The following is a 57,671-nucleotide window of genomic DNA, read 5'->3' as shown; positions in this document are numbered from 1 at the left end:
AATAATACCGTCTTGCCGAAATGATCTTGCAGGACGGAGCAGTAGCCTTCGTGAGTCAAGGCGATGAATCGTTTCACGGCTTCGGGATTAAGCAAATCGGCGTAGCCTTTGGCGAGAACGCGGTAAAGATAAGCGTCGTCGTTGGATGACGAGGGAGTCCAGGTTTCGCCAGGGAGATATACTTTCGGCGGCAGTCCGTCTTCAATGATCGCCAGCGCATCGGATGGCGTCGTAATAGGTTTTTGGTTATCAAGTTTCTCGCGGACGAGACGATGTTGCGCGAATTCCGGATGGCCTTCAATTACTTTTCCCAAGGCTTGTCCCGACGGCCAACCTCCTTCGTCGTAAAGCCACCACTTCATTCCCAACTTCGCCGCTTCGTCCACAGCCCATTTGACGCGGTCGAAAAACTCCGGCGTGAGATAATCCGGATCCATGGAGTTGTTCGTGTTATTGGGCCGGAAAGCGCGAGGCATGGGCAACATGCACACGCTGCGCGCTCCATGCGATGCCATATCGCGCAGCTGTTCCAAGATCGTAAATTGATCCAACGGAGCGTTCCAAAGCCAGAAATATCCCGGCCAGTGAACCGAATCGGGATCGGCGAATTCGTTGGGATCAAAAGCGGAACAAAGCGATATCGTCGAAGGTTTCGTATCGCCCAAAGTCAAAGCGGGGGATAATATCGATATTGCTATTGAGATCATAATAATAGTAGATAATTTCTTATAATGATTTGACATTCTTTTCTCCCGCAAATTTATTCGCCGTCATTGCATATCTCTCGTGGAGGGTTAGAAACGAATGGCGATTCGATTTTGAAATCCAAAGCGTGATGGATTATTATTACATAGAAGCAGGCGACTAAAAAGTTGAAGTTTTTATGGTATTTGTGATTATAAAACCTACTCAAATAGGGCGCGGAGAGCGAGTTACACCCTTTTGAATTTAATGATGGGCCGAGTCTCTCGGCCCATCTATTTTTCGTCAATTGACTTCATTTCAGCTAAACCTCAGCGCCTCCACGGGAACCAGCCGCGACGCCCGCACGGCGGGGTAGATCGACGCGAGAAAACTTACAACCGTCGTATATAGGGATACGCTGAGAAAATCCGAAAACTCCATATCGCAGGGCAAATATTTCAAGTAATAAATCATACCCCCGCCGGGAAGTTCCAATTGAAACGTTTGGATGAATTTGCAGATTGCGTATCCTCCCCCCACTCCCAACAAGGTCCCCAGCGCGCCCACGATCAATCCCAAAAGGAGAAATATGAACATCACGTTTCTCCGTCCCGCGCCAATAGCTCGCAATAAGCCGATGTCCCGCGTTTTCTCCGTTACAACCATGAAGAGCGTGGCGATGATGTTGAAGGTGGCGACAAGGATGATGATTTTCAAAATGTAATCCATCGTGCGCTTTTCGATCTCCAGCGCTTCGAAGAAGATGCTATTCATCTGCATCCACGTCTGGGCGAATCCGCCTTGCCGCACGCGCTCGCGGTTGATTTGGTCGACGGCGATTTGCGTCTCCAGCGTCTTTTCCCGGCTATGGTCGTTCAGCCAAAATTGGATTTGCGTGATTTTTCTGGGAATATTCAAAAGATATTGCGCGGCGGGGATGGAGATGCAGCACCAGGAAGAATCGAATTCGTAGTGGCCGGTGCTGAATACGCCCGCGATGCGAAAAATCTTCGCTTTCGTAGCGCTGGCGCCGAACGCATCGGTATTCTTGGGTACGGTGATCAACGTAAGCCTCTGACCGAGGATGCGCTCGCAGGATTTGCGTTTTGCTTCCATTTCCGTCGCGTCGTTCCCCGCCGTAGTCGCGACGCCGAATAGTTCGGCGGCCATTTCGATGCCGATGACGATGCCGGGCAATTCCTGAACGGCGGATTCCTGGTTGATTTTCATGGTTTGCGAAGAAGGCGCTTCCGGCTTATCGCGATCCAAGGCGGATAAATCGCCAACGATCATATTTTTCTTAAGGCCGCTAGCATCTGATTCGTAGCGAGGATCGATGCCAACGAAAAAGGGGAAAATCTCGCCGAATCCGGGATAATCGGTTGCGTAAACGACGCCGCGATAGATAATGGCGGGCGAACAAGCGGCGACGTTCTCCACCGTGGAAAACATCGGCATGTATTCTTCGTAATTCTCCAAAGCGTCGTAATTCAAAACCAGATGAGAACGCCCTTGCAGGATTTTCGCCCGTAGATCGTTGCCGAATCCGTTCATGACTGAGATGACGGTGATTAGAGAAGTCACGCCCAAAGCCACCCCGGCAATGCTGATCAACGTAAGATGAAAAATGAACGTCGCCCCGCCTTGGGGACGAAGATAGCGTTTGGCGATGAACCATTCGTAGCGCATAAAAACCTGATCCAGCTTCCTATCTTGGCATTTCGCAGCCGAGAGTAAGAATGAAAATAGGCGGGATTCGGATTGGACGCGGCGCAGAATCCCTGTACCTTATCAACGAATCAGCCATATTCGCAGTATCATAGCACGAACGATTGCGGGACTAGAGACGCGGGGAAGCGGAGTTTCGATTCAAAAAAATAATGGAGAGATTTGCGAAAACGCCCGATGGCAAAATGGACTTTGGGGAAATCGATCGAGAAACGGCGGCGAAAATCAATCGGCAGACAGGAGTCATACGGCTGGAAAATGGCGATAACCGGTATGGAAAAATCCACATAGTAAAAAGACACGGAAAAGAAATTGTTAATGAGGGATATAAATCCGCTGAAGAATTCATTGGGGATGTAGCGAATAACTATACGAAAATATACGAAGGATGGAAAGGAGCGTTGATTTTACATAAAAGGAATGGCAGAGACAAACTCGCGATAATCATACTCAAGCCAAATGATGACGGTGGATTTTATTCCGTTGTCAGCGCTTTTGTATCGCGGGAAGGATATTTTCAAAAATATAAACTGCTTTGGGAAAGGGCGCAGTCCAATCGCCCCGTCGCCGGGGCCCCTAGCGCTATCTCGGGCCAAAGCAGTTTGTTGCTGAATACATCTAAAATTGTAACCGAATCGGCGATAGAAATCAAGAAAAAAACTTCCGAAGAACCGGGCCCGTTGTTTTGGAAGGAATCGGATGAATTTCCAGAACGTCCGATGGCAAAGTGGACTTTGGGGAAATTGACGAAAAGATAGGCGAAGCAATTCGAAGGAAAGCGGGGCTAATTCGACTTGAAAATGGGAACGAGAAATTTGGAAAGAAACATATAGAAAATAAGCCTGCGCGTATAAACGCCATTTTAAACTCGGATTATAAATCGGTAGAAAATTTCATTCTTGATATTGCGGTAAAATTCAATCAAATATACGAAGGTAAAAACGATTCATTGATTATCGTAAAGAAAAATGGAAAGACAAAAATCGCTTATTTTGCTTGGAAGGAAAATCGGGAAAGAAGTTATTATTTGGTTTTAAGCGCGGCAATTGTGAGAAAGAATTATTTGAAAAATAAAAAACTGCTTTGGGAGGGCGCGAATTTCCCTCATTTCCAAGAGGAAATCCCTAACGCGGTCTCGGGCCAAAGCAATTTCCTATCTACAAATATAACCGAATCTATGATGGAAATCAAGAAAAAAACTTCTGAAGAGCCAATCGCGTCGTTTCTGTTGACGGCTAAGAGACTTGATCCAATAGATAAAGGATCGAGGATCACTTCTAAACAAATTCGAAAAACGCTTTGGATCGTATTGGCGCTGGGATTTCTTCTCCGGGTTTGGGGATTGGATTGCATCCCTCCCGCCTTGAATTCGGACGAGCTGCTGAAAGCCTTCGACGGCGCTTCCGTCTATCGCTCCGGCATGGATCACCACGGCCATCGTTGGCCTTTGTTTTTCCAGCAATCGGGCGAGTATAGTCCCCCGCTTTATATTTATTTCGCCGGATGCTTTTCCGCTCCCTTTGGCGTCAACGCTTATACGACGCGTCTGCCCTCCGCCGTCATGGGAACGTTGTCGATTTTGACGACGTATCTTTTCGTCCTGGAATTCGCGGGCGCCGAAACGGCCCTGATCGCCGCCGCCCTGACGGCGATATCTCCCTGGAACGTCCATTACAGCCGCATCGGCTGGGAAGCCGTCATGGAAGCGCCTGTACAATTGGCCGCCTTCTGGTTGTTTTTACGCTGGACGCGGACGCGGCGCTGGCGGGAGTTGGCGGCCTGTTGCTTCGTTTTCGCTCTGACGGTTTATACCTATCCCTCCGCGCGCTTATTCATTCCCCTCATGATGCTTGGTCTCCTCATTATTTATCGCCGAGAATGCAGCGAGCATCTTCTCCACTTATCCGTCGGCATTTTCGTATTCCTGGCGGCGCTTTTACCTTACATCTTATTTACATTTGCGCATTACGACGAAATGCAGGCGCGTTGGAAATTTCTCTCCGTCTTTCAGCGCGAAGACGGCTGGCGGCTTTTCTTGCTGCATTATTTGGAACATCTCTCTCCCTTGTTTCTCTTTTGGAAAGGTAATCCCAACTCGCTGCATTTATTGGGAGCAGGCGTCGCCTTGGCGGTTTTATTCCCCTTTTTCCTGGCTGGACTTTTTTTCATCGTAAAAAAAAGACTAATGCCGCATTTATTTCTCTTGTTCTGGCTGTTCGCTTTTGCCATTCCCTCCAGCATGACTTATGATCGTTATGATCTAAACAGTATGCCCAATCCCCTGCGCGCTATCTGCGGCTTGAATCTGATTGAAATCGTCAGCGCCATAGGAATCTTCTTTCTCCTAGGGAAAATATCGTCTCCACTTTGGCGGCTTTGGGCCAAAGCCGCCTTAGCCGCCGCCATCCTCGTCAATTTTTCTTTGACGGCGTACGATTATGTTTTCCGCTATCCCGCCTCCTCCGCGCCCTCCTGGCAATACGGACTGCGCGAAGCGGTGGAATTTTTGGAGAAGAACAATTCGGATTACGACCGCGTCATCGTTTCGCATAACGTCCGCCTGCATCCCGTAGCGTTGGCCGTCTTTTCCGGACGCGAGCCGGGACCGTTCTCCGGCGCCGATTATCCCAAGTATATCCTGCCGTTTTTTCATTACGTCCCCATCTACGGCGATTTTCGCCATAACGAATATCTGCGCTATCGCGGCGTCGATTACGGTTCCATCGCCCGTTGGCGCAACCTCGCTCCCGGCAAGAATCTCTACCTCGCCAAGGCGGGAGAAATCGACGGCGCAGCGCCGATTTTTCGGAATTTTTATCCTAATGGGGACGCGGCGTATGAGATATATTCCACGGATCGATGAGGGCGGGATTAGACTGGCTTAACGGCGACCACGATGGCGCGTTCGCTTTGCGGGGTATAGGTCTCGGCGCGGAAATTGCCATAGATCGCCTCCACCTTCAATCCCGCCCGCGAAACCAGCCAGGAAAGTTCGAAGCCGTTGAACAGCCAGGGATTGTAAAGATAACGCCGTTTGTGTCCTTGCGGGTCGCAAACCATGATCGAATTGTGCAAGCGGCGTTCGTTGTCGGTGATCGTCCGCTCTTCGCGCACCCGCAGTCCCGATTGCACCGATTCGTAGACTTTTTTCAAGCGCGGAGTGAGGTAATGGCGGTTCATTACGTCGATCAACGCTTTGCCTCCCGGATAAAGAACGCGGGCGAATTCTTCCAATACGGCGAGATTTTCTTTCTCGTTTTCGCCATAGCCGAAACTGCTGAAGAGGCATATCGCGTATTGAAAATAACAATCTTTGAAGGGAAGGGCTTGCATCAGTCCGCGCACGAAGCGGGGCGGGTATTGAACCGTCAGATTGATCGATTCCTTTTGCGCAATTCCCAAGAGATAGTTGGAAATATCGACGCCGTAAACGAGATGTCCCTGCCGCGCCAAATCCAGCGAATGCCGCCCCGCGCCGCAGGGAGCGTCTAAAATCGGCTCTCCTTCCCGCCATTTCAAGACTTCTTCGCACATGCGCAACTCTTGATGCGTCCGGCTGGGACTTGTCATGTCGCGGTAGATATCCAAGTAATCGGGGTTGTTGAAAAAGCGGAAGCACCAATCGTTTTTCGTTTTCATGAAGGGATTCGCTGGTTGTTTCGATATCGATTTCGCAATTGCAATCTTGACTGCTGACTATTTAGGGCGATGAGTCTATCATATTCGAGAAAAGAACGGTTTGCACGGGCGAAGCGTTCTGATATGATAATTTCGTTTGCATCATTATAGAGAAAGGCGAGATGGAAGACGATGATTAAGACGAAAACCATTCTGTTAAGCGTTCTATTCTTTGGAATAGGGGGAATCATGATGACGAATTGCGTCCTCGCGCAGGAACAAAAAGCGCCGCAGTGGGAAGTAATGATATGCAATTATCTTTTGAACCAGGTCAGCGACGAGAATACGTTTCAAGCCGCTAAAGACGCCGGCGTGAAGGCTATCGAGATTCAAGTCAATCCCGATTTGAGCTGCCCCAGCGCGATCGTCGATGGAAAGAAGCCCTATAGATTCGATACGCCCGCCCATGCGAAGCAAGTTAAGGAAGACGCCGCCAAATACGGTTTGAAAGTACCCGTCCTCTGCGCGCCGCTTTCCATTACAGCGGAAAAAAAGCCTGCGCCGAAATGGGCGTTGGATTTGATTAAAAACGCTCCAGAAGCGGGCGTCCGTTTCATCTATTTCCCCGTCGGCGCCAAGGACGTTCCCGACGATCAGTTCGTGGCCAATTCAATCGCTCTTTTCAAAGAACTGACGGCGCAAGGCAAAAAATCCGGCGTAACCATCGCCTTCGAAAATCTGCAATATTATTGGAACCGCATGGAGATTACGGGAAAAGTGCTCGCCGCCTTCAAGCCCGACGAATTGGGCTTATGCCTGGATCCCATCAATTTGTATTGGTACGGCTATCCCCGCTCCAAAGTCTACGAACTCGTCAAGGAATTGATACCGCGCGCCAGGCATTTTCACGCCAAAAACGTAGCCCATCCCGAAGACAAGCGCGAAACCCAGCGCGAACCAGGCTGGCAGTACGGTGAAAATTCCGTCCCTGTAGCCGGCGGCGATTTGAATTTCGGCCAAATTCTCGATTGGCTCCATCAATCCGGCTACCAAGGCGACGTCAGCATCGAAGACGATTCTCTCGGCCATTACCCAAAAGAGCAAAGAATCGCCGTTTTGCGCGGGGACGTGGAGTATCTGCGGTCGGTCATTTCGGCGCTGAAATAAATCTGGGAGTGCAGGCATCTTGCCTGCGGATTGAAATACTCATCCATAGACAGTGAATGGTCTTTATATCGGTTGCGTTTTTGAAGGGTAACAATATAAAATAAATCAAATTCCACGAAATCGCTCATCCCAGCCTTGAAAGGCTGGTTTATTACCACATGCCCCTTTAAAGGGGCAAACGAGAATAGCCCGCCGTTTCAACGGCGGGTTGAAGAGGGGATTTTTTGTGTTTTTCTTTTCATATCGCGTCTTCGTGATTCAATCGACGAGAGTAAGAGATTCCTTTGATTATTCATTGCGCGTAACATGACTTCTTAAGCAATTCTAAAACGCTCTATTCTTCACCGATAATAATCCACCCCCAGCGCCGCCAGCCGCTCTAAATGCGGCGTTATTCGTTTTTGGAAATTCTGCCAATCCAGCGCCTTCTCCGGCGTCCAGACGGTTTCGCTGTAGGCGCAGAGGCGCGGAAACGTTTGCTGGTCTACCTGTTCTTGCGGGGAATGCTCCGTCCATAAGGCGCATTCCGCTCCCAAAACATGCTTCGCTTCGTCCGGCGTCAATTCCGGCGGCGTGGCGCGGAAGGAATAGGTCTTCTCCATCGTCGTCAATATCATCCAGTCCGGCTTGGAGGAAACTTGCTTCTCCTCCTGGGGGTAATCGAAATAGACGAAGGGATTGGGAGAAGAGACGACGTCATGGCCCAACTTGGAAGCGGTTACGGCCCCGTCCATTCCCCGCCAGGATTGAACGATGGCGCTGGGCGGCAGTCCCCCGCCCTCCAAAATTTCATCCCAGCCGATCATACGGCGTCCCCGCGATGAAAGGAATTTCTCGATGCGGCGGATCAGGTAACTTTGCAACTCCGCTTCGCTTTTAAGATGCTCCTCTTGAATGCGTTTTTGGCAGAGAGGGCATTCTTGCCAATGATCTCTCGGCGCTTCGTCCCCGCCGATATGGATATAGGGCGAGGGAAAAATGTCGATGATTTCGTCTAGGACGCTTTCCAGAAAATCGAACGCGCCTTCTTTGCCCGCGCAGAAAACATTTTTAAAAACGCCCCATTCCGTGAGGACGGAAATCGATTGTCCGTCGCAGGCCAATTCGGGATAGCTGGCGATGGCGGCGGATGCGTGTCCGGGCATTTCGAATTCGGGAATGACTGTAATGAATCGGGCTTGAGCGTAGGCGATAATTTCCCGCAAGTCTTTCTTGGAATAATATCCGCCGTAGCGTTCGTTCCCTTCCATGCGATATGCGCCCACTTCCATCAGTTTGGGATGTTTTTCGATTTCGATCCGCCATCCCTGGTCATCGGTGAGATGCAGATGAAATACGTTCAATTTGTGATAGGCGAGAAGGTCGATATAGCGCAGCAGAAAATCCTTGGTCATAAAATGGCGGGCGCAATCCAATAACGCTCCGCGCCAGCGGTATTGCGGGCGATCTTCAATCTCGACGCCGGGAATGGCGCAAGATGCCGCCGCGGCGCCGCTTTTCTCGAACGAGGGCGGCAGCAACTGCCGCAGCGTCTGGACGGCGTAGAATAATCCCGCCGGACGATTGGCTCGCAGGAGGATCGTCTGCGTCGAGACCGTCAATTCGTATCCTTCTTCGCCCAGCGGTTCGTTCTTTTCCTCGATAGACAATACGATGCGCTTCGCATTCGCCGGGACGGCGTTGGCGGCTAGGACGGGAATCTCGCTTCCCAAGGCGTTCGATAACCATTCGCCCAACCATCCGCCGATCGCCGCGATATCCTCGCCGGACGAATCGAGTTGGATAACGGCGTTGCGATCTAGCGTAAAGGCGCCGCCGGTCTTTTTAAGGCTCATTGGTTGGGGAATGATGGAAATTTCTTCTTTCATTACATCTTCCTTTATCGTTTCTTGGTTTGCGCTTTCGGCGTTAATGCCTCCCAGCGCGGCTATTAAGATAGTCCATTGGATGAAGCGATTTCGCATGGTCTTCTCTTTCTTTCCGGCAGACGCCATACTCACGGCTATCTTTATCTGTCCCTATCCTGAATTTTCAGACATAATAATTTTGCAATTATTGCATGATATGCGATAGGAGTTTAGCCATCCTTTTCTCCTAGAAAAGCATCCCTCCCATGCCGAGGATCGCGGACGAATCGAATGGCGCAGATGAGAGTCAAGAGAGCGAAAAAGGAGGAGAGAAGAAACAAGCCGCGATAACCAATGTAGGGAACAAAAAATCCTCCCAATAAGCCAGACAGATAAAACGGCGCCAGCAGGGTATTGCTTAAGGCGTAATAGGTGGGATGGTCGCGCGAATCGGCGTATTCCATCGGCATGGTGATGAAGGTGATGATCTGGATGCTGCGGATGGCGCCCATGATAAGGAACACGCCGAAAAATACGGCTACGGATGGCGCCATCAAAGCGAGGATGTTTTGCGCAATGATAATCAGACAAAAGTAAATTGCGTTGATGCGATGGCCATAGCGGTCTACGATGGCGCCGAAGAGAAAAGCGAAAAAGATTTGGCCCAACATATAGCCGCTGGTGAAGCGGCCTGCGTAATACGGCGGCGCTTGAAAATGCTTGATGGCGTAAACCGAATAAAAGCCGAAGGAGATCATGGATAATAACATTCCCGCTTTGAGAACGAGAAACCAGCGGAAATCTTTATCTTGCCGCAAAATGCCGGGGATGTGTTTGCAATAATATTCCCTCATGCTTTCGTGCGGCCGGGCGGGAAGGGGAGATTCCTTGACGAAAGCCAAACTCGCGAGCGACGACATCCAAAAGAAATAAGTAATAAAGAATAGAAAAGAGAAATTATAGGGGAAGGGAAAAGAATCGATGACGTAAGCGGCGGCGATCCCTGCGGCGATTCCCAAAACTCCCGCTCCTTGCTGCCGCAGGGCGAAAAGCCGCCCGCGCCGCCGTTGGGGAACCGTGGAGGCTACGAAGGCGTTCCATGCGGGACCTATCGCGCCGCCCGCAAGAAAGGCGACGGCGACCAGCGCTAAAACGATCGGCGCGAATTTTCCGCTTTGATCGACGTTTCCCAACCATAACAGGAGTCCCAAAATCAGCCAGGGAAGCCGTTGCAGAAAAGCCCCGCACAACACAGTGAATTTCTTGCGCGGCAATCCGTCCATGATGGGCGACATCAGCAACTGCGGCAGCGCCTGGCCCAATTCCGTCAGGGCGAATACGCCGCCGATCGCCGCTTCCGATCCTCCCAGCCGGTAAATCAAAACGGAGAGCACGATTTCTGGCGAGGTGAACGCCAGCCCGCCCATGTATAGCGCTCCATCGAAAAAGTGCATGATAAAGTTGCGTTGATTATGATTGTTGGAAGGGCTAGGCGTTGGCGCCGAGGGCGCTCCATAGAGGGATGCGTTCATGGATGAATGATTTCCGGACAATTCGTTTCGCGCCGAGCTGCAAATTCTTATTCTTTATGTTAGGATGGCGCTATGGCGTAATCATTATATCTTAAGATCGGGAATGGAGTACCTTTGCGTATGTTTACTGTCACTTCCGTTCAAATGATATTCCGCGAAACTATCGAAGAAAATATCGAATGGATCGCTGCTACGATTAAAAACACGGCGAATAATGGCGCGGACGCCGTTCTCTTCCCCGAATGCGCCGTTACGGGTTACGTGTACGACTTCGCCCAGCTGACGCCTCGGACGATTCACGAAGCATTGCTTTATCTCTCACGCACCGTGAGTGAAGCGGGATGCAACGTCTTAGTAGGTTCGCCTACGTTTGAAGATGGCCGGTTGAAAAATTCCCTATTGATTTTCAACCGCAAGGGGAAGATTATTTTCCAATACTCCAAAATTCATCTCACTCCCGTCGATAAACAATATTTTACGCCCGGCGATAAGCTGGCGTTCTTTCATCTCGACCGCATCCCCTGCACGGCCATTATTTGCCACGAACGGCGCTATCCGGAATTGGTGCGGATTCCCGTCATGATGGGAGCGAAGATTCTGTTTCATCCCAATGCGGGATTGGACGATAAAGCGGTTTCCAAAGCCAAGCGCAAAGGCCGCGACGGCATTGCCGTTCGCGCTTTCGAGAACGCCATCTATTACGTCTTTTCCAATTCCGTGGGGCCGCAATGCGAAGGCAAGTGGTCGGCGGGCGATTCCAAGATCGTAGCGCCGGATTCCAGCGTGCTGGCGCTGGCGGACAACCGCAGCGAAACCGTAATCCAGGCTCAATTGGATCCGAACTTGGCGACGCGGCAATACGCCAAAGAAGCCCTGGAATTGCCCCATTTTCTGCAACCGTATTGGAAGGGAATGATCGAAGAATGCCAGAGAAGATTGAAATAAGTGACGAGTGAAACCAATCAATCTTGTGAAATCTTTTAAGCGTCGCGATTGAGACAGCAGTGTGAGGTTGCAGAACGAATGAAATTTCGAATTTATATTGATGAGGCGGGGAATTCGGATTTAGGGAGCTCGGACGATCCAAACCATCGGTTTTTGAGTTTGACCGGCGCGATAATTGAATTGGAGTACGTTGAGCGAACGCTTCATCCTCAAATGGAAAATCTGAAAGCTCGATATTTCGGTTCCCATCCCGATGAACCAGTCATTTTGCATAGGAAAGAAATGTTGAACGCCCATTTTCCTTTTCTGACGTTAAGGGATGAATCCACTCGGCAGCGTTTTAACGAGGAGTTGCTTCGGCTTTTGCAGGAATGGGACTATACCCTGCTTTCCGTTTGCATTGATAAGAAAAAGCATAAGGAAACGTATATAACGTGGAAATACGATCCTTATCATTATTGCCTTGCCGTTATGCTGGAACGCTTTGTTCTTTTCTTGGAGCGGAATAACGCCAAAGGGGACGCACTTGCGGAATCGAGAGGCGGAAAAGAAGACATCCGCTTGAAAGCGGCTTTTCTCCACTTATGGCGGGAAGGAACGGAATATATTTCTGCGGAAAGGTTTCAAAACGTTCTGAGCAGCAAGCAACTCAAGGTGAAATCCAAGGCGAATAATATCGCCGGATTGCAACTAGCCGATCTTTTAGCGCATCCAAGCCGCAATGAAATTCTTAACGAACACGGTGTTCTGGAAAAACCTTTGGGAGTATTCGCACAAAAAATTATTGTAATTTTACAAAGGAAATACGATAGGCAGGGAGAGCGTTTCTTTGGCAAAAAGTTCCTATAAATAAAAAGGACCCTTTCGGGTCCCGATGGTTTTATACCATCCACCTCCGGATAACCGGATTGACTAAAGTATATCAGAAAAAGAGCCTGTTCGTCAATAGATCGTAGAATGGGTGGCGTTGTTTGACCCGTCAATTTTATATTTATTCAAAAACCGAAAGGTAAAAAAAACGTGACCCATCCTGCTTTCTTTTTGAAAACAATTTCGAGCGTAAGGTTAAACGTACATAAGTTTTCCTTTAGGGAGTGGAATGGGACGGTTGAGTTCCCGCGCCGTTTCAATCCATTCGCGGATGACGGTTTCGGCGTTGGCGAGAGCTTCCTGATATGTCGCGCCGTCGGTTATACAGCCGGGGAGTTCGGGAACCTCGGTGATAAACGCCTGATCTTCTTCGCTCCAGTAAAGGATGATTTCGTATTTCATCATGGATTGATAATCCACCAATATTTTTAAAGGAAATTATACATTATTCTTTATCAAAGATAGTATCATTTCTTTCGGAGGTCAATTATGAAGCGGATTCTATCGCCCATCGTTCTTTCTTTCGTTTGTTGCTTCGCCGTCGTCTCCTCCGCCGAAGCGTTGGACTTTCCCGGCCCCGATCCTGGCCCGGCGCAAGTGGAAAGGCCAAACGGCGATTGGGCGCTCTCCAACACCGCGATATCTTGCGTCTGGAAACTTTCCGGTGGAAAAGCCGCTCCCGTCTGCGTTATCGATCGGCTGAACCAACAGACGCTGGATTTGAAAGGCGCCGAGCTGTTTCGCCTTATTTTGCAAGATGGCCGGACGCTCTCTGCTTCCGATATGGCGATAACCAGAGGCCCTGTAATTACCGAGTTGGAACCGGAACCGAAAGACTCCAACCTGGGGCATCGTTATCCAGGCCAGCAGCTAGCGGCGCTTCTGGTTTCGCCGGATAAAAATTTAGTCGTATCCTGGCGGGCGATCTTGCGCGACGGCGCCAACGCCATACGGCAGGAATTCGAGATGCAGACGCGGGATAAGGAATTGGCGATCAAGGAAATTCAACTTGTGGATTTGCTCGCCGAGCAGATGCAATCCGCTGGGACCGTCCCCGGTTCGCCGGTAACGGCGGGCAACTTGTTTTTCGCCTATGAACATCCTAATTCGATTATTTCTACATCCGACGTCCGGACTCGATGCGGATTGAAAATGGATATGGTTTTAAAACCGGGCGAAGTGATTTTGCAAACCTGCGCGGCGGGTTCGGCGCCCGAAGGGCAAATGCGGCGGGGATTTTTATATTACATCGAACGCGAGCGGGCGCATCCCCACCGCCCCTTTCTGCATTACAACGCATGGTACGACATCTGTTGGGACGGCAAGAAGATCGATGAAGCGGAATGCTTGAACGCCGTTGAATCCTTTGGGCGCGAGTTGACCGAAAAGCGGGGCGTGGCTCTAGCTTCCTACGTCTGGGACGACGGCTGGGACGATCCCAAAACCTTGTGGCGCGCGATCAAAGAAAACTTCCCCAACGGCTTCACTAAAATTCTGGCGGCGTCGCAACGTTATAAAAGTACGCTGGGCTTTTGGCTTTCTCCTTTCGGCGGATACGGCGAAGCGGCGAAAGATCGATACGCCTATGGCCGCCAGGAGGGATTCGAATTTAAAAACGATAAATTCTCGCTGGCTGGGCCAAAGTATTACGGGCGGTTTTTGGAAACGTGTTTGGAGATGATCGATAAGAACGGCTCCAATTTCTTCAAGTTCGACGGATTAACGCAAGACGTTTACGAGACGGAAGCCATGCTGCGGCTGACTCGGGAACTGCGCGAACGCAAGCCGGACCTTTTCATCAGCATCACGACGGGAACATGGCCGTCGCCCTATTGGCTTTGGTTCGGCGATTCCACCTGGCGCGGCGGCGGCGATATGGGCTTTTATGGCGAAGGTTCCAAGCGCGAGCAATGGATTACCTATCGCGATATGATTACTTTTCGCCAAGTGGTGCGTCCAGCGCCGCTCTATCCGTTGAATTCGCTCATGAACCAAGGCATCGCCCATGCTCGATTCGGATCTGCGTCGGAATGCGGCGATTCCCGCGAGGAATTCCGCCAGGAAATTCAATCCTTCTTCGCCTGCGGAACCTGCCTGCAGGAACTCTATATCACTCCGTCGATGATGAAGCCGGAAAATTGGGACGATTTGGCGGAAGCGGCGAAATGGTCGCAGGCTAACGCCGATGTTCTGGCCGACGTCCATTGGATCGGCGGCGATCCCGGCGCAGGCCAGCCCTACGGCTGGGCGTCCTGGTCGCAGCGGAAAGGGATTTTGGCTTTGCGCAATCCCGCGTCTAAAGCGCAAACCATTGCGGTGGATATCGCCCAAGCGTTTGAACTCCCCAATGGCGCGCCTTTGAAATATACGCTGAAAAGTCCGTGGAAAATGGATTCGGATAAACCAGCGCTTGCCTTATCGGCGGGAAAGCCGCAACCGTTCGAATTGGCGCCATTCGAGGTTCTTGTTTTCAACGCCGTTCCCGATGATTCCGGTAAATAACGCATCGGCGAAACGTTTCTTAGTCTGCTTGACGCTCTTGCCGAATGGGAAGCGATACGGTAAAGGCGCTGCCTTTACCGAGTTCGCTCTCGACGGATAAGGTTCCGCCGTGCTGTTCGATAATCCCTTGGGAAAGCGAAAGGCCGAGGCCTGTTCCTCCGCCGATGGGCTGCGTCGTGAAGAAGGGATCGAAGATTTTGGATAAATGTTCCGGCGCGATGCCTTTGCCATCGTCGCGGATCGTAACGATGATGGAATTTTCCTCGCTGCGGATATCGATCCAGATATGCCCCTTTTCCGCAATAGCCTGATCGGCGTTGCGAAGAATATGGAAGAAAACTTGGTCGATTTGCGCCGGAGAACAACGAATGGCCGGTATTTCTTCATAATTTTTATGAATTTCTATCCGATTTTTCATGCGATTCGCCAATAAAGCGAGAGCGGAATCCACCGACTCGCGCAGATCGTAAGAAGAATAATAATCCTTATCGATGCGGGAATATTGGCGCAGAGCTTCGACGATCTTGGAAATCCGCTTGGAGCCTTCTTGAAAAGACTCCAGAATCTTTTCGCTGTCTTCTCCGGCGAAATCCAAATCGGCATCTTGCCGCAGCGCTTCGATGTCAGTCTGAAGCGTCGAGGGAAGTTTAGTTTTTTGACTCGCAATGTAAGCGTCCAGACGTTTGTAAGATTGCAGGTATTCTTTCAACGGTTCGATATTGGATAAAATGAAATTGATGGGATTGTTGATTTCATGCGCTATGCCTCCCACCAATTGTCCCAATGAAGCCAGTTTCTCCGATCGGATCAACTGGCTTTGCGCCGTTTGCAATTGCAGGTAATTCCTCCACATCAAAAACAGTTGCGCGGCGATGAAGCCCGCCAAGAACACGAGGATGGCCGCTAGCCATATGCCTATCATAAATAAGGGGAGTTTGAAATAGGAAGGCAGCATTTCCCAAGCGCGTTGAATGTCGGGTGTAGTATTTTGACTCATCAACAGCGTCACAATCGCAAGCGGGATAATCGTAATCATAAAAGCCGCGATGGGAAAAACGAACCAAAACAAGTGACTGACAGGTAAACTTCTTATCCGTCTTTTGGCGAGATTGTCGCGATCTTCCATCGGAAAAGAGACGAATAGAAGACCTAGCAATGCATAGAAGGAGGATAATACGGCTAACGCAACATTGGGCGCGAAAAAGGCGAGATTATTGAAATAAAAAAGCATATTTCCAATTCCCCAAAACGCGCAGAACAAGGCGGATAAAGAGAGGGCTATCGTTAGGTTTTCCCCTAACGGGATATCGATCGCTTCATTAAAATTTTTTGATAATAAGAAAAATATCAAGAGAACAATTAAGACAAATGAGATGAATAATAAAGGATGAAATTGCGGCCATGCCATTATGGCGAAGACAAGAAAAAAGAAAGCGAGAAGGATTAAAAAAATACGATTCCGTGTGCGGGAGATATGATAAAAGGCATATCCGCTTCCAAAAACGAAGATTAGCGAAGGGAGGTCGATAAAATTGAGTAACTTGCCGCCTCCGGCTAAAATCGAGGCAATGATTAATCCACCAGATAAAGTGTTGCCAACCACTTCCGATATAGATAAACCCTCTATTGCGCCGTTATCGATAATCCTTTTAAAATAATCCGATTTCCAATTTTTTGATTCGAGATTTGACGAAAATCTGCGGATAAGAATAAGAGCAGGAATTGGGAGAAGCAGGCTGGCGAGGCTGGAATATAAGAATGTCAGTCCTATCAGAGCGATAGTCGGCCCTATGACGACGGGATCGGAGAGACTAGAGAGCATTTGGATGGCTCCGATTATGCTGCCCAAAGCGCCAGCGACGAGCAAGTTGCGGATTGCGCATTGCCAGAAATAATCTTGATGAGATTGCTCTTCTTTCGATTTAGGGCGACGTCCTGCATTTATGAATGCCGATATCATTTCTCCAATGGAAAAACGCGTAATCGTTTGGCTGAAACCGACGGCAAAAACAAAGTAAATGCTAGGATAATCGATAAATATCCCAACTCTATCAAATCCCATTAGAGGCAGCGAAAAATAACTGAGAATGAGACCGATCGTTAATAACAGAAACAAAAACGCAAGCAGGGCGGGGAATATCAGGCGGGTTTTGGATTCCACGATTTTCTATACCTTGCTGAGAAGAGATTTATATCTTCAATTTCTTCATGAATTACTTGTACCATATCTCCAATCATGACACTAGGCGTTTTTCGGCGCGAATGATATTTATGCGGATAAATATTGAAGCAATTGGGAGATGCGTTGGTCGTACGTATGCTCGCGCAGAACGCGGCGGTGCCCGCGCTCCGCGATGGCGCGGCGCTCGCCATCTCGTTCGAGATAATAATCGATCTTGCGGCGCAAGTCGTCCGCATCGCTCCAATAGACGGCTTCCACGGAAGGAAGGAAGTATTTCCCCGCCGCCGGCGCCCAATCCGAAAGCAAAAATCCGCCGGAAGCGGGAGCGTTGAAATCGCGTTGGTTCATACTGCCCCGGCATTGGATGCTGTGAATGTTAATGTTGATTTTCGCCGAGGCGAAAACATGCGGCAATTCTTTCACGGGATCTAAAGGTCCGAAGAACTTGTTGTGCAAGGGCGAATCCTTGAGCAGGATTTCCCAGCCCTCGTTGCCGTAGATGCGCAAATCGTAATCGGCCAAGGCTTCCATGATCCGCAACCGATAGAGGTTGTTCGCTTCCCAATATAAATAATGAGCCGTCTGGGGCGAGATTGTAATGCTCTTTCCCGGCGCGATGGGCATATCCAACGCCAGTTGTTGGAAGGTCTTCCAGCGCTGTTGCAATTTCAATTCGACTAGCCGGTCTACATAATCCGTCATTTCCGAGCTCAGCTGGCGGCGGCGATCGGATTGATCGACGATCCCGCCAACGAAGCATACGCCGCAGGCGAAGCGTTCGTCGAAGGTTCCCAATTCCTCGCGATCCGCCGCCAGCGGCAAGAAGCCGCATTCGGCGGGATGGAAGGATTGAATGTATTCCACATAAGTTTCGTCGAACGAAAAAACGTATTCCGTCTTATCTAAAGGACGATCGAGAAAAAAGGCGGGATCGTCGAGGAACCAGACGATCTTCTTTTGCGCCGCCGGACGCAAAGCGAGAGGAATTTCCAGGTAGGCGTAGAACTGCGCCGCCGTCTGGTTGATTAATAGAACCCACTCGCTGGGATGATTCAGATAATGGTTCCTCAATACGGCTTTGGAACCGGGATCCAATAGCGGCGCTTCCGCCAGAGAGGTTTCCCAGCCTCGGCGGCTTAACGCGCCGAAGAGGCGGCGCTTGAATAGGCCGTATCCCCGGTCGGCGTCGTCGGAGTAAGTCCAGATCGATGGCACGGGCGCTTTCCTTTCCGCGAAAGATCGATGCGCGGAGCCAAAAGATTCATGACTTGGGTTTCATAAAAGGATTCGCTATACTTCCTTCACGGCATCTTTGAATTTTCGATCGATAATCAATCCTAGAAAAGGCGAATGAACAATATATTGTGATCTCACTGTCCACGAAGATATTCGATTTCTTAGCTTCCATCAAACTCGCTATTATTCTTCTCCTTCTTTTTGCGGCGATTCTCGGCTGGGCGACGTTCTACGAGTCCAGCGCGGGAACTGACCAGGCGCAGGAATATATTTATAAGACATGGTGGTTCGATCTTTATCTTTTTTTTCTGGGCGTCAACGTCATTTTCTCGGCGGTCAGCCGCTTTCCCTGGAAAAAAAGACATACGGGCTTCGTCATCACGCATATCGGCATCGTCATAATTCTCCTCGGTTCCGTGGTTACGCGAAAATTCGGAATTGAAGGCCAATTGATTCTGAGCGAGGGGGAATCGTCGAACGAAATTCTCGTCGATCATACTGTCTTGGCTGTTTCGATTCCACGCCTGAACGTCCGGCAGACGTTCGATCCTTGGTTTCTCGATAAGCCGCTGCCGCCGGGCAAGGAAATTCGCTATCCGGTCGGCGATACGGGCGTCGTATGCTACGTCGATCGTTATTTTTCCAATCCTCAATCCGTTCTGCGCGTAACCGGCGGCGGACCCGCCGGACAATACGGCGCGCATATCTCCATCTTTCAGGAGGGCGCCGCTCAAGCGGCTCTGGAAGAATGGCTATTGGCCGATCATGCCAGCATGGGAACGTTGAACTTGATGAGCGCCAAGGTGACTTTCCATAAAGCCGCTTCGGCGGAAGACCTGCAAAATCGCCTAGCGCCTCCTGCGCCAGGCCAGGCGGCCAACCAGATTGACCTTATCGTCGACGATCAAGGAATACTGCATTACCGGGCGATGAACGCTAATGTTCAATGCGCAACCGGCGAAGTGGAAAAGGGCGGTTCGTTCGCCACGACCTGGAGCGATTTCAAAATGCGGATCGACGATTGGCTGCCCGGCGCGAAAGCCGTCCAGGAGATCGTGGACGGCGGAATGAATGGGTCTGGACAACATAACAATCCATTGATTCATGTCCGCTTGGAAAACAAGGGAGAAGCCGCGCAAAAATACGTCTCGTTCGATGCTCCCGAAACGCTGGCCGCCGGCGGCGAAATCTGTACGGTGGAATTTGGCCGGGAACGTTTCCCGATGGGCTTCTCGATCCAATTGGTCGATTTCGAAGCCCCGCGCTATCCCGGCACCAACCGCCCCGCCAGTTTTCAAAGTAAAGTAAAACTCATCGACGCCCCGAATCGTATCGACCGGGAACAGTTGATCTATATGAACAATCCCTTGGGCTATAACCAATTTCTCGTTTATCAATCCAGCTATATCGAAGGCCAAAACGGCGAGGCGGACGTGTCGGTTTTCAGCGTGGCGCGTGCGCCGGGAACGCCGATTATTTACTTCGGCTCCATTGTCTTGATTTTGGGAATGATTCTCATCTTCGGTTCGAAAACATACGGCGCCCGAAAAGCCGTCGTTTTTCAGGATTGAATACTCCCATCGGAAAATATCATCCTAAATGCAGCGATTGCGTCAATCCAATTTTTCGAATTTCCTATTTCTTCTTCAAGGAGAAAATAACGTGCGAAAATATGTATTCTTTGTTTTTATATTGTTACTAAGCGCTCTTTCTCTATCCGCCGTTGAACCGCCGACCAGCTTCGACTTCAGCGTTGTCCGCGATATCGCGGTTTTGGATGGAGGACGATACAAGCCGCTGGATACGTTCGCGGGCGAATCGATGAAAACGTTGACCGGACGCTGGAAATATCATGGGGCGGATCATATGGGGATGCTGCTTTCCCTGCTGGCGCAGCCGGATTGGGCGAACGAAAAACTGATCCGCCTCGATTATCGTCCGCTCAAAGAAACGTTGGGACTCGCGAGTCAAGAGACATTCTTTTCCTACAGCGAATTGTCGGCCAATCCTCATTTTCAGCAATGGGCCGACCGCGTAATCCAAAAAAGCAGCGCCGATCAAAAGTTGAATCGCCTGGAAGAGGAAATTGGCGCCCTCATGCATCAGCTCAATCTCTTTCAAGACATCGTCAAAGGCGAGGCGGCCCATATCGTCCCCCCGCCTCCAGGATCGCCCCAGAACTCCGATTGGCTGCCTATAGTTAGCGCAATGAGTTATACCCAAGAGACGCAAGATTCTCTAAAGCAAGCGTATCGGAATCTATTGGCGGCGGTGCGCACGCACGATTCGAAAGCCTTCGCGCAGGCGGGGCGCGATTTGAAAGCCCAACTCGCCAGACTCAATCCGGCCAGCTATCCTTCGCTTGAAGATTTGCAGCGGGAAATCTATTTCAATCGTTCCCGGCCGTTTTTGAACGCATGGATATTCTATTTATTGGCGTTTTTGATGTTACTCACATCCTTCTTTTATACCCATAGGATTTTATATTGGGCGTCTTTCGCCGTCTTCGATATAGGATTTATCTATCATTCGCTCGGCCTCATTCTGCGCAGTTTGATTTCCGGAAGAGCGCCGGTTTCCAACATGTACGAGTCGGTGATCTTCGTCGGCTGGGGAATCATCCTGTTCGCTCTCGTTTTCGAGGCGATCTATCGCCGCCGTTGGTTCATTGCTTGCGCTTCTTTCTTGGGAGTGTGCACGTTGATTTTGGCGGACATCCTGCCTTTCGATTCGAATATCGAACCGCTGGTTCCCGTATTGCGGAATAATTACTGGTTGATCGTCCATGTTTTGACCATCACCATCAGCTACAGCGCTTTCGCGCTGGCGATGGGATTGGCGCATATCGTTATGGCGATCTATTTTTATTTCCCGCAAAGGAAAGCGTTGCTAAAAGAACTGAATCTTTTTATCTATCGCGTGCTCCAGGCAGGCGTCGTGCTTTTGGCCGCCGGAACCATATTGGGCGGCGTTTGGGCTGCTGAATCCTGGGGCCGCTTTTGGGGTTGGGATCCCAAGGAGACCTGGGCGTTGATTTCGCTGTTGGGCTATATGGTCATTCTTCACGCTCGATCCATCAACTGGCTGCGCGATTTTGGAACCGCCGTGGGCGCCATTCTCGGTTTTTGGTTGATCTTGATGACCTGGTACGGCGTCAATTTCGTTCTGGCCTCCGGTTTGCATAGCTACGGCTTCGGTTCTGGCGGCGGAATGTATGTTCTCATCTACTTGGGATTGGAACTGCTCTTCCTCGTTCTTGCAGGATGGAAATATAGATTATTTCAAAACGAGGAAATGAATCGAATCGCCGCCAGCGCAACGGCGAAATAATCTCGATGCTGCTGTTAGCGGCAGAGTGGGTTGAAAGCGACGCGCAGCCCGCCGCATCCTTTAGGATGATTGGCATAATATCGGAAACGCCATGCGGCGTTCTCCGCTTCCCGCGTCCCATTCTATCGCGATCGCCGCTCCGCCGTCCATCAATCGCTCCATCCGGCAGCGGATTCGTTTCGGCGCCGCGTCGCAACGGCTATGGACGGTTCGAGATTCCGTTAACGGATGCACCGCCGATTCTGGGTATCCGAACCAGAATTCCAATCGTGAAATCTCCCCCCAATCGGAAGCGATTTCCACAAGGCGGGATTCCGTAATCGCGCTGGCTTCTTGCAATAACGGCAGAAAATCCCAGACGCCTCTTCGCAGTCCAATCCAAGCATTTCGCTTGATCTCTAAAATGATCTCGCTCTTGCGGACGCCTTCCAACAGCCGGGCGCAGGCGATGAGCCTCTCGCCGTCTTGCAGGATCGAAGGTTGGTTGAGAACGCAGCCGATTTCCTTATGAACTTGCCGCATTCGCGATTCCGCATGTTCGCTGTCCGCGTCGCGGCATTGCCATAACAACTCGGCGCGCAGGATATTCGCTTCTGCTTCCACCCGCACCAGCGACGTTTCTGTCAGATGTTCCCGTTCGCGAAAAACGGAATAATAACCGCTCTTCTCCGGCGCGCTCCATGCTTCTCCCATCGCTAACAACGGCCCGCCGTCTGCAAGAAATACGGCTCCCGTCCATCCCGCCGCTTGAACGCTGTCCCGCAGCGGACGCGAAGCCTGCAGGGATGTTCCCGCTGGAAGCAACAACGCCAGCCAATCGTCTTCGGCGGTTTCTCGCTTTTCCATAAAACGATGGAACAGGGGATATAAAGCGGCGCTTGCTCCCTCCGGCGCCATCGCATCTACGGCGGATGCGGGATGCGCTATCAACGGCCCCGCGTTCGTATCGCTGAGCCACTCGACGGCGTCGTCATGCTCTATGCCGCGCCAACTATCGTCAATAACGCCCCAACCGCCTTTATCGTCGGCCCATGCGGGAGGAACCGGACAAAGATCGATGACGGCGGCGGACATGAAGATTCATCCTAACATAGTAAGCGGTGGGCTGCGCTTCGCTTTGAGCCCACCCTACATGATGGCGTCGACGCATGGCTCTATTCGTTTCGGCCATAAGATATACGCTTCTTCGCCGTTCGTCTCGTCTTCCTGAATGATCTCTACATTCAATTGTTCGTCTTCGGAAAAGGTAAACCGCAGGATGGCGTTCTTGACTTGCTCTTCGCTCCAATCCGGCGGAGTTACTTCGACCTCCGCCAGGATGCGGTAATCCTTATCCTTTTCGGCGCGATCCACTTCTTTGGGGTTCGATAAATCCACAAAAGATTCGATGACTTTAAAACGTTGCCCTAATCGCAGAGGAAAATAGATTCCGCTTTCTCTATGGCGGGAGCATAGCATTTCTGCGGGCAGGGGATCGAGGCGCTTGACGATAGGGACGAAGGCGCTGGCGCCGATGCCCAAACTCGACGATTGCAGAAAGAGAAACACGCGGCTGGCGCGGTTAATTTCCACGTCGGTCAATTCTCGCAACGCCCCGTAAACCGCCGCGCCCATCGCTACGGCTTCTTTAATCATCTCCAACGGCTTGACCTCTACTGGACGTCCCCGGTTGGCTTCGTTAACCGCATCGCGCAGCCGATCCTGGATTAGCTTGATGCGGCTGGATTGCCCCGTCATCACCACGCGGGTCAAGGAGAGGTAGGGATCGCCCTCCCGCTGCGCCCGTTCATGCAGCCGTTTAATCATTTCCTGCGCCATCTTCATGGGGCCGTCCAGACAGCGATGAATGGCGCATTCCAGCTCTTCTTTGGAGTGAATGACGTTGAAATAAATAGGCGCTGGCTCGGCGCCGGGATCGCCGGCGGGAACCGTCATTACGGTAGATTGCCTTTCCTGGAAGGGAGCGTTTTCCGACAGCGATATTTTCAAATCTTCCGCGTCGTAATAAAGGCGTTGGTAATTGCCCATCGCCGTGCGCGTCAAGGCTCCCCATTGGGAATAATAAGCGTCCCATCGCGCAAAAGGAACGATAATTTCATCCTTACTCGCATCCGGCTTTGAAGAAATATTCGGTTTTTCCGGATTCGCAGCGCTTGCTTCGGCGCCGTCAAGCGAAGGCAGCCATCGCGTCTCGACGCGGTTCGTTGTTAAACCATTTTTTTCTTGGCGATTCTTCGACGATTCAATAGAGGCAGCGGCGTTCGCCGTCATCCGTCCATTGGCCGCTTCGCGGGCGCTAGCGTAAAGCATCTCCGCGATCATTTCCGTAATTTGTTCTCCCCCGAAATCGCTGGTGCCATCGAAGTCCAAATGCCGGATCGTCCATTGGTTCTTCTCCAGATCATGAACGATCTCGCACAACGTCATATCGATGGTTCCCCCGCCGAAGTCGAAGACCAACGCCACTTCGTGCGCTGTTCCGTTCGCCGCGTTCTCCTGCCTTCTCGCCATCGTATCGTACAGCAAGGCGGCCGTCGCTTCGTCGATGAAATGAATCGTCCGCGCCTGCGGATCTTGTCCCCGTTCCAGCACCGCTTCCAGCAGCGCTGAGCGCAAAGCCTCGCGCTGCCGCGTCCAGAACCGCACGGGATGGCTGAGGACGATTTGGCGATGGCGCCGTCCCGTCTCCTCTTCGATAGCCTGCAGCAGACGGCGAAGATAATCGGCAGCTACGGAATCTAAGCTTTTGTTTTTGACTTCCGGCATATAAGGGAAAGCATGCGTTTTCCCCATACCCAACCGAGGTTTGAAGAAATGAACCGTCCGTCCTCCCAGCGATGGGTCTTGTTCGAAGCGGTCGTGCGCCGGGCCGCCGGCGTCTTCCACCTTTACTGCTTTGGCTTCCCATTCGCTGCGGTATTCTCCCGCCGGAGCGTAACGGACGATGGTAGGAATTACATGCGGATTCGGTCTGAGCCGCTTCATCAAGGGCGGCAAGGGAACCATCTCCGGCATCAAGAGATCGTTCAGGACGGCGGCGGAGGAGTTGGTATTGCCGAAATCGATTCCTAATGGCGATTCGTGTTCGATCGACGAGGCGGTTATCTCGATAGGGAATACGAACGATTTCACGGCGCCCGTATCTAGAATCGCATCCAGCCGCGCTTCGCTTTTTATCCCATCACCCGTCCACTGTTCGGCGTTGACAATCAGTTTTCCCAGGGGAGAACTTTGTTCGGTCTTGCTTTTGTTGTCTACAAAAAAGGGCGGGGGTCGGTCCAAACTCAAATGCGCCCGCAATCCCGCCGCTTGCAGCGATTCCGGCAGCGCCGCCGCAATGCGTTCGATGGCGAAGATGCGTTTGGAGCGATTGACCAGGGCGATGCCGAAAGAGCGTTGGCTGCCTTTCAAAACCCGCGAAGAAGCGCGGCTGGCCGCGTCGAATTGCAGATCGAAATCCACCGGCGTTTGTAGTTTCAATGTGAAATATGGCGTCCTGATTGGAACGGCGATGCCTTGAGCCTGAATCTCCACATAAACGTCGCGTTCCTTGGTCTCGCCAGGGAATAAGGCCTCCAATTGGGATACTTTGAGCCGTGCGGGTTGATTGGCGCGCAATATCCTTATGGATATTGCCTGACGGTCGAAAGGAACCGGCTCTCCGCCGTCCACCGCCTTCAGAACGATCGGCGCCCCTTCCGCCAACAGAATGTCGTGGTCGGCGGCGGCGATGGATAGCCATGCGCCCTCCTCCAATTTTTCCGCCGTCAGAATTTTCGCCTCGTTCAATCCGGGAATCTTGAGGCGGGGCGGCGGCTTCAGCGCCATCTCGAAGGATTCGCATTTAAATCCCCCGCTTTCTCCGCTTGGGGAGAGGGATTGCAGCCGCAGCGCGATCAATGGCGTTTTGCGCGCCTTTTCCGGTATTCGTATCGCGAAGGACAGAATTTTTTCCTCGCCGGGTTGCAGTTCGGCGGGAGGATCGAGATGCGCCGCCGTACATTCTCCGCTCGGCGAGGGAGAAACCCATTCCAATCCCTGCACGGCGGCAGGGACGATCCCCGTATTCTTCGTACGCACGTCAACGCGCAGCGTCTCGCTGCCGCGAATCCAGGGATGCTCCGCATTTTCCAGAGGCGCCGCCTCCAGCGTACGCAGCCGCCGCCCGCAATGGCCGCAGTAATAGTCCCTCTCCGGATCGACCGGCCACCCCATCAGGCAGGGACAACGTTCCAGACGGCGCTCGTTCATGATTCTCCAGCATTAGCCTTGATGGTGGGCTACGCTTCGCTTTGAGCCCACCCTACAAATGCGCATTATTTCTGCCGCCGCATCTCTTCCATGAATAATTCTTGGATCAGGCGTTCGGCGATTTCTTTGATGCGTTTCTGTTTGTTTCGATCTTCTTCTTGTTCCCAAATCTCGTTGGCGATATCGCGCACGTTCTCGAATCCCAGATCATCCAGCGCCGACATGATGCGTTCGATAAATTGCAGCGCCGCTTCGCCATCGTCCACGGCGGCGAATTGGGCGATTTCGATTTTGGAGCGCAGGTCGATTTTGTCGCGCGCTCCAAAGCGCGTTACGTAGAGGTAATAGATCGTATTCGCTTCCGCATCCACGCGCAGAAAATCCAGCGACAGCAAATGCTCGGCGAACAATTCCACGGCCTCGATCCAAAAGCGCAAATCGTCGATCAGCTTCCGCAGCTTGGGATGATAGCGCAAGGCGCCCAGTTTATGCGTGTAGTGATTGTTGTAGGGCGATGGAGCGCTCTCCTTCGCTTCCGTCCGCCCGCCGTGCTTCAGTAGATTGTCGAGAATGGGCTCCAATTGCCAATCTTCCAGCGACAGCGCCGCCGCTTCGTCGTAGAAGACGACCATATTGTCGAGGATGCCCGTAACGGGACGGAAGAAAGGCATCTTTTCGTCCAGCGTCCGCAGGCTGGTTGCGATTTCTTGCAGGCGGGCATCCGAGCCTTTGGGGCCAATGATGATGTCCGGCTCGTCGCAGCCTTTGTTGGGAACGGCGCCTCCCGCGAATTGCAGCCAGGGAATCGAGCCGCGCGCCAATTCCAATATGGCTTGCTTGGAAAAGCGGTCCGTATTCAATTGCCGGATGATATTGACCGATTCCGCCGCCCGCCAGCATTCCGGTTGATAGAACTTCAAGAGTTTTTGTTCGATCTCTTCCGGCTCCATGCGGAGGAAATGATAGAAGCCGATGGATTGCTCGCCGTCCGTCAGCAAGTTGGGATAGACGTCCGAGTTGCGCAGCCGGTTTTTGACGGCGTTGACCAACGCTTCCGCATCCTTGGCGATGGAATCGCGCGCTGATACCATGCGCAGGCTGCCGCTGGCCCATTCCTTCGTCATATCCTCCCAACGCCGATTGAGGGCGGGCGCCACGCGGTTTTTCAAACGGTTCAACTGCTCCCGTACGTTGTCGTAAATGGAGGAAGATTGAAATTCCCCGGCGGCGATTTCGCCGCTTAACGTTTTCATCGCTTCTTCGCAGATGCGGCGCATAACGGCGTCGGCGATTCGCTCGATGGTTTCTTGCACTTTGACCGTAATGTCCTGCATGGCTTTTTGCAGGTAATATTTTTGAATGGGTTTGCAGGAGAAAGTGATTTTCAGCCACCAATCTTGGCCGATCTCTTTGAATCGCAACGATAGATTCTTCAGCGAAGGCCAGGGAATGGCGAAAAGCTTCAAATCGGTTTCAACGGGCAGTCCGGCGATGGTCTCCTGCATTCGCTTGGGCAGTTCTTCCAAGTATTTGACGGCTTCGTCCATATTCGTACAGCCGCCGGTGCGGATATCGTTGATGCGCCGTTCGGTTCTCTTTTGGATTTCCGCGATGAGGAGGTTGGAGAGGCGATGGGCTTCCTGGTGAAAATGGCGGTAAACGGCCTCTTTCGGCTGCAACGCTTCCGCCAACAAAGGCTTTCCTGGCAAGATAGGAATCGTGGTTTTATTTTTTAAATGATACAACAAAGCGGGTAAAGGCTCCGATTCGAACGGCTCCAATTCTGTGCGCAGCCGCTCTTGCATATATTCCAAAAAATTCATGCCGGATATCTGCAATAGTTGAACGCGGATGGTTTGATAGATTTCGTTCCAATCGTCATGCGCGAATTGCTGGGCGCGATTCTTGTTTCCGTCGGCGGTCCATTGCTCCACCAACTCTTTCGCCAATTGGCAGGCCGCCGCCGAAGCGATGGCGAATTTGGGATAATAGAAGCCGGATAGGCCGAAGGATTGAATCCGTTGGCAATACAGCCCATTCGGCGATTTCTTCCCTATCTCTTCCGTAATTTCGTATTGAGCGCGGTCTCCGTCCTTTTGCGCCCGCACCTCCTTCACCAGATCGAGATAGAGGCTGGTGGAGATGGAAGCGTGCAAGGGGGCCAGGTCGTATTCCTGTCCTGACCAGGCGGCGGGTTGAAATCCGCTGTCGTTGGAAGTGGACACGATGCTGAAGCATTGGAAGGGGCCGAAATCGTTGGGCACGTTGGGAAATAGGCTGTTGGCGTCGGCGGGATGGGAAATTTGATAGGGATGATCCCCACTGGCCCAGAAGTCGTATTCCAACAGCGAAGCCCAACAGTTCATGGAGCAAACAACATCCGATTTCTTCTTGCTGTTAGCCGTCTTGCGGTCTACGACGGTGAAGATTCCGTGAATGTCGGGATCGAAGCCTACGGCGGCGTCCGCCAGCGCTTCCTGCGCCATAAAGCCTACTTCCCACATCGTCCCCGAACAGGTTCCGCCGCACAGCGAGCCGCATATATAAATCCGCAGCGCCGGTTCCACGATATCCCCTTCCGGACGCGCCGCGCCTTTCGCATCGTAATGTTTTTCCAGCAGGGCGATGGATTCGTCTCGTCCCTGAATGACGCTTTGAAACGCTTCGATCAGTCCGCTATAGACGGCGTTCCAATTGGCCCATAAACAAAACCGCCCCGCCATGCGCCAGCCCTTGGCGCCTGTGGTGAATGCCGCTCCCGCCGTGACGGAGGGATCGATCCATTCCGCCCAGCCGGGATGATATTCCGGATTACCCGGATCCAACTTGTTTCGCAATTGCTTCAACCGCTCCCAAGTTACCGAAAGAGGGAGAATTTGCAGCCGCTGCCAGGCTTTGTCCTCGTCCCGCACATAGACTTCCATGGCGGAGGATGGCTGGTTCGTAAGCGTTTCCATGCTGACGAAGCGGATGCAGGGCAGGCCGGGCTTGCCGTATTCTTCGTAAAGCAGCCGCCGCACGCCTTGAATGATCTCCGTCCCCGAAGTGCCGATTCCAATAAAGACCGTTGGCATCACCATGGCCGCATTCTCCTTATCTTGGCCGCTCCGCGGGCGTGCGGTATCGGCGGTAGGCTGGCATAAAAACGAGTTGCAGCAGGATCAAGTCAACCAACAGGAAACATACATAGATCGATCCCGTCGGCCACCAATCCCAAAAGCGCTCCATCGGGCCTCGGCCTTCGTACCAGCGGGCGTATTCCATGCCGCCCGCGATGAGACCGGCGGCGATATGCAGGCCAATAACGGCGATCGTCCATAGATAAATGCGCGATTCCGGCGTTCCCTTCCTTCCCGGACGCCCGCGCGGCAGGATTAATTCCAGCAAAAGGAAAGCGGCGGCGAATCCTCCGAGCATCCATGCCAGCGCGCTAGTCCAATGAATCCGATTGAGAATATCTTCCATTTTTTCCCCCTTCGCTTCATTCAAAGCGTTCTTCCGTATTTTTCTCTTCGGCGCCGATCGGCGGTTCTTCGGATTTGATTTCCACTAGTACATTCCATGTCCTTGTTCCCGGCTCCATTTGGCTCAATTGAATCGTTTGGCGCTCTGTCCGTCCAGGCCGGACGGATATCGACCATTTCTCCGGCGGCGCTTCATCGATGGCTTGCGCTATTTCCTCATCCGCTTCCTCAGAGAGGGCTAGGGCGTCTTCATCCGCGATCGTTAGCGCGCCGGACAAGAATCCTCGCGTATAGACCGCCGTCAAGGGACGGCAATTTACGCCGGGGAAGGCAATGTCCTCGCCGATGACGAAAGGTTCCTCCGCTTTTATTGTCAGGGTAATAGGTTTATGGATTTCTCCTGAGTCCGATTTTAGCGTAAATTGCGCTCGAATCTTCTGCGGCAGACTCATCCGCATTTTCAAGACGAATAAAACGAAGCCGATCGCTCCCGCTCCTAACAGAAGAAAGAGAATCAAGTTGGAAATATCGCCGGATCGCAATCGTGCGGCGATGGCTTCCGGCTCGATGCCGCGAACGCCGTTTTTATCCGCAAGGATGAAATTCGCTTTCTCCGGCCATTCTTTTCCTTTTATGGCGTTATAGACCAATTCGCCCGAAGCGGGCAGCGTGGACGCTCTTCCGAATTCCATCCTTCCCTCGGAGATCGGCCGTCCCTGAGCATCCAGCAGCTGGGATTGAATATTCGGCAAGGGAGCCTTCAGCGCAGGATTGTTCAGGACGCTGACGCCGAGGGGAGAGGAAACGATTTTTTCTCCGCGAAGGCGCAGCGTTGCGTCTTCCGCCGCCGCAACGGCCAGCGTATACGGCGTTGGCGTATTTGTTGGTTTGACGGGCGTCGGCGTCGATGTCGGCGGTATTGGCGTCGGCGTTTGGGTGGGTTGCGGAGTAGGCGAAGGTCCTGGCGGCGTTGGCGTGGGAACGGCTTTTTCCCAAATCCGATAGGTTTTTATCAATATACGATGGTACCAATTCGCGCGGCTGGGCGTGCAGAAAACCGTCAGCGTGAATAAATCCTGCCGCCGCTTCTTCATATTTTGAAATCGTTGATGGTAGACGTCGTTCGTCTTCGGATCCGAAGGATCCAATTCTTCATCCGTGACCAGGATCACGTAGACGTCGTCCGTATGCGGCGCCATGAACGGCAGCGCTTGCGCATCCTCGATAGCGTCGATGAACGGCTGCATCAGGTTGGTATGCAGCCCTTGATAGAGCGCTTCGTTATGGTCAGGACGGGGAAGAAAATCGATGACGGCTTTTTCTCGATCCGTTGCCGGTTCCAATTGCAGGGACTTTAGAGCGCTGCGTTCGCGCTGATGGTTAAATAGATAAACGGAGAGCAGGGCGTCCGGCCCCGCCAGGGCTTCGATGTATTGATTGGGTTGCGCAAACCAATCCACGGCGTCGCGCGAGTCGAGCGGCGGCTTCAATCCATGAAACAAAATATCCGCTACATAATTACGCACGCGAAGCAGTTCCTCGTCGGCGGCCATCCATACCGTTTGCGGCGGCGAACTCTCTTGATCCAGCCGCTTCACCATGCTTTGCGAGCAGTCCCAAAGCACGATGACCCGGCGGGAATAAGCGTCTGCTTTGGCGATTCCTTCCAATGAGAAGCTTAGCGGCAAGATAGAGCCGATAAGCAAATAAATAAACCGGATTTGAAATAATCCCAATAAAATTCGTTGGTTCATGATCCCCGCCTTTGACGGTCAAATCTTCAATCTATGCAAACCGTGATAGGTTGGCCATATCAAATCGTCTCCCATCCAGATCGGCCCTCCCGCCAAATCTCTCAAGATGGACGGATTTAGTACTTCATATTCGATCCAGCGTTTGCCGTTCATGCGATAAACCGCCATGCGTCCTGTTCCGGCGTCGGTCATAAACAGCTTGTCTCCTTGCGCGAGAACCAAGGCGGGACAGGTTTTGAATCCTTGAGGATATTTCACTGGCTTTAGGATGGAATGAACGTTGATGCGATCCAGGTTCAAGCGGTTTTTATCGATAATGACCATCCCCGTGGTTCCAATATAGACAACCTTGACTGGAAAGTATGAGTTTAAGCCTTTCGTCTTGGCGATTCCCTTTCCCGCCGCGATCGGCGTCCACGCCCAGGCTTCCCAATCGTCATCGAAGCATTGAGAAAGCCAAGGAACTTTATGCCAGGAGGGCGGTTGCAATAGTTCGGCGCTGGTTTCAATCAGCGCGATGCGCGGCGTTTCTTGGCCCAAGTCGGCCAGCCACAGCCCATCCGCCGTGACAGCGGGCGCCAGCAGCCGTACGCCTTCGCCTTCTGCAAAACGGACGCGATCCTCTCCCGCCAAGTTCAAGTTCTCGTCAAGCCAATAGATATAAGCCCAACCGCCGGTATGGGTTGCGATCACAGCATGGCGGCCGTTGCCATTGCGGTTGGCGAAAAAAACCGGCGTCCAAAAGCCGCGCGCGTCCCCTTGCCATCGCCCCCATTCTTCCGCGCGGGCGGGCAGGCCTGGCGCGGTGCGTTGATTGCCGTCGATGCTTAACAATCCCGCTTCGGAAGCGATGAAAATGCGCTGGATTTCATGCTCGTTGGCGCTTTTCTGGCTGCGGACGGCGGCCAAGGGCGCACCGTTGGGACATGCGGGGCTGGGAAGGACGACGATTTCGGGGTTAGGATCCAATTCCGGCAGCAGCCGGTAATAATGCAATTGTTCCGCATTCGCTAAAAAGGCGACTCCGCATTCGTCCCCGATGGGCGCGGCGGAGAGTCCCAACTCCTCGCCTCCCACAATCTCCAATTCCATATTCCCCATTGCCAACGACCAGAAATACCAACGGTCCGCCGTTAAACTGCGGTGAATCAGATGCCCGCCCGCCGCGATGGGAGACGGGACGCGGTTGATGCGATAGGAAGGATAATTGGGAGCAGGGAAGGGAGATGGGACAAAATCGGCGGTGGGAGCCATCGCTGGGCGGCTGTCCCATAAGCCTGCGCCGCCTCGCGCTTCGCCTTGGAATTGAGCTAGGCGCGGGGTTTCGGCGCCGAGCCTTTTTCCGCTGATGGCGTCGAAGCGTTGTCCGGGAATGGCTGGGAGCAGTTCTCCATCGCTCTCTCGCCATTGAACTAACCGGTTTTTCCCGCATCCGCAAGGCATAATATTCCCTGCCTGTACGCCGTCCGGCCGCTCCAATAGCCGATCGCTATCGCCGCAATCGGCGTAACAACACTCCGTTTTTACCCCCATAGAAGGCCGCCTTGCTTTCCATTAGTCAAAAAATGCGCCGTAACCGAAATTTTTCTCCTAGGAAATCGGTTTGTCAATGTTTTACTCTTAATACGAATACCACCCCCCAAACGTTTCAATTTAAAGCGTCAGAATCTGGAAGGCCGGAGATTTTATGGATTTACAGGAGAAAAAAAACTGGTCATCATTGCATTGTCAGAAACGGGATGGCCATGATTTTCTGGATTTACGAGATAAAACATCCTGGCCATCCTTTCATCCTAAAAATCCGGATTCAGATGAGGCTCTTGCAAAATTAATAAAATCCGCTTTTAAATTCTCCCCCCAAGCTTGGGGGGAGTTAGAGGGGGGTTGATTTTATGAGACTTAATGACATTGCCTCCTAACCTCCCCCATGTTTGGGGGAGGAATTATAGAGTTTTGCAAGAGGCTCAGACAAAATTAGAAAAGGAACCATCCCTATGATGCGTGCTTCCCTCTCGCTCCGTTTTCGAGTTTTTTTCTTCATTTCGGCGATTTTCTTGTCTTTTGCGCCCCTATCGTTAAACGCTCAATCCGATCCGATGTTTCGCTCTTGGAATCGGCCTATCGAACCTTTTCGCATTATCGGCAATATCTATTACGTCGGCGCCGAAAATGTTTCGTCATTTCTGATTGCAACATCCGACGGACTTATCGTCTTAGACGGCGGTTTCCCGGAAACGGCGCCGATTATCAAGGACAATATAAAAAAACTGGGATTCACATTGGAGAACGTGAAAATCTTACTGTGCGTCCATGCCCATGTCGATCATGCCGGTGGACTCGTTGAGTTGAAGAAATGGACGAGGGCGATACTATTCTCTTCCGAAGCGGACGCCGTTCTTTTGGCCAATGGCGGCAAGGGCGATCCCCAATTCGGCGATCAATATCCTTTCCCCTCGGTCAAAGCCGACGGCATTGTACGCGACAAAGAACAAGTCAAGTTGGGAGAATCTTTATTGACCGCCTATTTAACGCCAGGCCATACGAAGGGATGCCTGACGTGGACGATGAAGGCGAAAGAAGGGGACAAAACCTACGATGTCGTTTTCATGAGCAGCATCTCCTGTCCCGGTTATAAATTCCGTGATAATCCGAAATATCCCGATAACGCCGCGGATTTCGAGTATACGTTCAAATTCTTAAAAACGCTGCCCTGCGACGTATATCTGGCGCAGCATGGGTTTGAGTTTTCATTTAAAGAAAAAAGAGAGCGCTTGGAAAAGGGAGAAAAAACGAATCCCTTCATCGATCCTCAAGGCTATCGTGACGCCATTGATCGGGCGGAGAAGAAATTCCGGGAGCAATTGGAGAAAGAACGGAAAGAAGAATGATGAGTGATGATCCCCCCTACCAAAGATAGGCTCTCGACGATTGCAGGAAGAAAAGACCTACCGCCCCGCCGTTGAAACGGCGGGCTAGTGTCATTTGCCCCTTTAAAGGGGCATTTAAAAATAGCCCAGCCTTTTAAGGCTGGGATGACGACGGGGCGCCGGGGCGGGAAGGCAAGACGAAGTCTACCTTGGATCGATCCATCAAGGGCAGGCTGAGGCCTTGCCCTGCCGCCCCGCCTTGACAAAATGCGATATTAACAAAAAGGCGGGCGAATATTTGCTTTTCGCCCGCTTTTCTTAAAGTTCAATAAAATTCAAAGTTACTTTCGCGGCAATTCATCCGCATTTTCTATATTCAGCGCCGCACCCGCCGGTCCGGGGGGATTGGCGTGGCAGGCAGCGCATTGGGCTAGCTTCTTTCTGCCTAGTATCTTGCTTTGTTCCGTATGGCAGGGGATGCAGAGGTCGTGCATGGCGTCTACGTACCCTCGCGCTATATAATAATCCGGCTCTTTGACATCGATGTGTTCGAACATAGCGCGATGGCATTCGGAGCAGACTTTGGCCGTCTCTTTCGACTTGGAGATTCCTTCGGGGTGGCATTGGGCGCAGGATTTATTCCCCAGCAATATACTTTGATGATAGGCGTGATCGAAGTTGGATTTGGGCTTGTACATATCGGAATGGCAAACGCCGCAACGGCCAGGGCCGTCTTTGGGCAGCCGGGCGTGATGGCATTTGATGCAGCCTTCCCGTTCGCCGTAGGTTACCTGCAGGCGAGCGATATGATCTTTATGATCGAATAAAACATATTCGCCGGTGCGATTACCATCGATTTTGAGAATATCCCAGCCTTGAGCCGCTTGGACGGGAACATCTTTCGCTTCATAGCGCGACAGGGCGCGGGAAGGAAGGATGGCGGCGGTGAAGGCGATGGTCAAAACGGCGACGATAGAGAAGACGCTGAAATTGCGGGCGAAGGCGTCTCCCAGCCAAGCTTGGGAGGGAACGTCGAATTGGGGCTTTTCGTAACGCAGCGCTTCGGGAGATTTTTCTTCGTGTTTTTCGTCAATGAAAAGACGGAAATTCTCGGCGCAGAAGATATAGGCCAGAGCGGCGGCGGCGACGATGGAGAGGCTGGTTCCAATCTCCATCCAAGTGGGGAAATAAGCGTAGCCGGGGGATTTTTGGATAGCGGCGATGCCGACATCCAGCCGGTTCAAGACCATGCCGAATACAACCATGATGGCGCATGAGAGGAGAATATCGGGGCGGCTGCGCCATTTTTTATTGGAAAGTAAAATAGCGGGAATCAAAGCGCTGACGGCGTTTTCAAAGAAGAAAAGCAGGCTTTGCCAGGAGCCTTCAGCGAGGAATCCCAACTGTCCGCGTACAGTCAAATCCGTGAAGCGTACCAATATATATAGAAAGAGAACCACAGAAGCGGCGCGTCCCAGGCCGGAAAGCAACTCGATCTTGGGCTTGTGATCGAAAAGCCAGGAGGAGACGAAGGCTTCCAGCGTTACCATCATCAATCCCAAACCGATGGCGGAAACGAAGAACAATGCAGGGATGATGGGGGTATACCATAGCGGATGCAGGCGATAAGGCATAATCAAAAAGAGCGAACCCAATGAGGATTGATGCAGGGTGGAAAGCATAATCCCGGCGATGACCAGAGGGATGGTCAGAAACTTAAGCAGCTTGTGGATGCGCTGGAGAATAGGCCATTGCAAGAAGGGATGCTCTAAAGCCACGGGGGCGAATTCCAACGCCAGCACGGTGAGATAGAGCATCACGCACCAGGCAACCTCGAAGAGGACGGAATGATGCTGCCAGTAGATCATGGCGTGCCAGATGCGCCAGGGCAGACCCAGGTCGAATTGCAATCCCACCACGACGGCGACATAGCCCAAAAAGGCGGTGAGAACGGCGGGGCGCAAGATGGGTCGGTATTTTTCCAAATGAAATATGTAGACAGTCGCCGCGATCACGAAGCCGCCCGCCGCCAGGGCGACGCCGCCCATCACGTCGAAGGCGATCCACAATCCCCAAGGCGCATCGTCCGACAGCGCCGTCGTCGCGCCCAATCCTAAAAAGAAGCGCGCAACGGCGAGAACCAATCCGGCGGAGACGAAAGCCCACAAGATAGATTTGATGACGATTCGCTTATTCATGATGGCCCTCCGCCGTTGGCGACGGTTCGCCGCCGGATAATTTCATGCGTCGTTCAATAATCCAATAAAGGCCGGTCATGCCGGCCGCTACGCCAAAGGCGATGCCGGGAACCTTGCTCAGCGCCGCCCAGGTGTAGCGGGGCAGCGGGCGCTCGTCCAGATTGGGTTTCCAGGCGAGAAAATCGAGGGGCGCGTCGGAGATATACATTACGGCGGTTCCGCCGATTTCCTTTTCCCCGTAAACGCGGTCGATGTATTTGCCGGGATTGTCCTTGATGAGCTGTTGGGCGGCGGCGATCAACTCGTCGCGGTCGCCGAAGATCGTAGCCTGTTCGGGGCAGGCTTCGACGCAGGCGGGAATTGTTCCTTCCCGGAAGCGTTCATAGCAAAGAGTGCATTTGCGAACATAGGGCACGGCGCTGGCCCATTCGTATTTGGGAATGCCGAAGGGGCAGGCCATCATGCAATAACGGCACCCGATGCACATGCCGTCGTCGTAGATGACGGCGCCTTCGGGTGTTTTTTGCAGGGCGCCGACGATGCAGGCGGATGCGCAGGCCGGCTCGATGCAATGGCGGCAATGCTTGCGCACATAACGGTCTTCGCCGTCTTTCTTGATATGAATTACAGTTGTGAAGCGCTGGCCGGAGAGTCCATCGCGGCTGTGGTACAACTTCGATGGTTGTTCCTGCAGACGATTGGCTTCGGTGCAGCCTTTAACGCATTGGCCGCAGCCGATGCACTTGGTAACGTCGGTTAACATGCCTTTCATATCGGTTTCACCTCCCCATGAACCTGGATGGCTGCGTCCTTGCCTGCCTCGGGGGGGAATTTCCAGGCGAGTTCGGAGGTCATCCGGACCAGCGGGAAGAGAACGCAATGGGCGATCTTCGTGAAGGGGGCGAGAAGAAGAATCAAATCCGCCGAGAGTACATGGATTAGCATCGATGTCTCGTAGGGAATGGGATTATAGGGACGCGAGGCAATGAATCCCGTTGAGAAGATGAAGAGAATCAGCAGTACTAGAAAATAATCCATAAAGCCGCTGACCCGGCGCGTGTAGGGATTGAAGATTCTGATGCCGATAAGCAAAATCCCGGCGGCGAGAACCAGCAGCGTCAGCGCGTCGGCGGCTGTTTTAGGGATGCCAGGCCAACTTATGCCGATGGACGCCCGCCAAAGATGGATATGATCGAGCAGAAATATGGGCGTAACGATTAATCCCATATGAAAAAGAAATGAGGAATAACTCAGCCAAGGGCGGATGCGATGCAAACGTTGAATCGGGATCAACCAGGTCAGCGTGGTTTTGACGATTTTGGAATAAGGATTATTGTGGTCTCTAGCGCGGTAAATCATTTGGCCGATTCCCCATAACGCGAGTATCACAAGGCGCAGCAGCCCCAACGCCATAACGAGGAATGCCAGGCGGAAGAGCGGTCCGCGAGCGAATTGCAGCATATCGTGCATGTTTTATTTACCTCTTCCTCATGATGTATATTTATTTCTTCGTCCAATTTCATTGTTTCAAGGGCAGAAAAAACCTTGCCCATGCCACCCTTCAATTATTCCAAAGAAAGAGTGATGTATGTTAAACGGAAACAGGGGAATTTTCTTTTATTTCCCCAGCCTCGTATGTCTCCTCGCTCGTCGCCGCGCCGTTTTTTTCCGGGAAGCGGATGGCGCGCAAGATCAGGTCGTGCAGCCCTACGACCGTGGCGGGGATTTTGTAGTAATCCACCAGTTCCTTCAATTGTTTCTTGCAATTGGCGCAAGGGGCGACAATGATTTCCGCTCCTGTGGCGCGCATCTGTTCCGCTTTGATCTTGCCTACGACTTTCATGCGGTAGTCGTGGACTTCGTCGAGCGATACAGTGCCGCCGCCGCCGCCGCAGCAATAATTCTCTGCGCCGTGAGGTTCCATTTCGACGAAATTTTTGACGAAGGATTTCAGAATCTTGCGCGGCTGTTCCACGATCCAGCCGGAACGGGCGAGATTGCAGGGATCGTGATAGGTAACCGTTTCCGTGACGGCGTTGGGATCGAGCGTGATTTTGCCTTGTTCCAAAGCGTTGAACGTGTATTCCTGAATGCTGACGACGGGAATCGCTTCGCCGCCGTTGAAGGTAGGAACGAAGGCTTTGGCAGAACGGGAAGCATGACCGCATTCGCCGATGAGGATTTTCTTGCCGCGAAGACGGCGGACTTCGGCGATCTCCTTTTCCACGATGCGGCCGAGAATGGCGTCGTTGTAGAAGAGGCCGTAGTTGATGCCGTCGAAGTACTTGGTTCCGATCGTCCAATTGTCTTGATCTCCGGCGGCGTAGAGGACGGCGGCGTTGCCCATGAGAGTGTCGGGTTCCAAGAGGTAATCGCTGACGGCGGGGAAAAAGACGTACTCCACGTCTTCTCTATCGATTGGAAAATGGATTTTTTGCCCCGTCAAATCTGCGAGTTCTTCTTCCAGAAACTCGCAAGTGTCCATCATGGCGGGAGCGGGAATGGCGGAAGTGTTGGCGGTTTTGCCTTGCAACTGTTCGCGGACGCTGACCAGCAGCGCTTTGGGAACGATGCCCATCTCGCTGAGGATATTGCGGGCGAGGCGCATCACCAGTCCGTGATCGAGTCCCATCGGGCATTCGAGATTGCAACGGCGGCATCCGGTGCAATGGTAAAAAGCGTCGAGCATCTCGTCGATCGTCGATTCCTGCAAGCCGGGATCGCCGAGGATGCGCCCGCGCAGCCAGCCGCCGAGAGTGAAATGGCGGCGGTACACGCCAAGCAGCAGGTTGGAGCGATAGCAGGGAATGTCTTCGGGATCGCCGGTAGCCTGGTAAATCTGGCAGCCCCCGGCGCAGCGCGCGCATCGGGTAACGACGCGGCTGTAGATGTCGAGCAGGGGTTTATAATTGCTATGGCGCAGGATGGCGGCGAAGATGTCGAGGAATTGCTTCACCCGCCCTTCTTCCAACGGTTTTTCGATGTAGTAGGGATATTTTTTCGCCTTGGCGGATTGTTCCGGCGCTGCGGCTGCGGCTGGATTGGCCATTCGGATAACCTCCATCACTTTTTAAATGATGCATGATGAGTGATGAGTGATGAAAGAAATAATTTTTTTATAATCCGCACTCACCACAATTTTTTCCTTCGTTAGGGTATTCATCACTCCTTAGAAAACGCTTAATACCGTAGGATGGGTCACGTCGTTTGACCCATCAATTACTAATTAAAATATCGATGAGTCAAAAAACGCGACCCATCCTACTTTTCTTCCTGCTTTCGCCAAGCGACTTTTTCTCGGTTAGGCGGCTCATCACTCATCATTTAAAGTAAGACAATATTTCTTCCGCCAATCCGAGCGTTCCTCACAGCGGGCGGCGGCGGGGAAGAGATTGCCTCCAGCGCGGATGTCCTTTCCGATGGCGGAGACGACGGGCGCCCGGCTGGCTTGATCCAGGGCGGCGTTGAATTCGGCGCACGGCCCCAGCGAAACGACTAGATCGCATCCGGCATCGTTGAGGATGGAAACCAAACTGCCGGGATCGCAGAGGGGGCGATCCGCCGTTTGCCGGTTTTCTTCCCGGCGGCAGCCGAATTGGCAGCATAACGGCAGGATGCGGATGTCTTCCTCCAGCCGTTTAAAAATCCATTCGGCTTCCGCGAAGACGGCGGCGCAGAATACGACTCCCAGCCGCTTGCATTGGAGCATTTTGCAATAAGCGCCCAAATCTTCCATGCGCGAGATGGGCGCTCCGGCGAGGCTGGTCAGATAGAAAGAGTAGGAACTGCCGGAAACGGCGCCGCCTTGGCCGCTAAAAACCGAATCGGAGACGGCCACGCATCCTTGACCCATTTGGCAGGTGCGTTCGTCGCATTGCAAACAATTGACCAAGCAGGGAGCTGGAGGATTTTGATCCGCCGGGGGCGCGCTTATTATTTCTATGGGTCTGGAAGCTGGTTCTACGTTGGGAGATGAAGTCTCAATGGATTTATATCCAAACCAGGATTCAAGGCGATTCTCCGCCAAAGCGGCGAGCGCCTCGTTCGCCTCGCCCGCTACATTGCCGATAACGCGGACGCCTTTGGCTTCGAAGCGGCGTTGATACTCGCGTTCGATGCCGCCGCAGACGAAAATTTCGATGCCCAAGCCGATCAATTCATCGACGAGGTCCCATTCGTCTTGGCAACGGAGATGAATGGTTTCCTTGGTGGCGATAGCCCTATTTTCGATTTGCGCCAAGAGATAATTCTCGGCGCAATTGCATCGCGGCGCAACGCGATCGCCAAACAGAGGTATGCCGACTAAACGCCCCATAATCTTCTTCCTTGTCAGAATCTTAGGGCAAAGTTTGTGCCGTTGTGGGGGAGAATGTCCGAAATGGGAATTCGATGAGAATTTAGGAGATTGGAGCAAGATGGGGAGTAGAAATCGATGAGATGGATTCACAATTCTAATTATTTGATTATAACAAAGTTAATATAAAAAATATAATACAATTTCTAGGTGGTTTTTTAGAATGGAAAACAAGGATAAGTGAATTGGATATCTCATAATAATGAATGAATTTGGATCATGATAAGGATAAAAGGCGTTGCGGATGCGAAACGTGTTGCGCATCAGTTGCAGTTATGCAACATTAGAATATAATAATATTTAGCCTTGCTTTTATCTAAATTCATGCGGCCAAAGGCGGACGATTCATGAAACTTTCTTTACAAACAGCGCCCGAATTGAGCGAATTGATTTTCGAAAGCATCTCGGAAGGAGTGTTCTCCACCAACCTTCAATGCAAAATTACCTCCTTCAACCGAGCGGCGGAAGAGATCACCGGCTTCAGCCGCTTGCAAGCCATCGGGCAGTTTTGCTTCGATATCTTTCGCAGCGACCATTGCCATAAGCAATGCGCGTTGCGCAATACGCTGACGCGGGGCATTCCGATCAACAATGTTCGGGTGAATATTTTGACGCGGGAGGGAATCACTAAACCCATCAGTGTCAGCACCGCCATTCTGCGCGACCGCCAGCAAGGCATCACTGGGGCGGTGGAAATTTTCCGCGATCTCTCCTCCATCGAAGAATTGCGCCAACGCATGGCGGGCAGCCGATCCTTCGAAAACCTGGTGAGCCGCAACCGGGAGATGCACGATATTTTCGAACTCTTGCCCGACGTAGCGCAATCGGAATGCAGCGTACTCATCCAAGGTCCCAGCGGATCGGGCAAGGAACTGATCGCCCGGGCGCTGCACAACCTCAGCCCCCGCAAGAAGAAGCCCTACATCCGCGTAAATTGCGCCGCCTTGCCTTCGACGCTGCTGGAATCGGAACTGTTCGGTTATGTCCAGGGCGCGTTTACCGATGCGCGGCGCGATAAGCCGGGGCGCTTTCTATTGGCGGACGGAGGAACGATCCTCTTGGACGAAATCGGCGATATGCCGTTTCCCTTGCAAGCCAAACTGCTGCGCGCTTTGCAGGAGGGGGAGATTCAGCCGCTTGGCTCCACAAAAACGCTCTCCATCGATGTTCGCGTCATCGCTTCCAGCAACCAATCGCTGAAAGAGATGGTGAAGCGGGGCGCGTTTCGGGAAGACTTGTATTACCGCATGAACGTCATCGCCATCGATCTTCCTCCCTTGGCGCGGCGGCGGGAGGACGTTCCCATCCTGGCGGATCATTTCATCCAGCAGTTGCGCATCAAGACGGGCAAGAACATCCAAGGATTGAGCGATGAGGTCTTGGAACGGATCCAGGCTTACGATTTTCCCGGCAATGTGCGGGAATTGGAGAATATGATCGAGCACGCTTTCGTCTTATGCAAAGGCGAGAGCATCGAACTGCGCCACCTGCCCCGCTATATGCAGGAAAACGCGCCGGAGCAGGAGATTGGCAATGCCGGAGAACGCAATTTTTTGGACCAGGCCGAAAACCGCATCTTAGCGCAAACCCTCAAGGAATGCGAAGGAAACAAAATCCTGGCGGCGCAAAAACTGGGAATCCACCGTACTACGCTGTGGCGGAAGTTAAAAAAGCACGGAATTGTCTAAATCAATATAATTCATCCGCAAAATAAATGCTCCGGCTTTGCGGCTGACGAGGAATGAGGGGAATCTGCCGATCGCGGGGGAAGAGTTGGCGGATATCGCTTCCATCCCAGCAAAAACTCCAGAAGACTCCATCGTTATAACCTAACAGGCGATCATCGCTTAAAGGGATCGCGGAAATCAAGTTTATTGGACTAGGCAAAATCAATGGAATTATTCTCTCGGCCGGTTGGCCTCCGGGTATTTGCGGCAAGGCGCGAGTTGGCAGAGCGGAAAAGCCGGAACTATAAAAGTCGTTTTCGTAATGATATTTCGGCCAAAAGAGGCCTCCAATTTGATATTTCGGCCATTGGAGGATATCGCGATGCATTTCCTCGTAAGCGGAGGTAAATAGGACGATTTGATTGTTTTCCATCGTCATAATCGGCCGCATTTCGTTTCCGTATCCGATGAACTTTACCCAATCTCCAACGGCGTGATCCTTTCTTTGATCCAAATGAAATTCGAAAATGGGGAAATATGGGGCGTCCAAATAAGCTAGGCATACCGGCCCTTTTTGACTGGTAATCGGAATCCACATGACCAATTTTGGCAATGTTGGAGTTTGAGGAAGCTTATCCAGAAGAACGTTGCGTGGAATAGTAATCGCTTGGGATTCGCCGTGAAGCAGAATGTTTAAGCATTTTTCCGCTTTTTTGTTGATAAGATAACCTCCGCCCGGCAATCCGAACAGAAATTGACCATCATAATCCTCATTCCATTGATCGCTTTGCAGCAGTCTGTCCTTTTCGATTTTATAATCGTGGAACTCCGATTTTTTTAATTGATTTATTTTCTTGCCCGCAATATGGCTGAAATCTAAAAATCGATAGTATTGCCGCATGTACAATTCAAAGGTTGGAAAGGGTGAGTTTCTCATTATCTCGTTAACGGATTGAATCTTCACGATTTTCTTTAACTCGCCGTGAAGATTGAGCGTCCAAAATTCTTCTTTTGAACTTATAGAAGTATTAAGTAACAAATCAGGCAGGAATCCAACTTTTTGATTGACCGTTGGAATGGGTTTTTCGCTGCGTTTATAAAAGATGCAAGGGCCATCATCTGTTTGCAGTACGCCATAATTGAATATATATTTTTTAAACTGTTGTTTATCGCCGCTCGATGATGATATCTTACTTCTATCCGCACGGAGAATTCTTTTCCCTTTTTCGATGTCGATGACGATGTCCGAATTATATGTATCAATGGTTTTTTCGTTTGAAGTAAATAAGGAAACGAAACTGCAGAAAATATAGGGAGTATGGGGAATGGGATAAAATTCCATCAGAGTAGGAATTGTCAGATTCTTCCTATCTTCGTTTTCGCTTTTTTCGAATGGCCCCAGATCGTTGGTTTCGCTCGTGGATATGGAATCCAAGACGAGAGGCGGCAATTGGTATAGCAAATCGGGCAGTATGATTTTTGCTAGCAAAAGGATGCTAATAAAAATTGAAATGATCGGATAAATATAGTGGTTCGAGGACGCTTTTTTCATTATGTTCGCGCCTTTTCGCAAGCCGACAGATGTTATTTATTCGTAAGTAATAACGCGAAAAAATTTTCTACTTCAGAATAAAATGAGTCAAATATCTGAAACGCTTTTTTGCTTTGGCCTAGAGACAAGAGGCATCTCCTTATCGCTGGGGAAGAGTTGACGGAAGTCGCTTCCATCCCAGCAAAAACTCCAGAAGACGCCATCATAGTATCCCAACAGGCGATCGTCGCTTAATGGAATTGTGCTAATCGAATTTATCGGTTGAGGCAATATACAGGAAATCGGTCTTTCAGCAGGTTGACCATCGGACGTTACCGGCAAGGCTCTTGCCGGTAAGGCGGCTAATCCGTTGCAAATCATAAAACTTTTATTTTGATAATTCGGCCATTGGCTGATTCCGCGCCGCATATCATCATATCCATAGCCAAATAGGATTATTTGATTGTTCTCCACCGTCATAACCGGCCGCATTTCATTTCCATATCCGATGAACTTCACCCAATCGCCATCGGTTTGTTTCTTATATTGGTCTAGTTGAAATTCAAAGATGGGAAAGTAAGGAGCGTCTAAATATGCCAGATACGTTAGTCCCGGTTGTGTGGAGAAAGGAATCCAATTGACTGCCTTCGGTAAGGTTGGAGTCTGAGGCAGTTTATTTAATAGCGCGTCTCTCGAAATGGAAAACGATTCGGATTCGCCGGGCAGAAGGAAGGTTATGCATTTTTCTTCATCGTTATTGAGAAGATAACCGCCGCCCGGCAACCCTAATAATTGGAAGCCATCATATTCTTCGCTCCAATGATCGCTTTGCCGCAAACGATCGTGTTCGATTTCATAATCGTGTAGAATCCCTTTGCCCAATGAAGTGAACTTCGCGCCTGCTAATCGGCTGAATTCGAAAGAACGATTTCTTTCTCGCCCATAAAAATTGCATGTTGGAATTTTATTGATTTCATTTAAGTCGCCTTGAAGATTAAGAGTCCAATATTCGTATTTGGGAGTGTAAAGAAAATTCAAGTACCAATCGGGAATGAATCCGAAATTTTGTTTAAAAGTCGGAACGGTTCTCTCAAATCGTTGATAGAAGAGGCAAAGATCCTGATCCGATTGAACTACGCCGTAATTTTGAACGTTTTTGCTGAATTGCTGCCTATAGTCTTGCGATGGAAAGACGCTCTTTCTATCCACGCGGAGTACTCTTTTTCCTTTGTCGATGTCGATAACGATGTCCACTTCATAACGAATATTGGGATTTTCGTTCAAGGTAAAATAGGGAGTATAACGGCAAAAAACGTATGGAGTTTTGGGGATAGGATATAATTCATTGGGGAAAGGAGTTTTCTGAACTCCCCAGTCTTCTTCTTTAATTTTCTCAAATGGTCCCAGATTGTTGGTTTCGCTCGTGGATATGGAATCCAGGACGAGAGGAGGCAGCCGGTTTATCCATAGGCTGAAAATATTATGCAAACCCAAAAGAAAAACGAAAAAAGTAGTAACGAGAATATACCATTGTTTTTGGGATAATTTTTTCATCCTATTCACGCCTTTTCGCAAGCCGAGAAATGATTTTCTTCGATGATAATAACGCGAAAAGAATCCCCCTGCTTCAAAACGATTGCCATATTGATTTTTTCGCAACGATCCAGTTTATTCTTTCGTTGGAACTGTGGCAAGGATTGAAACGCTAATGGCAAAATTCATAGCCTTTGAGGCCCGCCTATTCGAACTGTCTTTGCGGCGCGCATTGCGAGCGATCGGATTCATTCATCCGCCCATGGTAACGGTTTTCGCCTTGATTGCGCCCCCGAAGCGGCCTATGTCGCCTTTGCTGACCAGCCCGTTGCTGGCCGTATAGATGGAACTGTTGGCGCCGGTGAGCGGATGCCATTCCACGCCGGATGCGCCTTGATCCGGTCCGTAACTGGAAACGCAGAATCCTTTGACGTACTGGCCGTTCGAGGCGGCGGAGACGTTGGACAATCGCGCCCAACTTCCGTAGTAGCTGACGTATTGATAACTGAAGACGGTTTTTTCCGGATACCAGTTCGTATTTTCCCGGCGCGGTTTGAAGATATCCGTGTAGGAGACGGAAGCGATATAGGGAACCGGCGTCGTCAGTTCGTGGACGTATTCGATATAGACGGAATAGGACGAATGGCCCTGGCCGTTGCCGATTGGCCAGGGAAAATCGTTATGATCGAGGCAATAGGTTTGAAGCGCCAAGTCGAGCGCCTGATGATCCCCCATGACCCGCGCTACCCGCGCCCGCGTCTGGGCGTTGAGAAAATTGGGAACGGCGATGGCGGCGAGAATGCCAATGATGGCCACGACGATTAACAACTCGATCAAGGTAAAGGCGCGTTGTTTCATATTTATGGCTCTTTCCTTCATTGATTTTTAACAATAGAGCCTCTTGCAAAACTATATTATTCCTCCCCCAAGCTTGGGGGAGATTAGGAGGGGGTTGAGATAAGTCTAACAAAATCAACCCCCCTCTAACTCCAATGTCATTAAGTTAAGACATAACGTGACGAAATTCCATTCCCTCGCCCTCTGGGAGAGGGTTAGGGTGAGGGATTTTAAATTCAACAAATTCATGCTATTAGATTTGTTGATATTTTCGATTAAGGAATTAGTCTATCCTTAACTTAACGACATTGCCTCTAACTCCCCCCAAGCTTGGGGGGAGAATTGAAAAGAAAATTATACCATTTTTGCAAGAACCTCAATAATCCGAAATTATACCATAGCCTTGAATGAATTTCGCCGCCGAGCCGTTTATTTCTTTCTTCGCGAAATCATCGCCGCGCCGCTTGATTTTTCCGGGGGATTTACTAAGATTCCTTACGTATTGGGGCTGTAGCTCAGCTGGGAGAGCGCTTGACTGGCAGTCAAGAGGTCAGGGGTTCGATCCCCCTTAGCTCCATATCCTTCCAATCCCAGCGAAATCAATAAGTTAAACATTAGCATACGTTTTCTACGCGGCTTTTTGCACGCTTCGGATATGATGCTCGGCATCTTGCCCGGCATTCCAACCAGGCGGCGTTTATCCGATACCTTCACTCCGACCGGAAGGAGTTTATGAAACGGGCGGAAGAGGCGTTTTGAAATTGATTTGTGAGCAAGTTATTTGTGATATCGAATTAATTAATGGATAAACAAATAAAAAGTCCGATTCCCAAGTCAAAAAATGATTGCTATAGGTCATTATTTGATCTATTCCTATATTAATTCTTTTCATAAAAAAACTCCATTATTTCACTATCTCTTTACAAATCAGGAAATTATACGCATATACGCATTATATATAGTATATGGCATTTTAGTTGCTTGGATAAATTTGCATATTCTTCCTGGAACATAGTTATCTTGACCAGGCTATGCTATGATTCAAGTACATCAAGTGTGGTATTGTGGATCAGGTGTTGTATTATACAGTAAATGAATGAAGAAAATGATGAATACGATTTTAGCGCATACTCCTCCTAAACGCGATTCGAACCTTCCGCCTCATCCGCTTAAAGAACACCTGAAATCCGTATCCGAACTTTGCGCTTCATTCGCCAAAGAAACACTGCCGCATGATCCGACATTTATCGATTCGGCGCGCGTGGCGGGATGGCTCCACGACGTAGGAAAATATGGAGACCTTTTTCAAAAACGGCTGCAAGGAAAAGAGAAGCATATCGACCATTGGTCGGCGGGGGCTTATGTAGCGGCAAAAGATTTCAAAGAATTACTTTCATCGTCTGCGATTTTAGGACATCACCTTGGTTTGCAACCTTTTCCCGATTTATGGAATTTGTGCAATCAGGAAAAATTAGCGCAGAGACATCCATTAAATCTTAAATTATCTGAAGCCAATACTCAAATATTATTAAATCGGTTTAAAAGTGATTTTCCAGAGGCAACTCATTCAACAATAAATATAAATAAAATGTCCCTGTCTGGCATCCCCCTCGAACTCGATCTTCGCCTTTTGTTTTCCTGTTTAGTTGACGCTGATTTTCTCGATACGGAAGCGCATTTCAATCGCAATGGGGAAGGAAAGCAATTCCGCCGGAACGGGCCGCCTTTGGACGCCTCCAAAGGCGTTTGACGCATTATCGAAACAGATTGAATGCGTCAGAGCAAAAGCCGATTCCTCTTCTGAAATCCAGCGGATTCGCGATGATTTATGGAAAGAATGCCTTCGCGCCGCAGATTCCCCCGCAGGAACATGGACGCTATCCGCGCCAACCGGTTCGGGAAAAACGCTTTCCATGTTGGCGTTTGCGCTTCGTCACGCCATTCAAAACCGCTTGCGGCGAATCATTGTCGTTATCCCCTTCCTTACTATCATCGAACAAACCGCCCAGATTTATCGTAAGGTCTTTGGCGCCGATTATCCCGAAGAATTCGTATTGGAAGATCATAGTTTGGCGGGAACCGGCGAGGAGACGAACTCGCGCGGCGATCAGCAAAACCATTTTTCCCGTCTTCTTGCCGAGAATTGGGATGCGCCAATCATTATTACGACTCACGTTCAATTATTGCAATCGTTATTCTCCAATCGTCCTTTCGCCTGCCGGAAATTGCATAACCTGGCGAGCAGCGTCATTTTATTCGATGAGGTGCAGACGCTCCCCTTGGATATCGTATTGCCGACTTTATCGGCGTTGTCTCATCTCTCGACTCGATTCGGATCCAGCATTGTATTCGCTACCGCAACGCAACCGGCGTTCGATCATCTAAATCCATACGTCCATCAATATGGAAAAAATACGGAATGGAAACCGAAGGAGATTGTTTCCTGCAACCTTAATCTCTTTTCCCGCAGCAAACGAACCGAAGTTCACTGGCCGGATTTGGATAAGCCTGCGCCTTTCAGCCAAATCGCCGAAGATTTGTTAACTTACAAACAAGTTTTGTGCATTGTCAACGTCAAGCGTCACGCCTGGGAACTTATCGGGATAATGAATCAAGACGGCGATAACTCTCTCTTTCATCTTTCTACTTCTATGTGTCCGGCGCATCGGACGCATACCCTAGAACTCATCCGCCAACGCCTGGAGGATAAGAAACCATGCCGCTTGATCTCCACTCAATGCGTAGAAGCGGGCGTGGATATCGATTTTCCTGTTGTATATCGCGCTTTGGGACCGTTGGAAGCCATCGCTCAGGCGGCGGGACGCTGTAACCGAAATGGTTTGTGGGAGTCGGGCGAAGTGTTTGTATTTCTACCCGAAAACGATGGGAAAATCCAATATCCGCCTGGCGGTTACGAGCAAGCCGCTAGCGTAACTCGGATGCTTTTAAAAGAGAAAGGAGAAGTGGGGATGGATATCGATGATCCCTGTTTATTCGAGGAATACTACAGAACGCTTTACGATTTAAAGAAACCCGAATCGATGAATGAGAGCTTAAAAAATGCGATTTTTACGGGTGATTTTCCTGAAATCGCTAAAGAATACCGCCTCATCAAACAAAACACAATTAATGTTCTGGCGCCTTATGGCGGATGTATCGACTTATTCCGCTCTTTAAGAGCGGAAGCGGAGGAGAGTGGCTTATCCGCTTCTTGGATACGCCGATCCCGGCCGCTTACAGTTAATTTGTATAAAACAAATTCATCAGATAAGAATCCTTATCTCATTCCCATTTCCTATCATGGCCAGGAAGAGACCGATTGGTATTTTTATTCCAAAGAAAGCCATTACGACGACCGGCTTGGATTAAGACCCGAACAACCTGATTTACTTTTGATCTGAGAATAGAAAGGAGAACGATCATGCAATCCGAAAGGCAGATTTTGGAAGTTTGGGGCGATTTCGCCTGTTTCACCTGTCCCGAAATGAAAGTCGAGCGGTTTAGTTATCCGGTGATTACCCCCTCCGCCGCTCGCGGCATCTTCGAGGCGGTGTACTGGAAGCCTGAATTTCGCTGGCAGATTGTACAAATCGATATTCTCGCTCCGCCGAAATACATCGCGTTGCGACGAAATGAAGTGAAAGGCAAAGGACCAGCCGAGCGAACCGTAAAACAATGGATGGAAGGGAACAAAGAACCCGAACCTATATGGGCGGACGGCGAAGATGAAACTAGAGGACGTACTCAACGGCAGACAATGGCGCTTTGCGATGTCCGTTATCGATTGTACGCCTAAATGAAGCCATTTGGCGGCTCCAACCTCAACGGCGCCTCCCCTCAATTCCAACGCCGCGCAAGACACGGGAAATGTTTCTATCAACCCTATTTCGGCTGCCGCGAATTTCCGGCTTATTTCCGTCTAGTAGATGAAAAACAGGCCGACAATCCGCCGCCGATTCAAGACAATCGCGACGTCGGTTGGATGTTATACGACGTTTTCGATCTCTCAATGCCTCGCCGGGGAAAAGAAGATTATCCGCAATTTATTAGTTTTTTTCACGCCATAGTCGAAAAAGGCGTTCTATCCGTTCCCGCTTACGAAAGCGAAGCCGTACGCAAACCGAATCAAGGGGGTAAAGAGAAATGCTGAATTATCTGCCTAAAGGAGAGAGCGAACCGGGATTTACTTCAAAAATTGTCCGCTGGGCGATGGTATTTGACAACGAAGGAGATTTTTTAGAGGCGCTAGATCTGGCCGATCCGAATGACAAAAAAAGAAAAGGGAGATTATTCGAGAAATGTCCAGATCTTTCTCAACCTGAATTAGTCGGCGGCAATGAAACGCGATGCCATTTTTTAATCGAGACCACCTCGGTTGTCACATTATTGATTAAAAAAGATGAAGAAGAGAAAAATATTAAAAAATCCAAAGAAAAACATTCGTTTTTTGTTAAATATTTACATGAAGTTTCCTCAATCTTTCCCTTTTTTGAAAAGGTTGCTCATACAATCTCCGATCAAGATTCGATAAACAAAATCAACGAAAGATTTCATGACCTTAAAGCCAAACCAAGCGACTCAATTACTTTGGCATTAAAAAATGAATTTGGAATTCCGTTTCCCGTTGAAATGGATGTATGGCACAATTGTTGGCGCGAATTTCGATCCTCCCTTGAAAAAGAATCCAAGAAAAATGGAATGATTTCCATTCTCAGCGGCCAATCCGTAGAGCCTTTAACCTCCAATCCAACCATCAAGGGACTTTCATCGGTTGGCGGTTTAGCGACTGGAGATCGGCTAATCAGTTTTGATAAAGACGCTTTTTGTTCCTATGGTCTCCAACAAGGTTCGAACTGCGCAGTTTCAGAAGCCGAAGCATTCCAATATCGCAATTCTCTAAATGGATTGATCCAAAATCATGGGCAAAGGATTGGCGAGGCGTTTGTCGTCCCCTGGTTCAAAACACACATACCAGAAGAAGAAAATCCTTTTCAAATCCTCATTGATCCAGGAGAAAATGAAGAACAAATCGCGCAAAAAAAAGCCAAAGAACTTTTACAAGCCATTCATACCGGAAAAAGAACTGATTTATCCAATAACGTCTATTATGCTTTAACTCTTTCCGGTGCAGCGGGCCGGGTAATGGTGCGCGACTGGATGGAAGGATCGTTCGAATCGCTGGTTCAAAATATCGAACGATGGTTTGAAGATTTTTCCATTACTCGAAATGACGGTTCAAGCCTCGAATCTGATCCCAAATTTATGCGCATCGTATTCGGACTGTCAACCGAGTCTCAAGAACTTCCAGCGCCTCATATTGCGCTAATGGTGAGTGTTTATTAATGGTAAGATATTTTAGTTGTTCTCCTTCCTGTGGGTGTATTTCATCAAATAACTCCACATTAATTTTCTCCCGGAATAGCTATTCATAGAGACTCCAACCATGCGATGATATCGGGATCTTGCCTCCACGATTTGGAATTCCCGGTCGTCTCAACCAAAGGTTGGGCTTTGGCGAGGGCTTGTCTTTTCATATCTAAATCCAAAGTTACATACTTGTTCGTGGTAACCACACTGACATGTCCCAACCAATTAGCGATAGAACAGAGGTCCACACCGGATTTCAGCAAATGCATCGCCAAACTGTGTCGCAGACTATGGGGATGGAGTCGTTTCTTTTGCAGAGAGGGTCGTTGGGGATAGACCTTTCGCAAATATTTGGTCAGAAGGTAGCGAATACCAAATCGGCTAAGTGGAGTTCCCAGATGGTTGAAGAAGACGGTGACTGGTTTTCTTGCATCAATCCCTTGTTCTTCCAGGTATTCTCGAAGGCAACCGGCGGTTTCTGTTGGCAACGGTTGGAAATTGACCCAGGGCAACGATTGGTTTTTGACCCACCCCAGTGATGTTTTACTCTTCCAGAATTCTTATTGCAAGTTTTTTTTTCAAAGAGAATCGATGATTTTTCGGTATCCGCATGGTTGTGGAGCGTGTGGATAACTGCGCGGTTGTTGGCGCAGTTATCCAAGCGGCTGTGGGTAAGTCGAAGACTTATCCAAGTGGACTGTGCGCAAATGGAGGGCCGCCGTTCAGGCGGTTCGATCATTTGTGCACAGGCCGCGGCAGACGCGGCGCGATCCACAACCCGCCGTTGGAGCGCTCACTCGTTTTTCTCGCTTTTACGCCGGGTTCGGTACGAAGCTCCCTTGGTCGTGAGAATCTGGGCGTGATGAATCAGGCGATAGAGCAGCGCCGTGGCCAGTTTTTCACTGCTGAAGACCTGCACCCATTCGCCGAAATCAAGGTTGGTCGTGACGATTGTGGAACGGCGTTCGTAGCGGTCGGCGAGAAGATTGAAAAGCAATTCCCCTTCCGTCTTGTCGAAGGGCGTGAATCCTAGCTCGTCGACGATCAAGAGACTGACTCCCAAGCAGCGTTGATGAAGGCGGCCCAGCGTGCGTTCGTCTTTGGCCTCCATCAAATCCCGCACGAGATCGGAAGCGCGGGTGAACGCCACTCGGTAGCGGCGGCGGGCGGCTTCCATGCCCAACGCAATAGCCAGATGGGTTTTTTCCGTTCCGATCGGTCCCGCCAGAACGACGTCGTGGCCTTGTTCGACGTATTCGCAACTAGCCAGTTCGAGAACATTCGGTTTGGCGATTCCCCATAACGCCGTCCAATTAATTTGATCCAGCGTTTTGCGGTCTGGAAAGAGTGCCTGTCGAATCCGCTTCTCGGCGCAGTGGCCGCGGCGTTCTCCCGCCTCGGCTTCGAGCACCTGTTTGAGAAACTCCTCGTACCGATACTCCCCATCCCGCGCCAGGCGGGCGATTTCGGGATACAGGCGCATGATCGCGGGGACGTTCCGTTCTTTTCCGTATTCCTGAATGACGGCGTGGAGAGCGCTATTGTTCATGGCATCCTCCCCGCAACAGAAAATCGTAATCGGCGGCCTGCACTTTCTCGATCACGAATTCTTTCAAGGCTTCGGGAACCGGAACCGTCCGCGATTCCGCTTCCCGCTTGAATCGCGCCAAGCCCAGTAAATCCACGCGATCGGCTTGCAACGCGCTCTAAACTGCTTTCTCCACTTCTTACAACGAATGATCGACAATGGTTTGCAGCACCTTGGCTATTACCCGGCCCGTCTCTTTGCCACAGTGCATCTCCTCAAATAGTTTCCATAAACGCTGGAACAGCTCCCCCAACTCCGTCATCAACTCGGGAGCGACTTGCGGCTTACGTGTCAGCTCGCGCAAATAATGGCGGTAGCAAATCTGCTTCTCGCCCCGGCGTTTCTTGGGATAGGTCATGGTTTCGCCCCGGCGTACGATGCGCGCCTGGTCGACTCCCACATACGCCGCCGCGTCAAGCCGCGCCCAATGCGATGGAAACGAATACAAGGCTCCTTCCAGGCGCACGGTCGATTGACTGCTCATGGAGACCAGAACCAGGCGGCTGGGATCGAACGGACGAAGCGGCAAAGCGCGCAGATGGCGGCGCTCTTCTTCGATCTTCCCGATTACGCTCTGGCCTTGGGCATCCTTCTTGACGGCGAACGCTTTCTCCATCCTTGCGAGCAACGCTTGGGAAATCTCCGCCAACGATTCGCCTTGCGGAATCGGGGTGAGATGCTGCAGGCGAATGCCTTTGCCGCGGCTCTCCACGCCTCCCTTGTCATGACCTTCCCCCACGTGCGCGATCTTCCGTTCGGGAAATGGGATGTGTATCTCGTGTTCTTTCAAGTACGGGTGGAATGTCCTCATTGCGGAGTGAAGACGGAGCGTCTGGACTGGCTGCCTCCCTATGGGAGAAGCACGATGCGGTTTGAAGAATAGGTAGCGCGTCTTTGCGAGTTAGCGTCGGTGAAGGCCGTAGCGCGATTTCTCGACATGGATTGGAAGGCGGTGAAGCGAATCGACAAGCAAACGTTGGAGAAGCGGCTGAATTCGCCGAATTACGACGGCTTGCGAAGGTTGCGATCGACGAATTGGCGATCAAGAAGGGACATAGTTGCGTGACGGTGATCGTCGACTTTATTACAAAGCGCGTGGTGTAAGTGGAGAATGGCTGGGCGGAAAAAGCCTTGAATCGGTTTTACCGAAAGCTGGGGAAGAAGCGCTGCCGCCAAATCGAAGCGGTGGCCATGGACATGTGGCCGGCTTTTATGAAAGCCACGAAAAAGCATTGTCCGCAAGCACGCCTCGTGTTCGACAAGTTCCATATTCTTTCCCGCATGGCCCAAGTCGTCGATCAAGTGCGTCGCCGAGAATTCAAGCGGGCCTCCATGAAGACGCGGGAAGTCATTAAAGGCTCGCGCTATCTTCTCCTGAGAAATCGCGCGAAAGTGCGGGGAAAAAAGCGCATTCGACTCTCGGAGTTACTGGCGCTGAACAAACCGATCAACGCCGTGCATGTTTCGAATAAGGATTTGAAGCCGCTGTGGGACTACCGGTCTCCGCAATGGGCCGAGACCTATTTCCGGGACTGGTATCGCCGGGCGATCTATTCGAAAATCGAGCCATTGAAGAAATTCGCCCGTATGCTCAGGAAGCATTGGGAAGGGATAGCGGCGAACTTCCTTTATCCGATCCATTCTTCCTTATTGAAAGCGATCAACAACAAAGCCAAAGTCATTAAACGGATCGCTTTAGGGTAACATGATATAGACTATTTTGCCTTGAAACTTCGAGCCGCTTTTCCGGGTATCCCTATTCCTTCACCCATATAATTTGGAGAAGAACCAAGGAGGATTAATATTCTCAAACAAATTGCCAACTGCCGTTTTTAGGATGATGAGAGAAAGAATTTCAATGAAACGCCCCATCGGGATGAATTCCGAAGGGGCGTTCGCTTTAGCGGCTGGTTATTCGTTCGTAATAATGGCGTCTTGACAAGCCGTTTTCATTCGTCGTTTGTAGGTCCGACGCAGATCAGCCATAGTTTGACGAAATTGACGACTTGTTGTTTGGTCAGTTTGTTGGCGTTCAGTTTGTAGGTAATCTTGCTGCTGGCGGGAAGGTCTTTTCCCGGAATCATCTGATCGGCGTATTCGATGGTTCCCGTCAGGCTGGGGACGGTATTGTCGACGAAGAAGAACGCCTCTTCGTTGCTGGCGCCGCCTTTGAAGACGTCGCTTTCGCTGGTGGCCGACTGATTTTTATCTTCGTTGAAGCGCAGGTTGAATTCGTATTTTCCTTTTCCGTTTTGATCGCGGTTGGGATCTTCCACCCATTTGATCGATCCCGTCACGACGTCCTCGCAATCCGCGCCCTCCAGCGAATAGCGGAAGCGGATGCCGTCGGTGTACCAGTTGCCGGTTTCGTAATCGTAATCCAAGCGGCCGTTGACGGCGGTTTTGGGGTAACTTTTTGCCGGACCAGCGGCGAGAACGATGTTCTCGAAGCGCATGGGATCGCTGTTTTTCACTTGAATATCGACTTTTTTACCAGCAATCAGCCGGGAGAAGGTATAAGGAACAAGGCCCTTTTTCTCCGAAGTTTTTCCGGCCAATTGGCCGCCGAAATTTTCCGTAAATCCTTGGGCGGAACCGATAGAGTCGATAGCCATGCGCAGCGGGCTGCCCTTCGCGCTTCCGCCGTCCAGGCGATAGACGCCTTTATCGTCGACGGGGACGAGGCCGACCCATTTGCCCACGCTTCTCTTCTGATCCAAATTGGAGGGATTACGGACGGACAAGGTAACGTCGTATTGCAATTCCGCCGGTTGTTTTTCACGGCCCAACATTTTGCTGAACAAACGGGGCTGGCGGGTGATAGAGCCTGAGAATTCCGTGGTTTTAGCGACGTTCAAAGCGAACTCGTATTTATCTTTTGTGTTTTCGGCGGGGGATCCTTCCGCCAGTTTACCGGTAAGGTCGCGGGATGTTCGCGTTTGAAATTCGATGTTCATTTCTCCCGCGATGATGCCTTCTTCCGTAACCAACGGCAATTCCACCGCCGTCAATGACGGGACCGACAGGATCGTTAGCAAGACTGCAACCAATCCCATGCGTAAGAATGACGATGCGCCGTACGCGTGATTCATTTACTTATTCTCCTTCGATTAGCGTCATCCCTTTCTATAAAGGGATGCGAAATGTATTTTATACATCCTTAACGCGGAAAGGGAATAACTATGACATTTTTTTTACGAAGCGGAGGGAAAAGTAATTAGGTGGGCTGCGCTTCGCGTTGAGCCCACCTTACGAATCTGGCTCATCAGGAGATTCGCCCTCCCTGGATTCGCATTCAAACAAGAAGGGAGGGCGAGGCTCCCGCCGAGCCAAGGCTTCTCAATCATTTTTCTTTAGGACGTGGTGGGCTGCGCTTCGCTTTGAGCCTACTCTACGAATATAATTATTCATCATTCATCACTTCGTCTTTTCCCGCTTTTGAAAATAGACGTCGGCGAAATCGAGGATTTTATCCCAATAGCCGAGGTTCAGCGTATGCTTTTCGTCGCGGCGGTATTGCAGGATTTCTCCAACATTATCCGTTGCAATCGGGGCGTCTCCTTCAATGACGCCATTTCCGACCAATCCTTGGCAACCGAGAAATTTGTATACCTTATCCGCCGCCTTTAGCGATTTCAAGGCGTTTTCGTAATTAGCCCATTCGTCTTGAAGTCCCGCCGTATCCATCAAAGCTCGGGGAGCGATGAGCGCCATCAGCAGATGCTGATCGAAGGGCAATTTGTCTTCGTTGTTGTTGAATTGGGGAAAAATATCGTTGAACCAATGGGGGAAAACGCGGTTGATGCGCTCTACGGTTTCCTGGTTGTTGTTGCGGCTGAGGGCGCAGCCGCCGGTTCCAGATTGATGAGGAACGGCGATGGCGACTCGTTCGTCGAAAGCGGCGGCCAGCAAAGCCGTCTTGCCGCGGCGGGAATGGCCGATCAAGCAGATTTTCGTCTTATCGATATCGGTATCCGTTGAGAGATAATCCACACCGCGCTGCAAGCCCCAGGCCCAAGCGGCGATCGTTCCCCAGCGAGCTTCTTGAGGGCCGGGCAAGTTGGGATAAAAGGGATGGATGCCGTCCGTGAAGTCGTTCTTATCGTGATCGATGTCGCCTTGATAGAAAGTGGCGAAGGCGTATCCGCGATCAAGGCTGTTTTCCACGCGCCAGAAATCCGTCTGGCTGCCGCGGGCGGCGGCGTTCGCTTTTTTGAGGCGTTCGTCCAATTCGACGCTGCTATCGATGGTCAAACTGGAAACAGGCGCAACAACCTGATTGCCCAAATCGTTCAATCCCAGAAAAACGGGGAAGGGACCTTTTTTCCGATTGGGGACGAAAAGCACCAGATGAATGCGGGGAGCATTTTCCGGCAACTCAGTAAATCGGATTTCCACCTCTTTCAACGTCGCCTTGCCGTCGAAGGCGGCGGGGTCGGTTTTCGTTACTTGGGCGGAAATTTTAGGCGGCTCCGGCGCGTAGCCGTACATATAATGTTGGAATAATTTTTTCAGTTCGGGGCGGCGCTGCTCGAACCATTGCTCTTTGGTTTTGACCGGCGTTCCGTCGAACATGGTTAACGGATCGGGAAGTTCGGGATGGGAAGGCAAATCCTTAA

Annotated in this window: 44 protein-coding genes, 1 tRNA gene and 1 pseudogene (1 of these 46 running past the window's edge); 18 read left to right on the top strand and 28 right to left on the bottom strand. The window is 51.0% G+C overall.

All coding sequences use genetic code 11. From position 1 onward, the window contains the following. Together AB1656_15975 and AB1656_15970 are read right to left on the bottom strand one after the other, a co-directional pair. Positions 1-743, bottom strand: partial view of a glycosyl hydrolase gene (locus tag AB1656_15975; protein ID MEW6236881.1) — the beginning only. Its footprint begins 1,951 nt before the window's first position; the window shows 743 of its 2,694 coding nt (coding positions 1-743); it begins with the start codon at positions 741-743; the stop codon falls past the left edge of the window. A 259-nt stretch (positions 744-1,002) separates the two neighbouring features. Beyond that, positions 1,003-2,373: an ABC transporter permease gene (locus AB1656_15970; protein MEW6236880.1), complete on the bottom strand. Its 1,371-nt coding sequence runs from the start codon at positions 2,371-2,373 to the stop codon at positions 1,003-1,005. Between the two features lie 440 nt (positions 2,374-2,813). Between AB1656_15970 and AB1656_15965 the strand changes: the two genes are divergently transcribed. Then, the gene (locus tag AB1656_15965; GenBank protein ID MEW6236879.1) at positions 2,814-3,170 is read left to right on the top strand and encodes a hypothetical protein; all 357 of its coding nucleotides are present in this window, start codon (positions 2,814-2,816) and stop codon (positions 3,168-3,170) included. A gap of 470 nt (positions 3,171-3,640) precedes the next feature. Then, positions 3,641-5,275: a glycosyltransferase family 39 protein gene (locus AB1656_15960; protein ID MEW6236878.1), complete on the top strand. Its 1,635-nt coding sequence runs from the start codon at positions 3,641-3,643 to the stop codon at positions 5,273-5,275. A gap of 8 nt (positions 5,276-5,283) precedes the next feature. Here the strand turns inward: AB1656_15960 and AB1656_15955 are convergent, their stop codons facing one another. After that, a complete protein-coding gene (locus tag AB1656_15955; GenBank protein MEW6236877.1) occupies positions 5,284-6,051 on the bottom strand; it encodes a class I SAM-dependent methyltransferase in 768 nt (255 codons plus the stop codon). A gap of 171 nt (positions 6,052-6,222) precedes the next feature. On the opposite strand from AB1656_15955, the gene AB1656_15950 reads away from it, so the two are divergent. After that, on the top strand, positions 6,223-7,197 hold the full coding sequence (locus tag AB1656_15950) for a sugar phosphate isomerase/epimerase family protein (protein ID MEW6236876.1): 975 nt from the start codon (positions 6,223-6,225) through the stop codon (positions 7,195-7,197). Between the two features lie 341 nt (positions 7,198-7,538). On the opposite strand, the gene AB1656_15945 is transcribed toward AB1656_15950, so the two are convergent. Both AB1656_15945 and AB1656_15940 read right to left on the bottom strand, forming a co-directional pair. Next, positions 7,539-9,161 carry a beta-N-acetylhexosaminidase gene (locus tag AB1656_15945; protein ID MEW6236875.1) on the bottom strand — a complete coding sequence of 541 codons (1,623 nt, stop codon included), beginning with the start codon at positions 9,159-9,161 and terminating at the stop codon, positions 7,539-7,541. Positions 9,162-9,274: 113 nt separating this feature from the next. Continuing rightward, positions 9,275-10,576: an MFS transporter gene (locus tag AB1656_15940; GenBank protein MEW6236874.1), complete on the bottom strand. Its 1,302-nt coding sequence runs from the start codon at positions 10,574-10,576 to the stop codon at positions 9,275-9,277. A gap of 120 nt (positions 10,577-10,696) precedes the next feature. Here AB1656_15940 and AB1656_15935 point away from each other — a divergent pair, with 120 nt between their 5' ends. Beyond that, complete coding sequence (locus tag AB1656_15935) at positions 10,697-11,521, top strand: carbon-nitrogen hydrolase family protein (protein MEW6236873.1); 825 nt, start codon at positions 10,697-10,699, stop codon at positions 11,519-11,521. Between the two features lie 78 nt (positions 11,522-11,599). After that, positions 11,600-12,370: a DUF3800 domain-containing protein gene (locus AB1656_15930; protein MEW6236872.1), complete on the top strand. Its 771-nt coding sequence runs from the start codon at positions 11,600-11,602 to the stop codon at positions 12,368-12,370. Positions 12,371-12,586: 216 nt separating this feature from the next. Here AB1656_15930 and AB1656_15925 read toward each other — a convergent pair whose 3' ends face one another. Beyond that, positions 12,587-12,796, bottom strand: coding sequence for a type II toxin-antitoxin system HicB family antitoxin (locus tag AB1656_15925; GenBank protein ID MEW6236871.1), 210 nt, complete (start codon positions 12,794-12,796; stop codon positions 12,587-12,589). An 84-nt stretch (positions 12,797-12,880) separates the two neighbouring features. Here AB1656_15925 and AB1656_15920 point away from each other — a divergent pair, with 84 nt between their 5' ends. Continuing rightward, complete coding sequence (locus tag AB1656_15920; GenBank protein MEW6236870.1) at positions 12,881-14,893, top strand: enterotoxin; 2,013 nt, start codon at positions 12,881-12,883, stop codon at positions 14,891-14,893. Between the two features lie 19 nt (positions 14,894-14,912). Here the strand turns inward: AB1656_15920 and AB1656_15915 are convergent, their stop codons facing one another. After that, a complete protein-coding gene (locus AB1656_15915) occupies positions 14,913-16,124 on the bottom strand; it encodes an ATP-binding protein (protein MEW6236869.1) in 1,212 nt (403 codons plus the stop codon). Positions 16,125-17,162: 1,038 nt separating this feature from the next. Next, the gene (locus AB1656_15910) at positions 17,163-18,290 is read right to left on the bottom strand and encodes a glycosyltransferase (protein ID MEW6236868.1); all 1,128 of its coding nucleotides are present in this window, start codon (positions 18,288-18,290) and stop codon (positions 17,163-17,165) included. A gap of 149 nt (positions 18,291-18,439) precedes the next feature. On the opposite strand from AB1656_15910, the gene AB1656_15905 reads away from it, so the two are divergent. Beyond that, positions 18,440-19,882 carry a cytochrome c biogenesis protein ResB gene (locus tag AB1656_15905; GenBank protein MEW6236867.1) on the top strand — a complete coding sequence of 481 codons (1,443 nt, stop codon included), beginning with the start codon at positions 18,440-18,442 and terminating at the stop codon, positions 19,880-19,882. Positions 19,883-19,973: 91 nt separating this feature from the next. Then, positions 19,974-21,641, top strand: a complete 1,668-nt coding sequence (ccsA, locus tag AB1656_15900) for a cytochrome c biogenesis protein CcsA (GenBank protein ID MEW6236866.1) — start codon at positions 19,974-19,976, stop codon at positions 21,639-21,641. 60 nt (positions 21,642-21,701) lie between these two features. Here ccsA and AB1656_15895 read toward each other — a convergent pair whose 3' ends face one another. The 6 genes from AB1656_15895 to AB1656_15870 all read right to left on the bottom strand — a co-directional run bounded on the left by AB1656_15895 (position 21,702) and on the right by AB1656_15870 (position 32,643). Next, positions 21,702-22,715, bottom strand: coding sequence for a hypothetical protein (locus AB1656_15895; protein MEW6236865.1), 1,014 nt, complete (start codon positions 22,713-22,715; stop codon positions 21,702-21,704). A gap of 54 nt (positions 22,716-22,769) precedes the next feature. Continuing rightward, entirely contained in the window at positions 22,770-25,892 is a 3,123-nt protein-coding gene (locus AB1656_15890) for an Hsp70 family protein (GenBank protein MEW6236864.1), read from the bottom strand. A 65-nt stretch (positions 25,893-25,957) separates the two neighbouring features. Further along, on the bottom strand, positions 25,958-28,972 hold the full coding sequence (locus AB1656_15885; protein ID MEW6236863.1) for a tubulin-like doman-containing protein: 3,015 nt from the start codon (positions 28,970-28,972) through the stop codon (positions 25,958-25,960). A 13-nt stretch (positions 28,973-28,985) separates the two neighbouring features. Further along, positions 28,986-29,381, bottom strand: a complete 396-nt coding sequence (locus AB1656_15880; protein ID MEW6236862.1) for a hypothetical protein — start codon at positions 29,379-29,381, stop codon at positions 28,986-28,988. Next, on the bottom strand, positions 29,374-31,110 hold the full coding sequence (locus AB1656_15875; GenBank protein MEW6236861.1) for a hypothetical protein: 1,737 nt from the start codon (positions 31,108-31,110) through the stop codon (positions 29,374-29,376). Before AB1656_15875 ends, AB1656_15880 begins: the two co-directional genes overlap by 8 nt. Positions 31,111-31,128: 18 nt before the next feature. Continuing rightward, complete coding sequence (locus tag AB1656_15870) at positions 31,129-32,643, bottom strand: hypothetical protein (protein MEW6236860.1); 1,515 nt, start codon at positions 32,641-32,643, stop codon at positions 31,129-31,131. A 154-nt stretch (positions 32,644-32,797) separates the two neighbouring features. On the opposite strand from AB1656_15870, the gene AB1656_15865 reads away from it, so the two are divergent. Together AB1656_15865 and bla are read left to right on the top strand one after the other, a co-directional pair. Further along, positions 32,798-32,998: a hypothetical protein gene (locus tag AB1656_15865; protein MEW6236859.1), complete on the top strand. Its 201-nt coding sequence runs from the start codon at positions 32,798-32,800 to the stop codon at positions 32,996-32,998. 106 nt (positions 32,999-33,104) lie between these two features. Then, positions 33,105-33,998: a subclass B3 metallo-beta-lactamase gene (bla, locus tag AB1656_15860; protein ID MEW6236858.1), complete on the top strand. Its 894-nt coding sequence runs from the start codon at positions 33,105-33,107 to the stop codon at positions 33,996-33,998. Positions 33,999-34,318: 320 nt separating this feature from the next. Here the strand turns inward: bla and nrfD are convergent, their stop codons facing one another. The 5 genes from nrfD to AB1656_15835 form a co-directional block, all read right to left on the bottom strand. Beyond that, a complete protein-coding gene (gene nrfD / locus AB1656_15855; protein MEW6236857.1) occupies positions 34,319-36,175 on the bottom strand; it encodes an NrfD/PsrC family molybdoenzyme membrane anchor subunit in 1,857 nt (618 codons plus the stop codon). Then, a complete protein-coding gene (locus AB1656_15850) occupies positions 36,168-36,947 on the bottom strand; it encodes a 4Fe-4S dicluster domain-containing protein (GenBank protein ID MEW6236856.1) in 780 nt (259 codons plus the stop codon). The genes nrfD and AB1656_15850 overlap by 8 nt, the downstream gene beginning before the upstream one ends. Then, positions 36,944-37,645, bottom strand: coding sequence for a hypothetical protein (locus AB1656_15845; protein ID MEW6236855.1), 702 nt, complete (start codon positions 37,643-37,645; stop codon positions 36,944-36,946). Before AB1656_15845 ends, AB1656_15850 begins: the two co-directional genes overlap by 4 nt. 121 nt (positions 37,646-37,766) lie before the next feature. Beyond that, the gene (locus tag AB1656_15840) at positions 37,767-39,224 is read right to left on the bottom strand and encodes a (Fe-S)-binding protein (GenBank protein ID MEW6236854.1); all 1,458 of its coding nucleotides are present in this window, start codon (positions 39,222-39,224) and stop codon (positions 37,767-37,769) included. Between the two features lie 264 nt (positions 39,225-39,488). Continuing rightward, positions 39,489-40,490: a DUF1847 domain-containing protein gene (locus tag AB1656_15835; protein MEW6236853.1), complete on the bottom strand. Its 1,002-nt coding sequence runs from the start codon at positions 40,488-40,490 to the stop codon at positions 39,489-39,491. Between the two features lie 386 nt (positions 40,491-40,876). Here AB1656_15835 and AB1656_15830 point away from each other — a divergent pair, with 386 nt between their 5' ends. After that, complete coding sequence (locus AB1656_15830) at positions 40,877-42,217, top strand: sigma 54-interacting transcriptional regulator (protein ID MEW6236852.1); 1,341 nt, start codon at positions 40,877-40,879, stop codon at positions 42,215-42,217. A 1-nt stretch (position 42,218) separates the two neighbouring features. Here AB1656_15830 and AB1656_15825 read toward each other — a convergent pair whose 3' ends face one another. The 3 genes from AB1656_15825 to AB1656_15815 all read right to left on the bottom strand — a co-directional run bounded on the left by AB1656_15825 (position 42,219) and on the right by AB1656_15815 (position 46,118). Next, positions 42,219-43,748 (bottom strand): hypothetical protein, encoded by a 1,530-nt coding sequence (locus tag AB1656_15825; GenBank protein ID MEW6236851.1) that lies wholly within the window; start codon positions 43,746-43,748, stop codon positions 42,219-42,221. Between the two features lie 87 nt (positions 43,749-43,835). Continuing rightward, positions 43,836-45,281 (bottom strand): hypothetical protein, encoded by a 1,446-nt coding sequence (locus tag AB1656_15820; protein MEW6236850.1) that lies wholly within the window; start codon positions 45,279-45,281, stop codon positions 43,836-43,838. A 231-nt stretch (positions 45,282-45,512) separates the two neighbouring features. Then, the gene (locus AB1656_15815; GenBank protein ID MEW6236849.1) at positions 45,513-46,118 is read right to left on the bottom strand and encodes a prepilin-type N-terminal cleavage/methylation domain-containing protein; all 606 of its coding nucleotides are present in this window, start codon (positions 46,116-46,118) and stop codon (positions 45,513-45,515) included. A gap of 483 nt (positions 46,119-46,601) precedes the next feature. On the opposite strand from AB1656_15815, the gene AB1656_15810 reads away from it, so the two are divergent. The 5 genes and pseudogenes from AB1656_15810 to AB1656_15790 all read left to right on the top strand — a co-directional run bounded on the left by AB1656_15810 (position 46,602) and on the right by AB1656_15790 (position 51,440). Next, positions 46,602-46,674 (top strand) — tRNA-Ala (locus AB1656_15810). 528 nt (positions 46,675-47,202) lie between these two features. Then, complete coding sequence (locus AB1656_15805) at positions 47,203-47,847, top strand: CRISPR-associated endonuclease Cas3'' (protein MEW6236848.1); 645 nt, start codon at positions 47,203-47,205, stop codon at positions 47,845-47,847. Then, entirely contained in the window at positions 47,786-49,498 is a 1,713-nt protein-coding gene (cas3, locus tag AB1656_15800; protein ID MEW6236847.1) for a CRISPR-associated helicase Cas3', read from the top strand. The genes AB1656_15805 and cas3 overlap by 62 nt, the downstream gene beginning before the upstream one ends. A gap of 20 nt (positions 49,499-49,518) precedes the next feature. Then, positions 49,519-50,247, top strand: a pseudogene (cas5c, locus tag AB1656_15795) (type I-C CRISPR-associated protein Cas5c). After that, positions 50,241-51,440 (top strand): type I-C CRISPR-associated protein Cas8c/Csd1, encoded by a 1,200-nt coding sequence (locus tag AB1656_15790; GenBank protein MEW6236846.1) that lies wholly within the window; start codon positions 50,241-50,243, stop codon positions 51,438-51,440. Before cas5c ends, AB1656_15790 begins: the two are co-directional and overlap by 7 nt. Positions 51,441-51,523: 83 nt before the next feature. Here AB1656_15790 and AB1656_15785 read toward each other — a convergent pair whose 3' ends face one another. The 4 genes from AB1656_15785 to AB1656_15770 all read right to left on the bottom strand — a co-directional run bounded on the left by AB1656_15785 (position 51,524) and on the right by AB1656_15770 (position 53,791). After that, complete coding sequence (locus tag AB1656_15785) at positions 51,524-51,952, bottom strand: tyrosine-type recombinase/integrase (GenBank protein MEW6236845.1); 429 nt, start codon at positions 51,950-51,952, stop codon at positions 51,524-51,526. Positions 51,953-52,257: 305 nt separating this feature from the next. Next, positions 52,258-53,013, bottom strand: a complete 756-nt coding sequence (gene istB, locus AB1656_15780) for an IS21-like element helper ATPase IstB (protein ID MEW6236844.1) — start codon at positions 53,011-53,013, stop codon at positions 52,258-52,260. Further along, positions 53,003-53,164 (bottom strand): hypothetical protein, encoded by a 162-nt coding sequence (locus tag AB1656_15775; protein MEW6236843.1) that lies wholly within the window; start codon positions 53,162-53,164, stop codon positions 53,003-53,005. The genes istB and AB1656_15775 overlap by 11 nt, the downstream gene beginning before the upstream one ends. Positions 53,165-53,191: 27 nt before the next feature. Beyond that, on the bottom strand, positions 53,192-53,791 hold the full coding sequence (locus AB1656_15770; protein ID MEW6236842.1) for a hypothetical protein: 600 nt from the start codon (positions 53,789-53,791) through the stop codon (positions 53,192-53,194). 171 nt (positions 53,792-53,962) lie between these two features. Between AB1656_15770 and AB1656_15765 the strand changes: the two genes are divergently transcribed. After that, positions 53,963-54,118 carry a hypothetical protein gene (locus tag AB1656_15765; GenBank protein MEW6236841.1) on the top strand — a complete coding sequence of 52 codons (156 nt, stop codon included), beginning with the start codon at positions 53,963-53,965 and terminating at the stop codon, positions 54,116-54,118. Between the two features lie 38 nt (positions 54,119-54,156). After that, on the top strand, positions 54,157-54,756 hold the full coding sequence (locus AB1656_15760) for a transposase (GenBank protein MEW6236840.1): 600 nt from the start codon (positions 54,157-54,159) through the stop codon (positions 54,754-54,756). A 245-nt stretch (positions 54,757-55,001) separates the two neighbouring features. Here the strand turns inward: AB1656_15760 and AB1656_15755 are convergent, their stop codons facing one another. Beyond that, entirely contained in the window at positions 55,002-56,144 is a 1,143-nt protein-coding gene (locus AB1656_15755) for a hypothetical protein (protein MEW6236839.1), read from the bottom strand. Between the two features lie 325 nt (positions 56,145-56,469). Then, the coding region (locus tag AB1656_15750) for an acetylxylan esterase (protein ID MEW6236838.1) at positions 56,470-57,671 on the bottom strand (1,202 nt) is incomplete at its 5' end.

It is taken from the genome of Candidatus Omnitrophota bacterium (genome assembly GCA_040755155.1).
In the GTDB taxonomy this organism is placed as follows: Bacteria; Hinthialibacterota; Hinthialibacteria; order Hinthialibacterales; family Hinthialibacteraceae; genus JBFMBP01.
The sequence above is the reverse complement of the archived record's forward strand: the minus strand, read 5'-3'. Positions and strand labels throughout refer to the sequence as shown.

Bases quoted from the DNA above. Each gene is read 5' to 3' on its own strand.
- istB (MEW6236844.1), bottom strand. From the start codon at position 53,013: ATGAACAATAGCGCTCTCCACGCCGTCATTCAGGAATACGGAAAAGAA.
- AB1656_15875 (MEW6236861.1), bottom strand. From the start codon at position 31,110: ATGAACCAACGAATTTTATTGGGATTATTTCAAATCCGGTTTATTTAT.
- AB1656_15870 (MEW6236860.1), bottom strand. From the start codon at position 32,643: ATGGGGGTAAAAACGGAGTGTTGTTACGCCGATTGCGGCGATAGCGAT.
- AB1656_15935 (MEW6236873.1), top strand. From the start codon at position 10,697: ATGTTTACTGTCACTTCCGTTCAAATGATATTCCGCGAAACTATCGAA.
- nrfD (MEW6236857.1), bottom strand. From the start codon at position 36,175: ATGAATAAGCGAATCGTCATCAAATCTATCTTGTGGGCTTTCGTCTCC.
- AB1656_15925 (MEW6236871.1), bottom strand. From the start codon at position 12,796: ATGATGAAATACGAAATCATCCTTTACTGGAGCGAAGAAGATCAGGCG.
- AB1656_15840 (MEW6236854.1), bottom strand. From the start codon at position 39,224: ATGGCCAATCCAGCCGCAGCCGCAGCGCCGGAACAATCCGCCAAGGCG.
- AB1656_15825 (MEW6236851.1), bottom strand. From the start codon at position 43,748: ATGAAAAAAGCGTCCTCGAACCACTATATTTATCCGATCATTTCAATT.
- AB1656_15755 (MEW6236839.1), bottom strand. From the start codon at position 56,144: ATGAATCACGCGTACGGCGCATCGTCATTCTTACGCATGGGATTGGTT.
- AB1656_15865 (MEW6236859.1), top strand. From the start codon at position 32,798: ATGGATTTACAGGAGAAAAAAAACTGGTCATCATTGCATTGTCAGAAA.
- AB1656_15920 (MEW6236870.1), top strand. From the start codon at position 12,881: ATGAAGCGGATTCTATCGCCCATCGTTCTTTCTTTCGTTTGTTGCTTC.
- AB1656_15950 (MEW6236876.1), top strand. From the start codon at position 6,223: ATGATTAAGACGAAAACCATTCTGTTAAGCGTTCTATTCTTTGGAATA.
- AB1656_15915 (MEW6236869.1), bottom strand. From the start codon at position 16,124: ATGCTTTTTTATTTCAATAATCTCGCCTTTTTCGCGCCCAATGTTGCG.
- AB1656_15850 (MEW6236856.1), bottom strand. From the start codon at position 36,947: ATGAAAGGCATGTTAACCGACGTTACCAAGTGCATCGGCTGCGGCCAA.
- AB1656_15945 (MEW6236875.1), bottom strand. From the start codon at position 9,161: ATGCGAAATCGCTTCATCCAATGGACTATCTTAATAGCCGCGCTGGGA.
- AB1656_15890 (MEW6236864.1), bottom strand. From the start codon at position 25,892: ATGAACGAGCGCCGTCTGGAACGTTGTCCCTGCCTGATGGGGTGGCCG.
- AB1656_15895 (MEW6236865.1), bottom strand. From the start codon at position 22,715: ATGTCCGCCGCCGTCATCGATCTTTGTCCGGTTCCTCCCGCATGGGCC.
- AB1656_15930 (MEW6236872.1), top strand. From the start codon at position 11,600: ATGAAATTTCGAATTTATATTGATGAGGCGGGGAATTCGGATTTAGGG.
- AB1656_15815 (MEW6236849.1), bottom strand. From the start codon at position 46,118: ATGAAACAACGCGCCTTTACCTTGATCGAGTTGTTAATCGTCGTGGCC.
- AB1656_15830 (MEW6236852.1), top strand. From the start codon at position 40,877: ATGAAACTTTCTTTACAAACAGCGCCCGAATTGAGCGAATTGATTTTC.
- AB1656_15820 (MEW6236850.1), bottom strand. From the start codon at position 45,281: ATGAAAAAATTATCCCAAAAACAATGGTATATTCTCGTTACTACTTTT.
- AB1656_15940 (MEW6236874.1), bottom strand. From the start codon at position 10,576: ATGAACGCATCCCTCTATGGAGCGCCCTCGGCGCCAACGCCTAGCCCT.
- AB1656_15970 (MEW6236880.1), bottom strand. From the start codon at position 2,373: ATGCGCTACGAATGGTTCATCGCCAAACGCTATCTTCGTCCCCAAGGC.
- AB1656_15845 (MEW6236855.1), bottom strand. From the start codon at position 37,645: ATGCACGATATGCTGCAATTCGCTCGCGGACCGCTCTTCCGCCTGGCA.
- AB1656_15805 (MEW6236848.1), top strand. From the start codon at position 47,203: ATGATGAATACGATTTTAGCGCATACTCCTCCTAAACGCGATTCGAAC.
- bla (MEW6236858.1), top strand. From the start codon at position 33,105: ATGATGCGTGCTTCCCTCTCGCTCCGTTTTCGAGTTTTTTTCTTCATT.
- AB1656_15955 (MEW6236877.1), bottom strand. From the start codon at position 6,051: ATGAAAACGAAAAACGATTGGTGCTTCCGCTTTTTCAACAACCCCGAT.
- cas3 (MEW6236847.1), top strand. From the start codon at position 47,786: ATGGGGAAGGAAAGCAATTCCGCCGGAACGGGCCGCCTTTGGACGCCT.
- AB1656_15790 (MEW6236846.1), top strand. From the start codon at position 50,241: ATGCTGAATTATCTGCCTAAAGGAGAGAGCGAACCGGGATTTACTTCA.
- AB1656_15885 (MEW6236863.1), bottom strand. From the start codon at position 28,972: ATGGTGATGCCAACGGTCTTTATTGGAATCGGCACTTCGGGGACGGAG.
- AB1656_15835 (MEW6236853.1), bottom strand. From the start codon at position 40,490: ATGGGGCGTTTAGTCGGCATACCTCTGTTTGGCGATCGCGTTGCGCCG.